The 54,727-nt window shown below is 71.9% G+C and carries 66 protein-coding genes, 3 tRNA genes and 1 pseudogene (1 of these 70 cut by a window edge); 57 read left to right on the forward strand and 13 right to left on the reverse strand.

All coding sequences use genetic code 11. The features are described from left to right. The first annotated feature begins 330 nt into the window (after positions 1-330). Positions 331-1,235, forward strand: a pseudogene (locus J7E96_RS28095) (sirohydrochlorin chelatase). Between the two features lie 36 nt (positions 1,236-1,271). Next, positions 1,272-2,636, forward strand: a complete 1,365-nt coding sequence (locus J7E96_RS28100) for a deoxyguanosinetriphosphate triphosphohydrolase (protein ID WP_215135145.1) — start codon at positions 1,272-1,274, stop codon at positions 2,634-2,636. Here J7E96_RS28100 and J7E96_RS28105 read toward each other — a convergent pair. Then, entirely contained in the window at positions 2,608-3,627 is a 1,020-nt protein-coding gene (locus tag J7E96_RS28105) for a winged helix-turn-helix domain-containing protein (protein WP_215135147.1), read from the reverse strand. The genes J7E96_RS28100 and J7E96_RS28105 overlap by 29 nt on opposite strands. Before the next feature lie 327 nt (positions 3,628-3,954). Here J7E96_RS28105 and J7E96_RS28110 point away from each other — a divergent pair, with 327 nt between their 5' ends. The 3 genes from J7E96_RS28110 (at position 3,955) to J7E96_RS28120 (ending at position 8,832) form a co-directional block, all read left to right on the forward strand. After that, on the forward strand, positions 3,955-5,220 hold the full coding sequence (locus J7E96_RS28110; protein ID WP_215135149.1) for an FAD-dependent oxidoreductase: 1,266 nt from the start codon (positions 3,955-3,957) through the stop codon (positions 5,218-5,220). Between the two features lie 34 nt (positions 5,221-5,254). Further along, positions 5,255-7,159, forward strand: coding sequence for a DNA primase (gene dnaG / locus J7E96_RS28115; RefSeq protein ID WP_215135151.1), 1,905 nt, complete (start codon positions 5,255-5,257; stop codon positions 7,157-7,159). 350 nt (positions 7,160-7,509) lie between these two features. Beyond that, a complete protein-coding gene (locus tag J7E96_RS28120; protein ID WP_215135153.1) occupies positions 7,510-8,832 on the forward strand; it encodes an RNA polymerase sigma factor in 1,323 nt (440 codons plus the stop codon). A gap of 569 nt (positions 8,833-9,401) precedes the next feature. On the opposite strand, the gene J7E96_RS28125 is transcribed toward J7E96_RS28120, so the two are convergent. Then, positions 9,402-10,178, reverse strand: coding sequence for a DNA-binding transcriptional regulator (locus tag J7E96_RS28125; RefSeq protein ID WP_215135155.1), 777 nt, complete (start codon positions 10,176-10,178; stop codon positions 9,402-9,404). Between the two features lie 291 nt (positions 10,179-10,469). Here J7E96_RS28125 and J7E96_RS28130 point away from each other — a divergent pair, with 291 nt between their 5' ends. Beyond that, positions 10,470-10,943: a hypothetical protein gene (locus tag J7E96_RS28130; RefSeq protein WP_215135158.1), complete on the forward strand. Its 474-nt coding sequence runs from the start codon at positions 10,470-10,472 to the stop codon at positions 10,941-10,943. Between the two features lie 90 nt (positions 10,944-11,033). Further along, a complete protein-coding gene (locus tag J7E96_RS28135; RefSeq protein WP_215135160.1) occupies positions 11,034-11,711 on the forward strand; it encodes a trans-aconitate 2-methyltransferase in 678 nt (225 codons plus the stop codon). A gap of 724 nt (positions 11,712-12,435) precedes the next feature. Here the strand turns inward: J7E96_RS28135 and J7E96_RS28140 are convergent. The 4 genes from J7E96_RS28140 to J7E96_RS28155 all read right to left on the reverse strand — a co-directional run bounded on the left by J7E96_RS28140 (position 12,436) and on the right by J7E96_RS28155 (position 18,005). Next, the gene (locus tag J7E96_RS28140; protein ID WP_215135162.1) at positions 12,436-14,379 is read right to left on the reverse strand and encodes an ABC transporter ATP-binding protein; all 1,944 of its coding nucleotides are present in this window, start codon (positions 14,377-14,379) and stop codon (positions 12,436-12,438) included. Beyond that, positions 14,376-16,109 (reverse strand): ABC transporter ATP-binding protein, encoded by a 1,734-nt coding sequence (locus J7E96_RS28145; protein ID WP_215135164.1) that lies wholly within the window; start codon positions 16,107-16,109, stop codon positions 14,376-14,378. The genes J7E96_RS28140 and J7E96_RS28145 overlap by 4 nt, the downstream gene beginning before the upstream one ends. Positions 16,110-16,211: 102 nt before the next feature. Then, positions 16,212-17,651: an FGGY family carbohydrate kinase gene (locus tag J7E96_RS28150; protein WP_215135166.1), complete on the reverse strand. Its 1,440-nt coding sequence runs from the start codon at positions 17,649-17,651 to the stop codon at positions 16,212-16,214. Between the two features lie 54 nt (positions 17,652-17,705). Beyond that, the gene (locus J7E96_RS28155) at positions 17,706-18,005 is read right to left on the reverse strand and encodes a YtxH domain-containing protein (RefSeq protein ID WP_215135168.1); all 300 of its coding nucleotides are present in this window, start codon (positions 18,003-18,005) and stop codon (positions 17,706-17,708) included. A gap of 215 nt (positions 18,006-18,220) precedes the next feature. Here J7E96_RS28155 and J7E96_RS28160 point away from each other — a divergent pair. The 3 genes from J7E96_RS28160 (at position 18,221) to J7E96_RS28170 (ending at position 18,612) form a co-directional block, all read left to right on the forward strand. After that, a tRNA-Asn gene (locus tag J7E96_RS28160) sits at positions 18,221-18,293 on the forward strand. Positions 18,294-18,298: 5 nt separating this feature from the next. Next, a tRNA-Asn gene (locus J7E96_RS28165) sits at positions 18,299-18,371 on the forward strand. A 167-nt stretch (positions 18,372-18,538) separates the two neighbouring features. Further along, positions 18,539-18,612 (forward strand) — tRNA-Ile (locus tag J7E96_RS28170). 435 nt (positions 18,613-19,047) lie between these two features. On the opposite strand, the gene J7E96_RS28175 is transcribed toward J7E96_RS28170, so the two are convergent. Next, positions 19,048-19,875, reverse strand: a complete 828-nt coding sequence (locus J7E96_RS28175; protein ID WP_215135170.1) for a hypothetical protein — start codon at positions 19,873-19,875, stop codon at positions 19,048-19,050. A gap of 119 nt (positions 19,876-19,994) precedes the next feature. Beyond that, positions 19,995-20,381 (reverse strand): hypothetical protein, encoded by a 387-nt coding sequence (locus J7E96_RS28180; protein ID WP_215135172.1) that lies wholly within the window; start codon positions 20,379-20,381, stop codon positions 19,995-19,997. A gap of 260 nt (positions 20,382-20,641) precedes the next feature. Between J7E96_RS28180 and J7E96_RS28185 the strand changes: the two genes are divergently transcribed. The 32 genes from J7E96_RS28185 (at position 20,642) to J7E96_RS28340 (ending at position 36,562) form a co-directional block, all read left to right on the forward strand. Continuing rightward, positions 20,642-20,992: a helix-turn-helix transcriptional regulator gene (locus tag J7E96_RS28185; RefSeq protein ID WP_215135174.1), complete on the forward strand. Its 351-nt coding sequence runs from the start codon at positions 20,642-20,644 to the stop codon at positions 20,990-20,992. Between the two features lie 167 nt (positions 20,993-21,159). Next, positions 21,160-21,393 (forward strand): hypothetical protein, encoded by a 234-nt coding sequence (locus tag J7E96_RS28190; protein WP_215135176.1) that lies wholly within the window; start codon positions 21,160-21,162, stop codon positions 21,391-21,393. Then, positions 21,390-21,593, forward strand: coding sequence for a hypothetical protein (locus J7E96_RS28195; RefSeq protein ID WP_215135178.1), 204 nt, complete (start codon positions 21,390-21,392; stop codon positions 21,591-21,593). Before J7E96_RS28190 ends, J7E96_RS28195 begins: the two co-directional genes overlap by 4 nt. Then, positions 21,593-22,387, forward strand: coding sequence for a hypothetical protein (locus J7E96_RS28200; RefSeq protein ID WP_215135180.1), 795 nt, complete (start codon positions 21,593-21,595; stop codon positions 22,385-22,387). Before J7E96_RS28195 ends, J7E96_RS28200 begins: the two co-directional genes overlap by 1 nt. Next, a complete protein-coding gene (locus J7E96_RS28205) occupies positions 22,384-23,448 on the forward strand; it encodes a lambda-exonuclease family protein (protein ID WP_308296174.1) in 1,065 nt (354 codons plus the stop codon). Before J7E96_RS28200 ends, J7E96_RS28205 begins: the two co-directional genes overlap by 4 nt. A 1-nt stretch (position 23,449) precedes the next feature. After that, the gene (locus J7E96_RS28210; RefSeq protein WP_215135183.1) at positions 23,450-24,451 is read left to right on the forward strand and encodes a recombinase RecT; all 1,002 of its coding nucleotides are present in this window, start codon (positions 23,450-23,452) and stop codon (positions 24,449-24,451) included. After that, on the forward strand, positions 24,448-25,173 hold the full coding sequence (locus J7E96_RS28215; protein WP_215135185.1) for an exonuclease domain-containing protein: 726 nt from the start codon (positions 24,448-24,450) through the stop codon (positions 25,171-25,173). Before J7E96_RS28210 ends, J7E96_RS28215 begins: the two co-directional genes overlap by 4 nt. Continuing rightward, the gene (locus J7E96_RS28220; protein ID WP_215135187.1) at positions 25,170-25,460 is read left to right on the forward strand and encodes a hypothetical protein; all 291 of its coding nucleotides are present in this window, start codon (positions 25,170-25,172) and stop codon (positions 25,458-25,460) included. Before J7E96_RS28215 ends, J7E96_RS28220 begins: the two co-directional genes overlap by 4 nt. 2 nt (positions 25,461-25,462) lie before the next feature. Next, the gene (locus J7E96_RS28225; protein WP_215135189.1) at positions 25,463-26,227 is read left to right on the forward strand and encodes a hypothetical protein; all 765 of its coding nucleotides are present in this window, start codon (positions 25,463-25,465) and stop codon (positions 26,225-26,227) included. Next, positions 26,227-26,796 (forward strand): RusA family crossover junction endodeoxyribonuclease, encoded by a 570-nt coding sequence (locus tag J7E96_RS28230; RefSeq protein WP_215135191.1) that lies wholly within the window; start codon positions 26,227-26,229, stop codon positions 26,794-26,796. Before J7E96_RS28225 ends, J7E96_RS28230 begins: the two co-directional genes overlap by 1 nt. Further along, on the forward strand, positions 26,793-27,473 hold the full coding sequence (locus J7E96_RS38560; protein WP_215135193.1) for a helix-turn-helix domain-containing protein: 681 nt from the start codon (positions 26,793-26,795) through the stop codon (positions 27,471-27,473). Before J7E96_RS28230 ends, J7E96_RS38560 begins: the two co-directional genes overlap by 4 nt. Beyond that, positions 27,460-27,780 (forward strand): hypothetical protein, encoded by a 321-nt coding sequence (locus J7E96_RS28240; RefSeq protein WP_215135195.1) that lies wholly within the window; start codon positions 27,460-27,462, stop codon positions 27,778-27,780. Before J7E96_RS38560 ends, J7E96_RS28240 begins: the two co-directional genes overlap by 14 nt. Next, on the forward strand, positions 27,780-28,148 hold the full coding sequence (locus tag J7E96_RS28245; RefSeq protein WP_215135198.1) for a WhiB family transcriptional regulator: 369 nt from the start codon (positions 27,780-27,782) through the stop codon (positions 28,146-28,148). Before J7E96_RS28240 ends, J7E96_RS28245 begins: the two co-directional genes overlap by 1 nt. Beyond that, positions 28,117-28,347 (forward strand): hypothetical protein, encoded by a 231-nt coding sequence (locus J7E96_RS28250; protein ID WP_215135200.1) that lies wholly within the window; start codon positions 28,117-28,119, stop codon positions 28,345-28,347. Before J7E96_RS28245 ends, J7E96_RS28250 begins: the two co-directional genes overlap by 32 nt. 22 nt (positions 28,348-28,369) lie before the next feature. After that, complete coding sequence (locus tag J7E96_RS28255) at positions 28,370-28,681, forward strand: hypothetical protein (protein WP_215135202.1); 312 nt, start codon at positions 28,370-28,372, stop codon at positions 28,679-28,681. After that, entirely contained in the window at positions 28,681-28,860 is a 180-nt protein-coding gene (locus J7E96_RS28260; RefSeq protein WP_215135205.1) for a hypothetical protein, read from the forward strand. Before J7E96_RS28255 ends, J7E96_RS28260 begins: the two co-directional genes overlap by 1 nt. Continuing rightward, complete coding sequence (locus J7E96_RS28265) at positions 28,857-29,285, forward strand: hypothetical protein (protein ID WP_215135207.1); 429 nt, start codon at positions 28,857-28,859, stop codon at positions 29,283-29,285. Before J7E96_RS28260 ends, J7E96_RS28265 begins: the two co-directional genes overlap by 4 nt. A gap of 2 nt (positions 29,286-29,287) precedes the next feature. Next, positions 29,288-29,500 carry a helix-turn-helix domain-containing protein gene (locus tag J7E96_RS28270; protein WP_215135209.1) on the forward strand — a complete coding sequence of 71 codons (213 nt, stop codon included), beginning with the start codon at positions 29,288-29,290 and terminating at the stop codon, positions 29,498-29,500. A gap of 106 nt (positions 29,501-29,606) precedes the next feature. Beyond that, on the forward strand, positions 29,607-30,095 hold the full coding sequence (locus J7E96_RS28275) for a hypothetical protein (protein ID WP_215135211.1): 489 nt from the start codon (positions 29,607-29,609) through the stop codon (positions 30,093-30,095). A 130-nt stretch (positions 30,096-30,225) separates the two neighbouring features. Beyond that, positions 30,226-31,236, forward strand: coding sequence for a helix-turn-helix domain-containing protein (locus tag J7E96_RS28280; RefSeq protein WP_215135213.1), 1,011 nt, complete (start codon positions 30,226-30,228; stop codon positions 31,234-31,236). Then, positions 31,233-31,670 (forward strand): hypothetical protein, encoded by a 438-nt coding sequence (locus J7E96_RS28285; RefSeq protein WP_215135214.1) that lies wholly within the window; start codon positions 31,233-31,235, stop codon positions 31,668-31,670. Before J7E96_RS28280 ends, J7E96_RS28285 begins: the two co-directional genes overlap by 4 nt. Beyond that, positions 31,667-31,870 (forward strand): hypothetical protein, encoded by a 204-nt coding sequence (locus J7E96_RS28290; protein WP_215135215.1) that lies wholly within the window; start codon positions 31,667-31,669, stop codon positions 31,868-31,870. The genes J7E96_RS28285 and J7E96_RS28290 overlap by 4 nt, the downstream gene beginning before the upstream one ends. Then, positions 31,870-32,757 (forward strand): hypothetical protein, encoded by an 888-nt coding sequence (locus J7E96_RS37780; RefSeq protein ID WP_251070560.1) that lies wholly within the window; start codon positions 31,870-31,872, stop codon positions 32,755-32,757. The genes J7E96_RS28290 and J7E96_RS37780 overlap by 1 nt, the downstream gene beginning before the upstream one ends. 29 nt (positions 32,758-32,786) lie before the next feature. After that, the gene (locus tag J7E96_RS28300) at positions 32,787-33,203 is read left to right on the forward strand and encodes a hypothetical protein (protein WP_215135217.1); all 417 of its coding nucleotides are present in this window, start codon (positions 32,787-32,789) and stop codon (positions 33,201-33,203) included. Between the two features lie 17 nt (positions 33,204-33,220). Continuing rightward, positions 33,221-33,376 carry a hypothetical protein gene (locus J7E96_RS28305; protein WP_215135219.1) on the forward strand — a complete coding sequence of 52 codons (156 nt, stop codon included), beginning with the start codon at positions 33,221-33,223 and terminating at the stop codon, positions 33,374-33,376. 16 nt (positions 33,377-33,392) lie between these two features. After that, positions 33,393-33,944, forward strand: coding sequence for a hypothetical protein (locus tag J7E96_RS28310; protein WP_215135221.1), 552 nt, complete (start codon positions 33,393-33,395; stop codon positions 33,942-33,944). A gap of 55 nt (positions 33,945-33,999) precedes the next feature. After that, the gene (locus J7E96_RS28315) at positions 34,000-34,272 is read left to right on the forward strand and encodes a hypothetical protein (protein ID WP_215135223.1); all 273 of its coding nucleotides are present in this window, start codon (positions 34,000-34,002) and stop codon (positions 34,270-34,272) included. Next, positions 34,269-34,721, forward strand: a complete 453-nt coding sequence (locus tag J7E96_RS28320; RefSeq protein WP_215135225.1) for a hypothetical protein — start codon at positions 34,269-34,271, stop codon at positions 34,719-34,721. Before J7E96_RS28315 ends, J7E96_RS28320 begins: the two co-directional genes overlap by 4 nt. After that, on the forward strand, positions 34,718-35,074 hold the full coding sequence (locus tag J7E96_RS28325; protein ID WP_215135227.1) for a hypothetical protein: 357 nt from the start codon (positions 34,718-34,720) through the stop codon (positions 35,072-35,074). Before J7E96_RS28320 ends, J7E96_RS28325 begins: the two co-directional genes overlap by 4 nt. Before the next feature lie 2 nt (positions 35,075-35,076). After that, positions 35,077-35,388 (forward strand): hypothetical protein, encoded by a 312-nt coding sequence (locus J7E96_RS28330; RefSeq protein WP_215135229.1) that lies wholly within the window; start codon positions 35,077-35,079, stop codon positions 35,386-35,388. Further along, complete coding sequence (locus J7E96_RS28335; protein ID WP_215135231.1) at positions 35,385-35,972, forward strand: hypothetical protein; 588 nt, start codon at positions 35,385-35,387, stop codon at positions 35,970-35,972. Before J7E96_RS28330 ends, J7E96_RS28335 begins: the two co-directional genes overlap by 4 nt. After that, positions 35,969-36,562, forward strand: a complete 594-nt coding sequence (locus J7E96_RS28340) for a hypothetical protein (RefSeq protein ID WP_215135233.1) — start codon at positions 35,969-35,971, stop codon at positions 36,560-36,562. The genes J7E96_RS28335 and J7E96_RS28340 overlap by 4 nt, the downstream gene beginning before the upstream one ends. Before the next feature lie 145 nt (positions 36,563-36,707). Here the strand turns inward: J7E96_RS28340 and J7E96_RS28345 are convergent, their stop codons facing one another. The 3 genes from J7E96_RS28345 to J7E96_RS28355 are packed head-to-tail and all read right to left on the reverse strand — an operon-like array spanning position 36,708 to position 39,897. Next, complete coding sequence (locus tag J7E96_RS28345) at positions 36,708-37,826, reverse strand: hypothetical protein (protein ID WP_215135235.1); 1,119 nt, start codon at positions 37,824-37,826, stop codon at positions 36,708-36,710. Further along, complete coding sequence (locus J7E96_RS28350; RefSeq protein WP_215135237.1) at positions 37,823-38,722, reverse strand: lactate dehydrogenase; 900 nt, start codon at positions 38,720-38,722, stop codon at positions 37,823-37,825. Before J7E96_RS28350 ends, J7E96_RS28345 begins: the two co-directional genes overlap by 4 nt. Next, on the reverse strand, positions 38,719-39,897 hold the full coding sequence (locus J7E96_RS28355) for a hypothetical protein (protein WP_215135239.1): 1,179 nt from the start codon (positions 39,895-39,897) through the stop codon (positions 38,719-38,721). The genes J7E96_RS28350 and J7E96_RS28355 overlap by 4 nt, the downstream gene beginning before the upstream one ends. Before the next feature lie 483 nt (positions 39,898-40,380). Between J7E96_RS28355 and J7E96_RS28360 the strand changes: the two genes are divergently transcribed. Then, positions 40,381-40,869 carry a hypothetical protein gene (locus J7E96_RS28360; protein WP_215135241.1) on the forward strand — a complete coding sequence of 163 codons (489 nt, stop codon included), beginning with the start codon at positions 40,381-40,383 and terminating at the stop codon, positions 40,867-40,869. Positions 40,870-41,008: 139 nt separating this feature from the next. Here the strand turns inward: J7E96_RS28360 and J7E96_RS28365 are convergent, their stop codons facing one another. After that, on the reverse strand, positions 41,009-41,341 hold the full coding sequence (locus tag J7E96_RS28365; protein WP_215135243.1) for a hypothetical protein: 333 nt from the start codon (positions 41,339-41,341) through the stop codon (positions 41,009-41,011). Positions 41,342-41,574: 233 nt separating this feature from the next. Between J7E96_RS28365 and J7E96_RS28370 the strand changes: the two genes are divergently transcribed. From J7E96_RS28370 to J7E96_RS28405, 8 genes are all read left to right on the forward strand, one after another. Beyond that, positions 41,575-42,135 (forward strand): hypothetical protein, encoded by a 561-nt coding sequence (locus tag J7E96_RS28370; RefSeq protein ID WP_215135245.1) that lies wholly within the window; start codon positions 41,575-41,577, stop codon positions 42,133-42,135. A gap of 115 nt (positions 42,136-42,250) precedes the next feature. Beyond that, the gene (locus J7E96_RS28375) at positions 42,251-42,448 is read left to right on the forward strand and encodes a hypothetical protein (protein WP_215135247.1); all 198 of its coding nucleotides are present in this window, start codon (positions 42,251-42,253) and stop codon (positions 42,446-42,448) included. A gap of 80 nt (positions 42,449-42,528) precedes the next feature. Then, the gene (locus J7E96_RS28380) at positions 42,529-43,695 is read left to right on the forward strand and encodes a hypothetical protein (RefSeq protein ID WP_215135249.1); all 1,167 of its coding nucleotides are present in this window, start codon (positions 42,529-42,531) and stop codon (positions 43,693-43,695) included. Then, positions 43,692-43,832, forward strand: coding sequence for a hypothetical protein (locus J7E96_RS28385; RefSeq protein ID WP_215135251.1), 141 nt, complete (start codon positions 43,692-43,694; stop codon positions 43,830-43,832). The genes J7E96_RS28380 and J7E96_RS28385 overlap by 4 nt, the downstream gene beginning before the upstream one ends. Further along, complete coding sequence (locus J7E96_RS28390) at positions 43,826-44,866, forward strand: hypothetical protein (protein ID WP_215135253.1); 1,041 nt, start codon at positions 43,826-43,828, stop codon at positions 44,864-44,866. Before J7E96_RS28385 ends, J7E96_RS28390 begins: the two co-directional genes overlap by 7 nt. A 26-nt stretch (positions 44,867-44,892) precedes the next feature. Next, positions 44,893-45,300: a hypothetical protein gene (locus J7E96_RS28395; protein ID WP_215135255.1), complete on the forward strand. Its 408-nt coding sequence runs from the start codon at positions 44,893-44,895 to the stop codon at positions 45,298-45,300. Then, positions 45,300-46,682: a hypothetical protein gene (locus tag J7E96_RS28400; protein WP_215135257.1), complete on the forward strand. Its 1,383-nt coding sequence runs from the start codon at positions 45,300-45,302 to the stop codon at positions 46,680-46,682. Before J7E96_RS28395 ends, J7E96_RS28400 begins: the two co-directional genes overlap by 1 nt. Before the next feature lie 89 nt (positions 46,683-46,771). Further along, positions 46,772-46,951, forward strand: a complete 180-nt coding sequence (locus J7E96_RS28405; protein WP_215135259.1) for a hypothetical protein — start codon at positions 46,772-46,774, stop codon at positions 46,949-46,951. A gap of 127 nt (positions 46,952-47,078) precedes the next feature. Here the strand turns inward: J7E96_RS28405 and J7E96_RS28410 are convergent, their stop codons facing one another. After that, positions 47,079-47,570 (reverse strand): hypothetical protein, encoded by a 492-nt coding sequence (locus J7E96_RS28410; RefSeq protein ID WP_215135261.1) that lies wholly within the window; start codon positions 47,568-47,570, stop codon positions 47,079-47,081. A 151-nt stretch (positions 47,571-47,721) separates the two neighbouring features. Here J7E96_RS28410 and J7E96_RS28415 point away from each other — a divergent pair, with 151 nt between their 5' ends. The 6 genes from J7E96_RS28415 to J7E96_RS28440 all read left to right on the forward strand — a co-directional run. After that, a complete protein-coding gene (locus J7E96_RS28415; protein ID WP_215135262.1) occupies positions 47,722-50,346 on the forward strand; it encodes a hypothetical protein in 2,625 nt (874 codons plus the stop codon). 139 nt (positions 50,347-50,485) lie between these two features. Further along, on the forward strand, positions 50,486-51,649 hold the full coding sequence (locus tag J7E96_RS28420; RefSeq protein ID WP_215135265.1) for a hypothetical protein: 1,164 nt from the start codon (positions 50,486-50,488) through the stop codon (positions 51,647-51,649). Positions 51,650-51,847: 198 nt separating this feature from the next. Next, entirely contained in the window at positions 51,848-52,999 is a 1,152-nt protein-coding gene (locus J7E96_RS28425; protein WP_215135267.1) for a hypothetical protein, read from the forward strand. 246 nt (positions 53,000-53,245) lie between these two features. Continuing rightward, positions 53,246-53,989 (forward strand): hypothetical protein, encoded by a 744-nt coding sequence (locus J7E96_RS28430; RefSeq protein ID WP_215135270.1) that lies wholly within the window; start codon positions 53,246-53,248, stop codon positions 53,987-53,989. A gap of 71 nt (positions 53,990-54,060) precedes the next feature. Continuing rightward, positions 54,061-54,414, forward strand: a complete 354-nt coding sequence (locus J7E96_RS28435; RefSeq protein ID WP_215135272.1) for a hypothetical protein — start codon at positions 54,061-54,063, stop codon at positions 54,412-54,414. 71 nt (positions 54,415-54,485) lie between these two features. Beyond that, on the forward strand, positions 54,486-54,727 hold the 5' portion of the coding sequence (locus J7E96_RS28440) for a hypothetical protein (protein ID WP_215135274.1). 319 nt of this gene lie beyond the right edge of the window; the window shows 242 of its 561 coding nt (coding positions 1-242); the start codon lies at positions 54,486-54,488; its stop codon lies beyond the right edge, outside the window.

Raw genomic sequence — 54,727 nt, forward strand, 5'->3', positions numbered from 1 at the left:
TGCCCGCGAAGTACGGGTCTAGGTCTCTCGGCCGGCTGCGCCCTGGGGGCGGAGGGCGCGGCTCCCAGCATCAGAGGGACGCTCCCCAGACCGGCGAGGACGTTTCGGCGGCTGGGCCGCGCAGACTCAGTCATGGTGCTTGTATCCCGCGCGCCGAACCCGAAAGCAAGGTGCAATTCCGGTCAATGGAAAAGTAATTCCACTTGCTCCAGGTGTTTCGTTTTCCTCTTCACCGCCTGCACACCGCCCCCGCCCGCCCGGTGAGGCCGTCGAAAACACCCGTCACGCCCGCGCAACGAGGCGGCAACCTGCGCCCGGCAGTATCGGTCCATGACGGAGTCGGCAGCACACCGCGAGTCACTTCCTCTCGACAGCACGGCGCAACTGCTCACCCGCATCACCACCCAGCTCGGCACGCAGCTGAGGCACGTCTCCCTGAACGGAACCGCCGTCCGATGACACCGCCCCCGCCCTCGTCCCCGCTCCGGCCGACGTCCCCGCCCACCCTCGTCGCCGTCGCCCACGGCAGCCGCGACCCCAACGCGCTGCGCACCGTCACCGCGCTGCTGGAGCGCGTCCGCGAGCTGCGGCCGGGGCTCGACGTACGGCTCGGGCACATCGAGCTGAACGAGCCGCTGCTGACCGGTACGCTCGCGGACCTGGACCCGGGCCAGGCCGTGCTCGTACCGCTGCTGCTCGGCCGTGGTTACCACGTCAAGTACGACCTGCCGCAGGCCGCCGCCACCGCCCCCCACCTGCGCACCCGAATAGCCGCCCCGCTCGGCCCGCACCCCCTCCTCGTCGAGGCCCTGTACGCCCGCCTCACCGAGGCCGGCTGGCGGACCTCCGACGCCACCCACCGCGGAAGCGGCGTCGTCCTCGCCGCCGCCGGCTCGCGCGACCCGCAATCCGCCGCCGACACCCGCCGCACCGCCGCCCTGCTCGGCGAACGCCTCGGCGGAGTCCCCGTCATCCCCGCCTACGCGTCCGCCGCCTCGCCCACCGTCCCCGAAGCCCTGCGCGCCCTCGCCGCACGCGGCCGCCACCGCGCCGCCGTCGCCTCGTACTTCACCGCGCCGGGCCGCTTCGCCGCGCAGAGCGCCGCCGCCGCGCCCTGGATCGCGGCCGCGCCGCTCGGCACGCACCCCGCCCTGGCGCGGCTCCTCCTGCTCCGTTACGACCAGGCTGTCGCCACCCGTGCCCCGGCGCCCCGGCGCCAGCTGGCCTCCGCCTGATCCCCGACTGTCACCGGCTGCGTTTACTGTCGGTGCATGGAAGGCACAGCGCACCAAGCCCAGTCCCACGACGCCCAGTCCTACCCGGCCCAGTCCCACGACGCCCAGCTCGACGTCGGCCTCTACGACGCAGCCGCCACCGAGCGCTGGGCCACCGAGCCCGACAAACGGCCCGGCAGGACCGCCTTCCAGCGCGACCGCGCGCGCGTGCTGCACTCCGCCTCGCTGCGCCGCCTCGCCGGAAAGACGCAGGTCGTCACGCCCGGCTCCAGCAGCCAGGTCTGGGACGCCAGCCCCCGTACCCGCCTCACGCACTCCCTCGAATGCGCCCAGGTCGGCCGTGAGCTGGGCGCCGCCCTCGGCTGCGACCCGGACCTCGTCGAGGCCGCCTGCCTCTCCCACGACATGGGCCACCCGCCCTTCGGGCACAACGGCGAGCAGGCACTCAACGACTTCGCCAAGGACTGCGGCGGCTTCGAGGGCAACGCCCAGTCGCTCCGGCTCCTGACGCGCCTGGAGCCCAAGCGTTTCGTACGGTCCGCCGAGAGCGGCGAGATGGTCAGCGTCGGCCTCAACCTCACCCGCGCCGCCCTCGACGCCGCCACGAAATACCCCTGGCCGCGCGGCGCCCACCCCACCGACCCCGGCTCGGTGAAATTCGGCGTCTACGAAGACGACCTGCCGGTCTTCGACTGGGTCCGCCAGGACGCGCCCGCCCACCGCCAGTGCTTCGAGGCCCAGGTCATGGACTGGTCCGACGACGTGGCGTACTCGGTGCACGACTTCGAGGACGGCCTGCACGCCGGTCACCTCGACCCCAACCTCCTGTTCGCCGAGCCCGAGCGCCAGGAGATCTTCGCGGTCGCGATCGGCAGATACGTACCGGAGACCACCAGTCCCGAGGAGCTGGCGGCCGCCCTCGACCGCCTCCTCGACGAGGAGTGGTGGCCGCACGGCTACGACGGATCGGCCGTCGCGCAGGCCCGGCTCAAGGACGCGACCAGCCAGCTCATCGGCCGCTTCTGCCTGTCCGCCGAGGGCGCCACCCGTCAGGCGTACGGAGCGGGAAGGCTCACGAGGTACGCCGCCGAGCTGGTCGTCCCGCGCGAGGTGCGCCACGAGTGCGCCGTCCTCAAGGCCGTCGCCGACCGTTACGTCATGCAGCGCGACGAACAGGAACGGCTCCGCGCCGACCAGCGCATCGTCATCGCCGAGCTCGCCGAAGCACTCACCGCCCGCGCCCCCGAGGGCCTCGACCCGCAGTTCCGCGCCCTCTTCGCCGACGCGCCCGACGACAGGGCCCGCAAGCGGGTGATCGTCGACCAGATCGCGTGCTTCACGGACGCCGCCGCCCGCTCCCTGCACGCCCGCCTCACGGCCCGTACGCCGCGCCGTTCATGATCGCGTCACCGAGAGGCGTCCGCCGGTGCAGGACGTGGCTGCCGCGCCGCTCCGAGGCGACCAGCCCCGCCTCCCGCAGGACCGTCGCGTGCCGGCTCGCCGTCGACAGCGTCAGCCGCAGTACGCCACCGAGCTGCGTCGTGGTCATCGGCCGCTCCAGGACCTCCAGGACGTACGCCCGGGTGTGGCCGATCAGCTGCGCCACCGGAAGGCCGGCCCTCTTCGGACCCGGGCCGCCCGCCCCGTCCGGCCGGGAGAGGGCGAGCCACCCGGGATCCGGCGTCACCGGATGGACCAGCACCGGGGGCAGCTCCGGGTCGGCCAGCGAAACGGGATGCCGGATGCAGAAGAACGACGGAATCATCGTCAGCGAACGCCCGCGCAGCTCCAGTTCGCTGTCCACCGGATAGCCGGTCTCCAGCACACCGTCGTCACGCCAGGCGAAATCCTGGTAGCTGCTCAGCAGCCCCTCGGGCCCCCGGGACAGAGCCGCCTCCGCCCGCACGGGACGGTCGGCGTCGACGGCCGCCCTGATCACATCGAGGTACGGCTCCACCGCCACCGCGTAGTAACGGCGGAGCGCGTCGCCCAGCCGCTCCAGCGTCTCCACGTCCCCCTCGGCCAGCCGCCGGGCGACCGGCGGCACAGGGCCGTCCGCGAAAAGCCGCCCGAGTTCCGCGCTCATCCTGGCCACGGGCGTGGACAGCACCTGATCCACGCCGGTCTCCAGATCCGGGATGCCCCGGCCCGGCGTCAGGAAGTCGGGGATGTACGCCGCACACGGGCACAGCCGGTGCAGCGAAGCCACGGTCCCGGTGAGGCCGGCGCGGGCGATCGCCGCCCGTACCTCACGCCGCCAGGGGTCGAAGACCAGCGCACCCTGCCGGTTCTGCAGCAGGTGAAGGCTGTTCACGATCTCCCACAGAGGGTCCGGCTGTGCGGCCACCCGCAGCCGGTTCAGATCCTCGGTGGTGAAGTGGATGCGTAACATGCGCCCCCCAACTCCCTTGCTACGAGCGTACTCACGGGTCACCGGAATCGTACGGTCCCTTTGCGTTGTGCACGAAAGCCACGCACGGCGTCCATATCGGCGTGACCCTTGTCGCGTGGTGGCTGCGGGCTGTCAACGGGGGAGACGTCCGCGGCCACCTCTTCCATGCCCTCACTCACCACTTCCACCCCTCCCACCCCTCGCCCATCACGTGCGAGCCACCTCCGCGACACGCCCACAGCACACCCCCTCTTCCCCCATCACGCTCTGTGGGGGACGCTCGAATACGGCGGCGTAGCGTGTGGGCAGGCACAGAGGAGGCACCAAGTGGTCGATGCAGATCTGACATTCGTCATCGTCGGTGGGGGACTGGCCGGGGCGAAGGCCGCCGAAACCCTCCGCAGCGAGGGGTTCACCGGCCGGGTGATCCTCATCGGGGACGAACGCGACCATCCCTACGAACGCCCTCCCCTCTCCAAGGGTTTCCTGGCCGGCAAGGAGGAACGCGACAGCGTCTTCGTCCACGAACCCGGCTGGTACGCCCAGGCCGACATCGAGCTGCACCTCGGCCAGGCGGTCGTGTACCTCGACCGAGAGACCAGGACGGTAGGGCTCGGCGACGGCACCGCCGTCCGCTACGACAAGCTGCTGCTCGCCACCGGCGCCGAGCCGCGCCGCCTCGACATCCCCGGCACCGGTCTCGCCGGCGTCCACCACCTGCGCCGCCTCTCCCACTCCGAGCGGCTGCGCGGCGTACTGGCCTCCCTCGGCCGCGACAACGGGCACATCGTCATCGCCGGGGCCGGCTGGATCGGCCTGGAAGTCGCGGCCGCCGCACGCGGTTACGGCGCCGAGGTCACCGTCGTCGAGCCCGAACCGACCCCCCTTCACCAGGTCATCGGCCCCGAACTCGGCCAGCTCTTCACCGACGTGCACAGCGAGCACGGCGTCCGCTTCCACTTCGGCGCCCGCCTCACCGAGATCATCGGCCAGGACGGCATGGTCCTCGCCGCCCGCACCGACGACGGCGTGGAGCACCTGGCCCACGACGTCCTCGCCGCGATCGGCGCCGCGCCGCGCGTCGCCCTCGCCGAGGCCGCCGGCCTCACCCTCGTCGACCGCGCCCACGGCGGCGGCATCGCGGTCGACGCCACGCTGCGCACCTCCGACCCCGACATCTACGCCGCCGGCGACGTCGCCGCCGCCCAGCACCCCCTCCTCGGCTCCCGGCTGCGCGTCGAGCACTGGGCCAACGCGCTGAACAGCGGCCCGGCCGCCGCCCGGGCGATGCTGGGCCAGGACGTGTCGTACGACCGCATCCCGTACTTCTTCTCCGACCAGTACGACCTGGGGCTGGAGTACTCCGGGTGGGCGCCTCCGGGGACGTACGACCAGGTCGTCATCCGGGGTGACGTCGCGGGAAAGCGCGAGTTCATCGCCTTCTGGCTGAAGGACCAGCGGGTGCTCGCAGGCATGAACGTAAATGTGTGGGATGTCACCGAGCCCATCCAGGCGCTGATCCGCTCCGGGGCGCCGGTGGACACCGACGCCCTGGCCGACCCCTCAGTGGACCTTGCCACGTTGATCAGCTGACGGGAGTGTCCGAGCACCGCCGTACACTTCACGCGTGGCAGGCAGGATCAACGATGACGACGTGAAGGCGGTCCGGGACGCGGTCCCGATCGACGCCGTTGTTTCCGAGTACCTCCAGCTCCGCAGCGCCGGCGGCGGCAATCTGAAGGGCCTGTGCCCCTTCCACGACGAGAAGTCCCCGTCCTTCCAGGTCAGCCCGAGCAAGGGTCTTTTCCACTGCTTCGGCTGCCAGGAAGGCGGCGACACGATCGCCTTCGTGATGAAGATCGACCATCTCTCCTTCTCCGAGACGGTCGAGCGCCTGGCCGCCCTGGCGGGCATCACTCTTCGCTACGAAGAAGGCGGCTACAACCCCACGCACCAGCGCGGCGAGCGCGTCCGCCTGGTCGAGGCGCACAAGGCCGCCGCGCAGTTCTACGTCGAGCAGCTCGACTCCGCCGAGGCCGAGATCGGCCGCAAGTTCCTGGCCGAGCGCGGCTTCGAGCAGAGCGCCGCGCAGCACTTCGGCGTCGGCTACAGCCCGGCCGGCTGGGACCACCTCACCCGCTACCTGCGCGGCAAGGGCTTCTCCGACAAGGAGCTCACTCTCTCCGGCCTCTCCCAGGAGGGCCGCCGCGGCCCCATCGACCGCTTCCGCGGCCGCCTGATGTGGCCGATCCGCGACATCACGGGCGAGGTCGTCGGCTTCGGCGCGCGCAAGCTGCGCGACGACGACAACGGTCCGAAGTACCTCAACACCCCCGAAACGGCGATCTACAAAAAGTCCCAGGTGCTGTACGGCATCGACCTGGCCAAGAAGGAGATCGCCAAGACCAGCAGGGCGGTGGTCGTCGAGGGGTACACCGACGTCATGGCCTGCCACCTGGCCGGTGTCACGACCGCGATCGCCACCTGCGGCACGTCGTTCGGCGGCGACCACATCAAGATCCTGCGCCGGCTGCTCATGGACCACGCCTCGGCCGAGGTCGTCTTCACCTTCGACGGCGACGCGGCAGGCCAGAAGGCGGCGCTGCGGGCGTTCGAGGACGACCAGAAGTTCGCCGCCGAGACGTCCATCGCCATCACACCGGGCGGTATGGACCCCTGCGACCTGCGGCTCGCCAAGGGCGACGCGGCGGTGGCGTCGCTGGTCGAGACGCGCACGCCCCTCTTCGAGTTCGCGATCCGCCACGTCGTTTCCCGCCACAACCTGGAAACTCCGGCCGGGCGGGCGGCCGCGCTCGACGAGGCCGCGCCGATCGTCGCCAACATCAAGAACATCGCGATCCAGCACGAGTCCGCGGTGCAGCTCGCGGGCATCCTCGGCATCCTCGACACGCAGTTCGTCGTCAAGCGCGTCGCGCAGCTCGCCCGCTGGGCGCGCGACCGGGGCGGACGCGGCCCCGCCGCGCCGCAGGACCGCCGGGCGACTCCGTCGTACGACGCGGCACCGGCCGCCCCGAGCGGCCCCGCGCTGAATCTGCGCAGCCCCGCGCACCGCACCGAACGGGAGCTGCTGAAGCTCGCGCTCCAGCGCCCGGAGCTGGTCTCACCGGCGTTCGACGCGTACGGGGCCGACGAGTTCACCGCCCCGCCGTACGCCGCCGTACGCCAGGTCATCGAGGAGGCGGGCGGCGCGGAGCAGGGTGCGCAGAACGCCTCCGACTACCTGGCGCAGGTCCGCGAGACGGCTCCCAACGACACGGTGCGGGCGCTGGTCACGGAGCTCGCCGTCGAGCCGATCATGCGCAAGACGGTGGACGAGCTCTACGCGGGTGAGCAGCTGATCCGGGTCCGGCTGCGGGCGGTCGACCGCCGGATCCTCGACGTCCAGGGCACGCTGGCCCGCCTCGGCGGCCCGCACGCCGACCCGGAGCAACTGGCCGCCGTACAGAACGAACTGTGGGTCCTCCAGCAGTACGCCCAGTCCCTACGCAGCCACGGCGCGTCGGCGCTCTGACGCTGCGGCTGAATCCAGCCGTCCGGGGCTTGAGGACACGCCCGCAGTCCGTCCGGGCCTGGGACGGAGCCCCAGCAGCCCACCCGCCCCGGGCATATCCAGCCCGTCCGGCGTTTGAGGACACGCCCGCAGGGCGCCCGGGGCCTGGGACGGAGCCCCGGCAGTCCACCCACCCCCGGCATATCCAGCCCGTCCGGCGTTTGAGGACCGGGGTCTGGGGCAGCGCCCCGGTTTCGGGAAGGGGCGGGTAGGGGACAGCGCCGCAGGCCCACCTCCGTAACGGCCCGGACTCAAAAAGTCACCGCACGCCCCTCGTGGCAGCGATGTGTCGTACCCCACACTGGGTGGCGGTGCCTGAGTCCTCGGAGCGCGGCCGGCCCACGCCGAGTGGGCCTCACACACCCGCGGATCCACACATCGTGTACGGGACGGACGGCGGCCCGGTAGCCGCCCCCGTCCCGCTGCCGCACGCCCCCGAACCGGCAGCGATCACCCTGGAGGTCGCCCCCGTGCAGACCCAGACCCAGCCGCAGACGTTGACCGACGTCCTCACGAAGGTCCCTTCGCAGAGCCGGGGCGAACTCCACCCCGAACCCGAGCCCGAAACCGAGCCCGGTCCCGGGACTGAGGCCGAACTCGAGGCCGAGCCCGAGGCCGAGGTGGAACCCGGAAACGAGCCCGAGGTCCTCCTCGAGGACCCCCCGGACGCCCCCGACTCACCAGAGGCGACGGGCCGCCACAACACCCGCCCCGACACCGGCGGCCCCTCCTCCGACCTCTTCCGCCAGTACCTCCGGGAAATCGGCCGCATCCCGCTCCTCACCGCCGCCGAAGAGGTGGACCTGGCACGCCGCGTAGAAGCCGGTCTCTTCGCCGAGGAGAGGCTCAGCAGCTACCCGGACCTGGACTCCCAGCTCGCCGTCGACCTCGACAAGCTCGTCGTGATGGGCCGGATGGCCAAACGCCGCCTGATCGAGGCGAATCTGCGCCTCGTCGTGTCCGTCGCCAAGCGGTACGTCGGCCGCGGCCTGACCATGCTCGACCTGGTCCAGGAGGGCAACCTCGGCCTCATCCGCGCCGTGGAGAAGTTCGACTACGCCCGCGGCTACAAGTTCTCTACGTACGCGACCTGGTGGATCCGTCAGGCCATGTCCCGCGCGCTGGCCGACCAGGCCCGCACCATACGCGTCCCGGTCCACGTCGTAGAGCTGATCAACCGCGTCGTACGAGTCCAGCGCAGGATGCTCCAGGAGCGCGGCTACGAGCCGACCCCCCAAGAGGTCGCCACGCACCTCGAACTCACCCCGGAGCGCGTCAGCGAAGTCCTGCGTCTCGCCCAGGAACCGGTGTCGCTGCAGTCGCCCGTGGGCGAGGAGGACGACGTGGCGTTCGGCGACCTCATCGAGGACGGCGACGCCGCGTCCCCTGTCGAATCGGCCGCGTTCCTCCTCCTGCGCGAGCACCTGGAGGCCGTGCTCTCCACGCTGGGCGAGCGCGAACGCAAGGTCGTCCAGCTCCGGTACGGCCTGGCCGACGGCAGGCCGCGCACGCTGGAGGAGATCGGCCGCATCTTCGGCGTGACGCGCGAACGCATACGCCAGATCGAGTCGAAGACCCTCAACAAGCTCCGCGACCACGCCTTCGCCGACCAGCTCCGCGGCTACCTCGATTAGGCCAAGGCCCCGCACCAGGCCGTGACCTGCAACTTTTCCCAAATCCGTCCGGCCTGGTGCTGAGCGCAGCGCTCCTAACCCAGGAATTACCGAGCCCGAATGCGGGCGGAAGAGACAGCAGAGACAGCAGAGTTCCAGGCCAGTGTGGTCAGCGCGCAATGTGTGATGCGTGAATGGCGAGTCGGTTCGATCACAGTGTTCGGTGATCACGGTGTCGGGCAGGTGTTGCGTGATGGCCGAGTGGAATACCGGCCCGACAGCAGTGACGAGCCTGTAGACCCACGCAGTACAGCGATCCATGAACATCCGTGAAGATCATGGCGGCCGACGCAGAGCACCTGCGCTGGGACGCGGCCCGGCTGATCTCTGAGGAGCTGGCCACCGGCAAGACCCAGCGGGCGAGTGGCCGAGGAGATCGCGCAAGGCGAAGAAGAGCCCCGGCGCATCATCCTCGTGAACATCTCCTAGTCGTCGACGTTGGACTCGCGGAGGGTCTTCCAGACAGGCCCGTAGGTGCGTGGCGATGCTGTCGGCGTCGTCCAGCCACAACGACGACGCGACCTGTGCCCTTACCCCTCCGGCGGGCGACTGTACTGCTGAAGTGTTGCCTTCGAGGTGGACGTGTCGATCAGCCGCAGCTCCCACGGGCCGGTGTTGACGTCGAAGTCCTTGCCGAAGCCCACCCACTTGCCTGCCATGCGTCGGCCGGTCGGCTCTACCAGCATCTGGATCGCACCGTGGTAGCGGGCTCCGTTGTAGTAGCCGTCGGAGGCTGTCTGCTCAATCCATGAGCCGGTGACAACACTGCGGTCCACGGTCAGGTCCAGCGTCAGCGGGCTGTCCGGGTTGGAGGAGCCGCCTGGGAGGCTCTGGCCGGTCAGCCGGTTGCCATGCTGGAGCAGCACGACGTAGTGCTGCCCGTCGTAGGTTTCGTCTCGCGAGGACGAGTAGAACTCATACCGGGAGAGCCAGATGCCCGAGTAGTTCGTGTCCGGCGGCGGTGGCTGCTTGGCCGTCGTGGCGGCCTGGACACCTTCGGGTCCGGGGTCCATGTCGTGACCTCCTTGCGGATCGGGGTGGACTCGCGCCTGGGGTAGGGGCGCGGTGAAGCCGAGAGCTTCGACGGGGCGGCCGGTGACGTGTTGGAGCGCACGGGCGTAGACCGGACGCGGGGCACGGCTGGTGCCGGCCTCCCAGCGCTGCACAAGACGCTTTGACGCGTCGTTAGGTTCGCCCAGTTGCTCGCCTGCCCGGCGCAGCGCCTTCGCTAAGTCGTCTTGGGACATGCGCAGGCCGATCCGTACGGCCCGCAGGACATCGTTGGGTGCTGTCGCGGCTGTCGTCATGGCTTCGACGGTAGCCTCAACCAGCGGGCGATGACACCGAATTGACGCCTCCGAGTGACGCCCAAATGACGCCCTCCGTGCCGCCGCAATGACCGGGCCCTGCCGCCGACCATGAGGGCATGCCGATCCGCATTGACGCCTACACGGTGAGAGCCGACGGGACGCGTACCGCACACCGAACCCTGTACGTAGGGGAAGGTGGCCCGCCTCCCATTACGGACGTCATGCCGATCTGTATATGCCCGCGCTGCCGTTCGCAGCGCTCCGCTGCAACCGGAAAGGGACAACCAGGTGACGACCACCCTTGAGCATCCCCCGATTCACCGCACCGAGCCCCGCGCCTTCCTGCCCCGGGAGGTCTGGCAGGGCCTCACCGCCGACGTGATCAGGGCGCACCCGGGAACGAGCCGGGTTCGGGCCGAGCAGATCATCGGTCAGACCGTCGCGTTTCTGATCGCCGGAACGACGACTGACGCGCCGCTATCTCCTTCCGAGCAAGTCGACTGGGGCTGGCACGCCTTCCTCCTGCGCACCCAGGCGTACCACGAGTTCTGCCAACAGCACGCGGGCCGCTTCCTGCATCACCACCCGGGCGTTCCCGACGCGGCCGAGACCGGCGGGCCCGAAGCGATCCGAAACCGCACCCTGACGGCCATCGGTGCGGCAGGCTTTGACGTGGACGAGGAGCTGTGGCCCGCAGCGGCCGAGTGCTCGCAATGCCACCAGGGCTGCACCGACAGCCCGGTAGGCGGCAAGAAGCAGTAGCCAGGAAAGCGAGTGCGGCCCGCCCCTTGCCCCATCGGGCTGAGTGGGCGGGCCTGCCCGTACGTAACGACCAATGAGGACAGAGGCCAGGTGCGAGAGCAAGACGCGAGTGCGTGGGATGTGTGGGGCGAGTCCAAGGCGGGCCGCAAAGAGAGGAACGCGGCCGGAGCGTCTACCTGGTTCAACTGGACGCAGTGGCCCGATCACGGTCCCGACGAGAAGATCCTCGGGAACATTGTCGGAGCACGTGTCCTCGACCTTGGATGTGGCAGCGGCGGGAACCTAGCCCATCTCGTTGCCCTCGGGGCCGACGCGATCGGCGTGGACATCTCCCCGGTACAGATCGCCAAGACGCGCGAACGTTGGCCGCACCTCGACGTCAGGCAGGAGGCAGCTGAGGAATTTCTCGCCGCCGACGACTACGACTACCACTACACGGCCATCTACTCCGTGTTCGGGGCCGCCTGGTTTACCGACCCCGCCGACTTGTTGCCGCTTGTACACGAGCGCCTGACGCCGGGCGGCGTTTACGCGTTCTCCCACAACCCTCCGGCTCTCGTAGGCTGCTACGGCCCCCAGGCGTCGCAGATGCAGCCGCCGGAGAAGGGCGCGGAACCCCTGTATGTGAAGCGCTGGGACTACGAGCCAGCCCCATGGGCGGAGATGCTCGGACAGGCCGGATTCGCTGATGTGACAGCTGAAGTGATCGCGCCCCCGGCAGGGAAGCGGACGGGAACGCTGCTTGTCCAGGGCGTAAGGGCTGAGTGAGTCCTGTGATGCAGGTCCGGCCCGTATGGCGGTGAGCCCTCGCGCAGTGCTCCGCTTCGTCGAGCACACCATCCGGCACGTCCCGGAGGGTGGCATCACATACGAGGTGATTCGTCTTCCTTGGACGGTCGGGCGGGCGGCCCGCGACGGGGCGCATAGGTGCGCGGCTCCGTCCAGGGCCGTACAGCGGGGCTAGCTTGAGAGCCACCGTCTGCGAGCCCCTTGGAGTGCGCTGTGAAGTCGTTCGCATTGATCTTCCTGGCCGTGCCGTTAACCGCCCTCGCCATAGGCGGCGTAAGCGCCGTAGCGCGGCGTGGTGACACTGTGGATCTCGCCATCACGTTGGTCGTGTCGCTCATCGCCTGGCGCTTCTGGCGAGCTGTGCAGGCCAGTCGGCCACCGCGCGAGAATCCGCTGTCGCCTCAGCGTCCTTGGGACCGCTGAGGCGACAGCTCGGTGCCGGAAGCGTGTTGTCAGTCCAGGATATTTCAGACCGGACGTTCGTCACTGACCTGCGCTTCCGCAGACTAAGCGCAGCGCTCATGCATCCACACTCCGCGGCTACCTGGACTGACCGGCCCCGGAGCGCGACGACGGCGCCCGACCACCACACCACCAGGTCGGATGCCGTCCGAGGCGCCGTCCGAGGCGCCGGTCAGGCTCCCCGGGTCGCCGCTCTTGGCTTCCTCCGGGACGTTCCCCGCCGTGCTCCCGGCATGGTCAGTCAGTCAACTTCCGCTACCGCCTGAGCGAACTGCGCCGCGTAAAGACGCGCGTACGCGCCCTCCGCCGCCAGCAGCTCGTCATGCGTCCCCTGTTCGACGATGGACCCATTCTCCATCACCAAGATCACGTCCGCGTCCCGGATAGTGGACAACCGGTGCGCGATCACGAAGCTCGTACGCCCATGGGCCAGCCGCGCCATCGCCTTCTGGATCAGCACCTCCGTCCGGGTGTCCACCGAGCTCGTCGCCTCGTCCAGAACCAGGATCACCGGATCCGACAGGAACGCCCGCGCGATCGTGATCAGCTGCTTCTCGCCCGCGCTGACCCCCGCCCCCTCGTCGTCGATCACCGTGTCGTACCCGTCCGGCAGCGTCCGTACGAAACGGTCCGCATGGGCGGCCCGCGCCGCCTCCTCGATCTCCCCGCGCGTGACGTCCCGCGTCGCCGACGCCCCGTACGCGATGTTGTCGGCGATCGTGCCGCCGAACAGCCACGCGTCCTGAAGGACCATCCCGATGCCCGAACGCAGCTCCTCGCGCCTCATCTTCGCGATGTCGACACCGTCCAGAGTGATCCGGCCGCCCGTCACCTCGTAGAACCGCATCAGCAGATTCACCAGCGTCGTCTTGCCCGCACCCGTCGGCCCGACTATCGCGACCGTCTGTCCCGGCTCGACCGCGACCGACAGATTCTCGATGAGCGGCTTGTCCGGCTCGTACCGGAAAGACACCTTCTCCAGTGCGACCCTGCCCTGCGGATCCGAGGGCGAAAGCTCCGCGCCGCCCACCGCGTCCGGCTCCTGTTCCTGCGCGTCCAGCAGCTCGAAGACCCGCTCGGCCGACGCGACGCCCGACTGCACGAGGTTCGCCATCGACGCGACCTGCGTCAGCGGCATCGAGAACTGCCGCGAGTACTGGATGAACGCCTGCACATCACCGATCGACAGCGTGCCCGACGCGACCCGCAGCCCGCCCACCACCGCCACCAGCACATAGTTCAAATTGCTCACGAAAAACATCAGCGGCTGCATGATCCCGCTGTTGAACTGTGCCCGGAACCCCGCCTCGTACAGCGCGTCGTTCTGCTCGCGGAAAGCCTCCGCAGACTGCTCGTGCCGCCCGAAGACCTTCACCAGCGCATGACCGGTGTACATCTCCTCGATGTGCGCGTTCAGCTTGCCGGTCGTCTTCCACTGCTGCACGAACTGCGGCTGCGACCGCTTGCCGACCTTCGCCGCGACCACCACCGACAGCGGTACGGTCACCAGCGCCACCAGTGCGAGCAGCGGCGACATCCAGAACATCATCGCCAGCACACCCACGATGGTCAGCAGGGAATTGATGAGCTGGCCCATCGTCTGCGCCATCGTCTGCCCGATGTTGTCGATGTCGTTCGTCGCCCGGCTCAGCACCTCGCCGCGCTTCTGCTGGTCGAAGTACTTCAGCGGCAGCCGCGACAGCTTCGCCTGTACGTCCTCACGCATCCGGAAGACGGTCCGGTTGATGACCCGGTTCGACAGCCGCGACGACACCAGCATGAGCAGCCCCGCACCCACGTACACCGCGAGCGCCATCAGCAGTACGTCGCCGACCGCCCCGAAGTCGATGCCCCGCCCGGGAGTGAAGCCCACCCCGGAAAGCATGTCCGCGAGCCCGTCGTCCCCCTCCTTCCGCAGCCCCTCGACGACCTGCGCCTTGCTGCCACCGCCCTCTGTCTGCCGGCCGACGACCCCCGCGAAGACCAGGTCGGTCGCCCGGCCCAGGATCTTCGGCCCGATCACCGACAGCGCGACGCTCACCACACCCGCCGCGAGCATCCACCACAACGTGACCCGTTCCGGAGCGAACTGCCGCAGCAGCCGCTTCCCCGAGCCCTTGAAGTCCATCGACCGCTCGGCCGGCCCGCCCGCGCCGGCCATCATCCGTCCACCGGGCCCGCTCATGCCGCCTCAGCCTCCGTCAGCTGGGAGAGCACGATCTCCCGGTACGTCGCATTGCTTTCCATCAGCTCGTGATGGCGGCCCGTGCCGACCACCCGGCCCTCGTCCAGGACCACGATCCGGTCCGCGTCGCGGATCGTCGACACCCGCTGGGCGACGATCACCACCGTCGCCTCGGCCGTCTCCCGCCCCAGCGCGGCCCGCAGCGCCGCGTCGGTCGCGTAGTCCAGCGCGGAGAACGAATCGTCAAAGAGATAAATCTCCGGCCGCTGCACCAGCGTGCGCGCGATCGCGAGCCGCTGCCGCTGGCCGCCCGACACGTTCGTACCGCCCTGCGAGATCGGCGCGTCGATCCCGCCCTCCAGCCGCTCCACGAACTCCCGCGCCTGCGCGACCTCCAGGGCGTGCCACAGCTCCTCGTCCGTCGCGTCCGGCTTCCCGTACCGCAGATTCGTAGCGACCGTTCCGGAGAACAGATAGGGCTTCTGCGGCACCAGCGAGACCGTCTTCGCCATCAGCGCCGGATCGAGCGTCCGTACGTCGACCCCGTCCACCAGCACCTCCCCGCCCGTCGCGTCGAACAGCCGCGGTACGAGCCCGAGCAGCGTCGACTTCCCACTGCCCGTCGACCCGATGATCGCCGTCGTCTCACCCGGACGTGCCACCAGATCGACATCCCTGATCACCGGCTCCTCCGCGCCCGGATAACGGAACTCCGCGCCCCGCAGCTCCAGTTGCCCGTGCCGCCGCAGCTCCCGTACCGGACTGGCCGGCGGTACGACGCTCGACGCCGTGTCCAGCACTTCCTCGATGCGCTCGGCGCACACCTCGGCGCGCGGCACCATCATGAACATGAAGGTGGCCATCATCACGGCCATCACGATCTGCATCAGATACGCGAGGAACGCGGTAAGCGCACCGATCTCCATCCCACCACTTTCGATCCGGTGCGCGCCGAACCAGACCACCGCGATGCTGGAGATGTTCACGACCGTCATCACGATCGGGAACATCAGCGCCATCAGCCGCCCCGAGGACAGCGAGACGTCCGTCAGCGCGGTGTTCGCCTCCCGGAAGCGGCCCTTCTCGTACTCGTCCCGTACGAACGCCCTGATCACGCGGTTGCCGGCGATCTGCTCGCGCAGCACTCGATTGACGACGTCAAGCCGCTCCTGCATCGTGCGGAACAGCGGCCGCATCCGCCGCACGATCAGGCTCACGGAGATCCCGAGCACCGGAACGACCGCCAGCAGCACACCCGACAGCGGCACGTCCTGCCCGAGCGCCATGACGATGCCGCCCACGCACATGATCGGCGCCGACACCATCAGCGTGAACGCCATCAGCACCAGCATCTGCACCTGCTGGACGTCATTGGTCGTACGCGTGATCAGCGACGGGGCCCCGAATTTCCCGACCTCCCGCGCCGAGAAGCTCTGCACCCGCTCGAAGACGGCGGCCCGCACATCCCGCCCGAGCGCCGACGCGGTCCGCGCGCCGTAGTAGACGGCGCCGATGTTGCAGACCACCTGGACGACGCTGACGGCGATCATGATGCCGCCGAACTCCAGGATGTAGCGGGTGTCCCCGGTTACGACACCGTTGTCAATGATGTCCGCGTTGAGGGTGGGCAGATAGAGGCTGGCGGAGGTCTGCAGCAGTTGCAGCAGCACCAGCAGGGCTATGGGTTTCTTGTACGGGCCGAGACGGGCCCGTAGGAGTCGTATGAGCACGCGGAGTCTCTCGGTGTCGGCAAGATCGGGGTTCGCCCCATCCTCCGACACCGGGCGCCGGTAATTCCAAGGAATTAACCAGGCAGCCGACCCGCCTCCCGCTCAGGCGCCGCCGAACGCCCCCGGGTGGATCTGGTCCCGCGTGGCGCCGTACTGCTGGCGCACCGCCTGCCCCACTGCCAGTTCCTCACCCGGCTCCAGCACCTGCGCCGCCGCGCCCTGCCAGGCCGGCGGGGAGTGCGGAGCCAGCGTGCCCTGCGCGACGCCGAGCGCCCACGCGGCCTGCCGGGCCGCGCCCAGCGCCGCGTAGTCGGCGGGCTGCGGCACGACCACCTGCGTACCGAAGATCGCGGGCGCCGCCGCCTGCACGGCCGCCAGCTCGGCGGCCGCCCCCAGCAGGAACACGCGCCGCACCTCCACGCCCCGCGCCCGCAGCACGTCCATGGCATCGGCCAGCGAGCACAGCATGCCCTCGAAGGCCGCGCGCGCCAGATGCTCGGGCTTCATCGACTCGCGCCGCAGCCCGCTCAAGGTCCCGGCGGTGTGCGGAAGTTGCGGCGTACGCTCACCTTCGAGATACGGCAGCAGTACGAGCCCGTAGGCGCCCGGCGACGACTTGAGCGCCAGATCCGAAAGCCCCTCAAGATCCGTCCCCAGCAGATCGGCGGTGCCGCGCAGCGCCCGTACGGCATTGAGCGTGTGCACGACCGGCAGATGCATCCCGGTCGCGTCGGCGAAGGACGTGATGAGCCCGCTCGAATCGGCCAGCCCCTCATGGTGCACGGCCATCACGGACCCGGAGGCGCCGAGCGACACCACGGCGTCCCCCACCCCTACCCCCAGCCCAAAAGCGGCAGCCATGGTCTCGCCGGTCCCAGCGGAGATCAGCAGCCCCTCAGGGGTGGTCCCCGCGGCGTCGGAAGGACCGAGCACCTCGGGCAGCGCGGCCTGATGCCCCAGCGCCAGCTCGACAAGATCCGGTCGGTAGGACCCAGTGACCGCCGACCAGTAACCAGTCCCCGAGGCCGCGCCCCGGTCGGTGGTCCTGCGGGCCGGCCGGCCGAGCAGCTGCCACACCAGCCAGTCGTGCGGCTGCAGCACGGCGGCGGTGCGCTGCGCGGACTCCGGCTCGTCGCGCGCCAGCCAGCGCAGCTTCGCGACGGGCTGCGGAGCCGTCGGCACGGACCCGACGGCCTCGGCCCAGGCCTGGCGCCCGCCGAGCGCGTCGACCAGATCGGCGGCCGCGACCTGGGCACGCTTGTCATTGCCGAGGAGGGCCGGACGTACCACCGAACCGTGCGCGTCGAGCGGGATCATGCCGTGCTGCTGCGCCGATACGCCGATGGCCTGCACGCCCTCCAGCAGCCCCCCGGCCGCGGCCTCGCCCAGCGACAGGAGCCACACCTGTGGATCGGCCTCGGTGGATTTCGCCTCCACGGGGTGCGGGGCATAGCCCTGCCGCAGCACGGCACCCGTATCCGCATCGCACACGACGATGCGCGTAGAAGCAGACGAACTGTCCAAGCCGGCGACTATCCCCATGCCCAAGATTCTGCCGCATGCGCGGCCGGGGCCGTGCCGCGCCCGACGCCGGGGTCAGGTATTGGTCGTACCCCAGTCGTCCTCGCCGCTCTGCCCGCGCTCACGCAGCGACCGCACGCGTTCCGCGACGGAGCTGGGCATCCGGTCCCCGACCTTGTCGCTGACCGTATGGAGCGCCTTGCCCGCGAAGTCGCGGCCGTTGTGGGCGGCTGACTCGGCGGCGTTGCGCACGGCGGGGTTCTGGGCGACCTGGCGTGCGGACTTCTTCAGCTTCTCGTAGCGCTCGCGCCCGGCTCGGGTCCCGAGCACGTACCCGAGGGCCAGTCCGGCGATGAATGTGAGCTTGTAGCGCATGGCTGTCACCCTTCTCCTACGTCGGTGGTCCCCTGGGGCCCGGGGGAGTTTTCGGACCGCGGGGCTCTGCTGGCCGCCTACCCGTGGGCGCCCGTGATCACCCCGGGGGATACCGATTGGCGGAGCACCCCCCTGCTTGCGCTAATGTATGTGTCGCAGCGAGCACACGCCCCCCGGGACGCCATCCGGTGGGTACGTTCGGTGCAACGCAGCAATCCCCTGTAGCTCAATTGGCAGAGCAGCCGGCTGTTAACCGGCAGGTTACTGGTTCGAGTCCAGTCGGGGGAGCGCGATCCCCTGTAGCTCAATTGGCAGAGCATTCGGCTGTTAACCGGAGGGTTACTGGTTCGAGTCCAGTCGGGGGAGCGGCAAGAAAAAGGGCCCCTCAGGGGTCCTTTTTCATGTCTCCTGGAACCGGGCAGGCGCCAGCGCAGTCCTCATGGGCATGCGTAGCAGCCCACCCGAGGCAGGAGATCGTATGAGCGGCTATGCTGCGGCAGACGGCGCGCACAAATGTGCGCGACGCGCCGTAAGGGGCGGTAGCTCAGCCGGTTAGAGCAGCGGACTCATAATCCGTCGGCCGAGGGTTCGAGTCCCTCCCGCCCCACCGGGACACGCCGCAGGTTCACCCGTTTGACCTGGGCGTACAGGTAGGCCCCCGCTTCGGCGGGGGCCTTTCTGTTTGCTCCAAGATCGTTAGCTCGCCCAATGCTCGCCCGAAGTGTCAGGGGAGTTCACTGGCCCTTTTTCGAACGGCGGGTTCGCACATGGCCGGGGTTCAGCGGGGCGGACGCTTCTGGAGCGGGTGGCTCGCGGGAGCATGTGGCCCCCTGCGCCGTACGCCACGCATGGGGGATGTTCGGCCCATCGGCTGGCGTATGCCGGAGCAGGCTGGGGTGGTCGCGACACCTGGGGGCCGGGATGGAAGAGGGGCCCCGGTCGGCGTTCGGGGCCCCTCAGTTTGATCTATGGCAGCCGAGCTGAGCTGTCCCTAATGGGGGTGGGGCGTGTGCTTCCACGGTCATCACGTCCCGGGGGTCGGTTAGCCGGCGGCGAGGCAGAGGCCGAGCTTAGGCGAACCGAGGACGCAGAGCTTGGCGTCGGTGGACGGTAGCGAGGGAGAGGGTTTCGGGGTGGGGGCGGCGGTGATCGGGGGCTGGGATGGAGTCGGGGTTGTGGTGCCCGGAAGGTCCGGTGCCGGCGTGCGGCCTGGCGCCGGCGTCACGCGCGGGTCCGGCGTCGTGCTCGGCGCCGGTGTGCTCGCGCTCGTGCTGTCGCTGCCCCGCCTGGTGCCGTCATTCGCCCGCCTTTCCTCCTGGAGGAGGGGCAAAGCGCCGGCCTCGTTGTGGGTCGCGGTGTGGCGAGCCGCGTTGCTCGTCTGAATCTCGATGACTGCGGATCCTTCACGCTTACCCGGCTCCTTGCTCCCGCCGGGGCTGATTTCCGTCGCGGTCGTGCGCGGCCTCTGGGCGCTGGTCGCACCTGAACTGTCTCCGGAGGCCACTACGAGGACGGCTACGGCGGTACCCGCTACGGCAACGGTCGTAGCTGCCGCTGTTGCAGTGAGACGTCGGTGGTCGTTCCAGGCGGAGTTGCACCGGTCGCCGATGGATGCGAGGGCGGAGGTCACCCCTCCTCCGCAGAGGAGGGTGAGGTGGCCCTTTCGGCGCACGCAGCCCTCTTCCTGACCCTCGCCGTCCACGTCGACCGTGGGGTCAAGGTGAGTCTGTGTCAGGGCGGCGATCTTCTGCGCGGTGAGTTCGGCACGCAGTTCGTTGATGAGCTTGGTGTGTTTCATGTGGGACCGGTAAAGGAGGTAGATCGCGAAGACCGCAGCCCCGAGAACTCCGGCTATCAACACATCTGTCACATGCGCCCCCTAAGTTCAGGTTCTTACCTGTCCAGGGGAAGCATCATGTACCTGTCACGGGCATATTTCCACCAAGCGGAACAACAGGTGTACTCACCGTAACGATCCTGTGACATCTGTCAACTGGCGTGACGGTCCTGACCGTTCGTTCGGTCGGTCGAACGGGGGGGCTCTCCGCGGCCGATGCGGCGCAGTACCTCGTCCTGCGCCTCCGGCGGAAGGGTGGCCAAGAGGGTGGCGATGGCGTCGATGGTGGGGTCGCTCGCGTAACTGCTCGTCGCCGCCGACGGCTTGCGCATTTTCGCGAGCTCTTGAGCGGCATCCTCGCGGCCAGCCTCGGCGAGCTCCTCGGCGCTCACGTCAACGACTTGGGCCATTCGGGCGAGCGTCTCGGCCGGAGCTCGGACGGGGACGAAGGCGCCGCTGACCGACTGGTAGCCGCTGACGATCTGGCGCCAGCGTGCATCGCTCAGGCCCGCTTGGCTGGCTGCCTTGCGAGCGGACATGCGGGTTCTCTTGAGCGCCTCTGCGATGAGCGCGGCCTCAAGCGGTGGGGCAGGTCGCGGACTCGAATTCATGCGGGCAGCTTCGCACGACTACGCGCTAGTGCGCTACTTCCCCCCAGGTGCATGGCGCGTTTGTGCCCCAGGAGCGCGTAATTCCGCGCGGAGCGCGCACTACCGCGCACATCGCGTAACTACGCGCCCTACGCACTTTCCTCCGTAGTTCCTTGCACTACGCGCTACTACGCGCTAGCGTCTAGATCATGAACGACCCGCGCAAGCGGCGCCGTAAGGGCGCCCCTTTCCACCATGAGCCGGAGGCCGTGACGTACGCCCGTGAAAAGGCGGGCCTCACGAAGCGGGCCCTGGCTCTCGCGTGCGGAATCAGCGAGCAGCTCATGGGCGACATCGAGGCAGGTCGGCGCAACGCCACCCCCGAGAACCTGCTCAAGTTCGCGTCCGCGCTCAACTGCCCCGTGGTCGTCCTGGAGGCGAAGCGCGTATGTGCCCCCAGCGTGGTGGCCAGTGAGGGTGACGAGGGGGGTGATGCCCCCAACTCCGCGCCGAATATGGCGAGTTCTGATTCCCCGTCCGGGGATTCTCGCGCCGCGTGAGAGCGGCGGACGGGGCCGACCGGACCGTGCCGGGTCCGACCAGCCCCGCCAACCCAGTCACCTCAACCCCAGTGAATCGAGGGACCGTGACCGCACACTCTAATCCCCAGGCCAGTGCCGCTACCGCACTGAGTCAGCTCCTTACGGAGCACCCCAGCGTCGACGGATTGACGTGGACGATCAATACGCTCGGAGTCCTCCAGGGCGAGCTGCACGCCACCGAGGGCGACGGCCAGATCGTGGACGACTGCGCGCGCATCCTCGGCGGCACCGCCGCCCACACCACCCTCACCCGCGACGGTGACCGGCTCGGCCTGGCCCAGCTCACCACCACCTGGCGCGACGTGCCGGTGCTCGTGTGGTCGAGCTACCCCGAGGCCCCGGCCGGGGGTGCCCTGTGAGCACCCTCCTCCTGGCCGCCATGGTCGCCTGCTTCGTCCTGCTGGTGGCCGCCGTGATCGCTCACCGCGCCTCCACCGCCGCCCCGGAACCGGAGCACACGGCGGAGGACTGCCGGCACTGCGCCGCGCTGCGCCACCCGTCCCAGCTCCCCGCCCGCGCTGCCCTGTCCACCATCCCGCGTTCGAGGGAGGGCCAGTAATGCGCGGATCAACGCACCGAGCCGCGACCGACCACGCCGCCGTGGCCGCCGCTGCCCGCGCCGAGCGCGGTACGTGGATGCTCGCCGGCCTCTACCCCAGCAGCATGACCGCCAAGAGCGTCGCCAAGCACATCGCGCGGGGCAGCGAGAAGTACCCGGCCTATCTGCCCGGCGGGTTCGAGGCGTACGCCGCCCGGTCCGGCGAGGACGAGGCCCTGTGGATCCGGTACGTCGCCGGCGACCCGCCCGTGCCGCCCCTGCCGGACCGCATGACGGTCCGCGTGTGTAACCGGGGCGACGGCCGGGCGTACGTGGGGGTGTTCATCGTCACCGTGACGATCTCCACCCTGTGCCCCGTCTGCGGCGGGCCCCGTGGCTGGGACCGCGTCCGGCCGCACCGCTTCTGCGAGGACGGCGAGTGGCTGTCCGTAGATAAGTGGGACAACCCCTGCGGCCACCTGGACACCTACGCCGCCGTGCTGCGGGAGTCCCGGGAACGGCAGCTGCCCCCGCCCCCGCCGCTGATCGAACCGGCGCGGGACGACGAGGAGCTGTCCGAGCCGGTGGCCCTGATCGTCCAGGCCGCCGCCGAGCGGCGCGGGATGCACGCGGCACAGGCCGCGCTCCTGCTGGAGCAGCACGGGCACGCCGAGGACGCCGATGCCGTCCGCGCCGAGATCAAGGCGAGCCGCGGCCACATGTCGGCCAAGCAGGCCGCGACCTTCCTGCGCGACCGCGACCGGCGCGCGCTCCCCAACTCCACCGACGGCACGAGCACGAGGACCCACGCGTGACCATCACCACCACCGAGCGGACCGGGGCTCCGGCCCCGGCCGCCGGTCGGCCCGACGCGCCGACCGCCCGCCTGCTGCTCCCCGCCGACGCCCCCGAGGAGCAGTGGCACGAGGTACGCCGCTCCGGGATCGGCGGCTCGGACGTCGCCGCGATCCTCGGCCTGGACAAGTACAGGGGACCGCGCCACGTCTTCGAGGCCAAGCACGGCCGGGACACCGAGGCCGACAACGAGGCGATGGAGTTCGGCCGGGAGCTGGAGGACGTCATCGCCCGGTCCTTCTCCCGCCGGGCGAACGTCCCGATCCTCACCCCGCCCGGCACCCTCGTCCACAACGAGCACGCGTGGATGCTCGCCAACGTCGACCGCTACGCCTTGGACGAGACCGGCGCCGTGGTGGCCCCGGTCGAGTGCAAGAACAGGTCGGAGTACCAGGCCGACGACTGGGAGGAGGGCGTCCCCGACTCCCCGGCGATCCAGGCCCATTGGTACATGGCCGTGGGCGGCTGGGACTACGCGTGGGTCGCGGCCCTCATCGGCGGTAACCGGCTGCGCTACCACCGGCTGGAGCGCGACGAGGAGCTGATCGGCTACCTCACCGAGCACTGCGGCACCTGGTACCAGAAGCACGTCGTGGAGGGGTTCCCCCCGCCGGCCGACGGCCTGGAGGCCACGAAGGAGCTGCTGGGCCGCCTGTGGACCGCGAAGGCCGACGACATCGTGGACGTCGACCTGGACCGCGCCCGTGCGCTGCGGAACCAGCGGGCCCGACTGCGAGAGCAGATCGAGACCCTGAACAACAAGCTGACCACCGTCGAGAACGAGATGCGGCTGGTCAACGAGGCCGCCGAGATCGCGAAGTGCGGCAACGCCGTGGCCTGGTCCTGGAAGCAGAACGGCACGTTCTCCGCGAAGCGGTTCCGCGCGGCCCACCCGGAGCTGGCCGCCGAGCTCACGCACATGGTCGAGGAGCTGGACATGGACCGGCTCAAGACCGAACACCCCGACATCTACAACGAGTTCCGCGCCCGCGTGCTGCGCGTGCCCGCAAAGGAGCTGTGACATGACGACCAGCCTCAAGGACCGCGTTAAGGCCGCCACCGAGCGCGGCACCGGGCCGGGTGGCCCGGCTCTGGCCGGGGAGCACGAGCGGACGCCGGATGGCCAGGGCGAGGACCAGGCCGCCGGCCACGAGCAGGACGCCACGGAGGGCGTCATGGAGTGGCTGCGCCGGTACGAGGACCACTTCAACGAGGCCCTGCCCTCCCACCTGGAGACCGGCCCGTTCTTCGCGGCCGTACGCGCGATCCTGCCGAAGCTCACCCGGTGCACCCCGGCAAGCAAGCTCCAGGCCCTCCTGACCTGCGCCCGCTTCGGCCTGGTGCCGGACGGCCAGCAGGCCGTCGTCACCGCCTCCGGGGGCGTGGCCACGTTCATCCCCACCTACCGGGGCTTCGTGGAACTGATGTACCGGTCCGGCCGTGTGGACTCCGTCCACGTCGGGATGATCCACGAGGCCGACGAGTGGTCCATCGAGCCGACCGCGCCACCGCCGCTGGACTTCACGCACAAGCCGCGCCCGGAGCTGCCGAAGGCCGAGCGCGGCCCGGAGATCCTGGCCTACGCCTTCTGCTGGATGAAGAACGGCGCCCGCTCCCAGGTGGTGGTTCTCAGCCGCGAGGACGCCGAAGCCATCCGCGACGAGTACAGCGAGGCGTACCGGAGGGCCGAGGAGACCGGGGCGAGGGATTCGTTCTGGCACACCGACTTCCCGGCCATGTGGCTCAAGAGCGCGATCCGCCGCCTGGAGAAGGTGGTGCCGACCTCGGCGGAGCTGCGCGCGCTCGGTGCCGCCGACGAGGCCGGCGAAGCCGGGCAGGTGCAGATCCTCCACGCCCCGGACCCGGAGGCGGAGGCGCTGGTCGCGGAGGCGGAGCGGGCACACCGTGCCGCCGAGGCGTCCCAGGACACCAGCGTCCGGCCGCTGCCGGTCAAGGGCAGCAAGCGGGGACGGTCCAAGCCGAAGCGCAACCGGGGTGGGCGCGGTCGGAAGGCCAGCGCATGAGCTGGCACCGCCGCCCCCTGTGTGGGTTCGACCTGGAGACGACCGGGGTTGACCCGGAGACCTCCCGCATCGTGACCGGCTCGGTCGTCCGCTACGGCGGCGGCCAGCCGACCACCGGCCTGTCCTGGATCGCCGACCCTGGTGTCGAGATCCCGGCCGAGGCCACAGCAGTGCACGGATTCACCACCGAGGCGGCCCGCTCTGCGGGCCGCCCGGCCCCCGAGGTCATCGCGGAGATCACCGCCGCCCTGGCCGAGGCGGTGGACGCCGGCCTGCCCATCGTGGCCATGAACGCGCAGTTCGACCTGACCATGCTGGACCGCGAGGCCCGACGCCACGGCGTGAAGCCGCTGTTCGACCGCGCGGTCCCGTGCGTGATCGACCCGAAGGTGCTGGACAAGAAGGTCGACCGGTGGCGCAAGGGAGGCCGGACCCTGTCCGACCTGTGCCGGCACTACGTGGTCCAGCTCGATGAGGCGCACACGGCGGAGGCCGACGCGGTCGCCGCCTGCGCGGTGACGTGGAAGCTCGCCAACCGGCACCGGTGGCTCCCCCGTCTGGAGTTGGGCGAACTCCACGAGCAGCAGGTCCATTGGGCGAGGGAGCAGGCCGAGGGGCTGCGGGAGTACTTCGCCCGGACCGACGGCAAGCAGGAACTTGCCTCGTCCGTCCGGTTGGACTGGCCGCTCATCCCGGCCCCGAGGGTGGGGGCCGACCGGTGACGGACGCCGCCGTGGTCGTCGTGGCCGCCGCCTGCTGTTCCGGGCTGGTGTCGGCCGCGGCCTGCCTCCTCGTCCCGGCCGTTCAGGGGTGGCGCCGCACGCACAGCGCCGCCCCGGCCGTTTCGCCGGCTGACCACCTCGCGGCCGACCTCGCCGCCCTGGGCGACGCCGACGCTCTCGACTTCTTCCTCTGCCCGCGCTCCCAGCGCTCCCAGCCTCACGCGGTCCACGCGGACGGCTCCCGGCGGTGCTGGCACTGCGGGCACGACTCCCCTGGAGACCAGTGACCATGACCATGGAGACGTTCGGGCCGGAGTACGTCCGCCCGGCCGCGAGGGCCTGTTCCAACTGCGCCTGCTGTACTGCCCGTCTGTGCGAGAAGGGCGCGACATCCATCCTGGAGTGCCTCGGCCACACCGCGTCGAGGGACACCCGGGAGACGGTCGCCGGCTGCCCGTGCTCGTCGGAGGAAACGAGGGGCACGGCCGCGTGGCGGGCCGGGAAGATGCGCGCGACGCTGCGGGCCGAACTCAAGCCGCTGCCCGTCGACGTGGAGGCCGCGCTGCGCGCGGTCGCGGCCGGCGAGGCGGTCGCCGAGCACGCCGAGCAGATGACCCCCCTGACGCTGTTCCGCTACGTCGGGTTCATCGACTCCCGCCCGGCCATCACCGAGCTCGGCGCCACGTACCTCGCGGCCCGGGACGAGCCCAGGTTCACCACCCCCGTGGAGGTGGAGCTGGTCGACGTGACCACCCGTACGGCGCGCGTGATCGTCGTCGGGTGGAGCCTGACGGAGCCGGTGACCGTACTCCTGGACCAGCTGACCAGCGCCACCGGTCTCAAGGCCGAGGAGCTGCCGGGCCGGTTCCTGGAGGCCACCGCCAACTGCTACACCGAGCACGCCGACGACCTGGTGCTGACGACCATCAGCCTGGCGCCGCCGCTGCCGTCGTCCTGGACGGCCGGGGACATCCCCCTGGTCCAGGACGAGAAGGCCGACGCCGACCAGCCGGAGGGGCGCGTGGACGGCGCCTCGTCGGGCGGTGAGGCCTGATGGAGACGGTTCCCCTCTTCGAGGTCGCCGCGCCGGTCCCGGCCCCCGTGGTCGAGGGCGAGGCGCCCGAGTCGCCGGCGCCCGCGTTCGAGGTCGCTGTGCGCGGCCTGCCTGGACCCCAGGGCAGTAAGCGGCACGTCGGTAACGGCGTCATGATCGAGTCCTCCGCGAAGGTCAAGCCGTGGCGTGAGTCCGTGGTGTGGACGGCGATCGCGGCCCGGCAGAAGATCAAGGGCTTCACGAAACTGGACGAGGCCCTCGTCGCCGACATGGTGTTCTGCTTCGACCGGCCGAAGGGCCACATGGGCACCGGCCGGAACGCCGGCCTGGTGCGCCCGTCGGCGCCGCTGCGCCCGGACGTCACCCCGGACCTGTCCAAGCTGGTGCGCTCCACCGAGGACGCGTTGAAGACCGCCGGGGTGTACCGGGATGACGCGCTGATCGTGGACTACGGGCAGGTCGGGAAGTGGTACACCACCGACCACGGCCTGGTGCCGGGCGTCCTCGACGGCCCCGGCTGCACCATCCGCCTCTGGCGCATCGAGCGGCCGAAGGCGGTGGACGGGTGATCACCACGGAGGAGATCGCCGCCGCGCTGGACGGCGCCGACTGCTCGAACCTCGCGGTCGCCCGGACCCTGGGCGTCGGCCCGGAGCGGGTGCGACGGGTCCGGGCCGCGGCCGGGATGCCGCCCTACCAACGCGGTCGCCGGCGCTCCTGCGAGACGTGGGAGGAGGCTTTCGCGGCCCGCACCGTCGCGGTCGAGAACGGCCACCTCCAGTGGACCGGCCCCCTGTCCGAGCACGGCACGCCGCTGCTGCGCCTCGGCCTGGAGGCGGAGACCGCCTACCGGTACGCCTTCCGGATCCACCACGGGCGGGACGCCGAGGGCAAGACCACGCCGAGCTGCGGCTACCCGCGCTGTGTGGCCGGTGGCCACCTCGAGGACCGCGTCATCCGCGAGGAGCGGCGCGCCCAGGAGCAGCGGCAGCAGCCGCGCGGGGTGTTGACCCCGCCGGACTGCGCGACGTGGCACAAGGACGTCGACCTCGTCGCGGTCGAGCGCGTCATGCGCGGGGACTACCCGCTGCCGGAGCTGACCGAGGTCGAGCAGCGGTACGCCGTCGTCGTGATGACCCGGGACGCGGACCTCGGCGCGGAGGAGATCGGGGAGCGGCTCGGGATCGCGGAGCGCACGGTCACCCGGTGGCGTGCTGAGGCGGGACTGAGTGATGGACGCCCTTGACCTCCTGGTGCTCGTGGACGTGTTCATCGCGGTCGCGTCCACCGGGCACGTGTGGGGTCCGGCGCTCCTCGGATTGGCCGTGGTCGCCGCCTGGTGGCGGCTGCGGCCCACCGGCCGCCTTCGCGGTGGCGGGGACTCTCTGCGGACCACTGTCCGGACATCTGTCCGCGCGGTTGTCCGCCGTCTTGCGGACACCGGTCCGGACCCGGCCGCAAGTGACGCGCTGAGCTGCGCGGACACCTGTCCGGACACGTCCGCAGACACCTGTCCGGCGGTGCCCGGACACGACGAGGAGGGAGAGTGCTGATGCCTCGTCCGACCCACTACGGACCGAAGAGGTTCCCCGACAACCTGGCACGCCCGGCGCACTGGGACCGGCGGGCGGCCTGCCGCGAGGAGGAACCCCGGATCTTCTTCCCGGAGGGCAGCGAGTCCGACGTCCTCGCGATGACGGCCCTGGCCAAGCAGATCTGCCACCGGTGCCCGGTCTCCGGGAACTGCCAGATCGACTCCCTGGAGCGGCGCGAGCCGTACGGGGTGTGGGGCGGGCTGGACGAGCACGAGCGGCGCGACGTCCTGCGACGGGCCGCCGAGCAGGCCGCCGCCCGGCACAAGGAAGAGTCCGCGGCGAGGGAGGCGGCCGATGCCCGCGCGCCGGCCACGGCAGCGGCCTGACCCGCCGCCCGGTGGGCTCCTGGACTGGAGTGATTCCCGGCACTGGGCACAGCAGGCCCGGCCGTGCCGGTACTGCGACCAGCCGACCAACCTCCGCGACTCCAGCAGGAAGCCCGCGCACAAGACGTGCGCCGAGGACGCGATCCGCCAGCAGATCCAGGACGCGGCCGCGGCCTACGAGAACGAACGACTGATCTGAACCACCTGAGAACGGAGCCCTTGTGGCGATCACTGAGAACGAGATCCGCATCCGGTTTGCGGCGCCGGCGACCGACGAGGCCCGGACGGCGATAAAGGCCCGTCTTGCCACGGCAGCCGAGGAGTTGGCCCTCCTCGTCCACGAGCTGGTGCCGGGCTCCCGCGAGGAGTCCGAAGCGATCTCGGCCGTGGAGCTCGCCCTGTGGTGGGCCCAGGCAGGCGTGGACCGCCGCTACGTGCCCCGGGCCAAGCCGCTCGCCCCGGCCGACGCGGAGGCCGCGTGCCTGGCAGCCATGGCCGAGGCGGACATCGCGTCCGCACCCGGGCGGCTGTGATGGCACTCCTCGTGACCGGGCTCGGGCCCGGCGACGTCGCGGAGACGGTGGAGTGCCTGCGCCAGTGCGCGGACCGTGCCACGGACCCGGAGTTGGCGGAGTACCGGCGCCACCTGGCCGACCTCCTGGGCGACGCCCTCGACCGCCTGCCCACCCAGGCCGTGGAGGTGGCGACGTGATCGGCCCCGTTGCCCTCGTGCCCCTCGTGGAGGACGTCCTGCGGCACGTGTTCACCGGCGACCTCGACCAGGCCGCGGCCGTCCTGGACCACGTCGCGGACCTCGGGGACGCGGCCGACATGTACGGCCTGTGCATCGCCGTCGCGGAGACCGGCCAGAGCGCGCTGCAGGCCCACCCTTCGGGGGCCGCGACTCTGGTGCGCGCGCTGCTGGCCGCGTCCTCGGCGCCGGCCGACCCGCACCGGCTGTTCGCCGCCCGGTTCCTGGCCGCGTACGGCCGTGACGACCGGGAGATGACCACCGCCCTGTTCCACGCCGCCGTCACGGCCGGCGCCCGCGCACGCACGGAGTCGGTGTGTGCCCTGCTCGCCCTCGTCTCCGGCCTCCACCGCCGCCCCGCCGGCCCCTGCACCGAAGGGACTTGACCATGTCCAGCACCACCCCCCGCCTGTCCACCAGCTACCGGCCCCGGCTCCGGGACGAGGACCGCGCCCGCGTGACGCGCGAGCTCGCGGAGGCCTACGACACCGGTGTCTCGATCCGGGCCCTGGCCGCGGAGGCGGACCTGTCCTACGGCACCGCGCGGACGCTGCTGCTGGAGGGCGGCGTGAAGCTGCGCGGGCGCGGCGGAGCCCGCTGACCTGCCCGGACACCTGTCCGCCGAGTGTCCGGACACCCCTGTTCCCTCTCGGCCCCGGGTGCGGTCGTGTGCCCGGGGTCCTTCGTCCCACAGCCGGAGTTTGCCCATGACCTCAACCAGCGGTCCCCAGCCGGACGTTCGCTACTTCCATGGCGGCGTGCCCGGCCTGAACCCGGGCGACATCATCGCCCCGCACCCGCCCAACCGCGTGGATGGCTGCCCGATCTGCGCCGCGAAGGCTGCCGGCGAACAGCCCGTCGTTCCCGGCCTGGGCAACGTGGACCCGCTCACCGAGCGGCCGGACCGGGTCTACATCACCACGGACCGGGAGTACGGCCGGTTCTACGCCTCGAAGTACTGGCTCGGGGACCTGTACGTGGTCGAGCCCATGGGGGAGGTCGAGGAGTCCGCGGAGGACTTCTTTCCCACCTGGTGCGCGGAGGCGGCCGTCGTCGTCTCCGTGGTCTCCCGCGCGGTGCGCCTGAGCGACAAGCAGCGGCGGACCCTGTCCCGGCGGTGGCTGGAGCTGGAGAACGCGAAGCGGCGGGAGCGCCTCGGCATTGCGCCCCGGGGTGAGGGTAGCGACGACGCGTAACCCATCCTAGTGTTGCAACTTGACCATGCAATGTGAGGATGCAACATTAGGCATCGAGACGGCGGGGCAAGTGGACACCGCACCGGACCGCCGTCGACTGCCCTGACCAGGACCGACGAAGAGAGCGCGCATGGCCAGCACGAGCACTGACCGCGTGCAGACCGTCCGTAACGCATGGATCAACCGCCTACGTGACGAGGTACTGCGCTCGCAGCGTGCCGAGGTCGCGAAGTGCGCCCGAGTCGGCGTGTGGATCGCGACGTACGCGGACGCCGACGGATCAAGCGCCTTCCCCTCGAACGACACGCTGGCAGCCCTGGCCGGCTGCACCGACGAGACGGTGACCCGGGCCGTGAAGGTCCTCATCGCCGTAGGGCTGCTGGTTCGCCGGCGCCGCCCCAACAGGTCGTCCATCTTCCAACTGATGCTGCCCCCGGGGCGCCTGGACTGGAACACCCACCTCCACCTCTACACCGACACCCGCCAAGCCCGGCGGAAGAAGGCGGAGAAGGCCCGGGAGATCGAGGAGCGGAACCCGTCGCAGGACGGTGTCCGGAACCCGTTCCAGGAGGGGGGTCCGGAACCCGTTCCCGCCGGGGGTTCCGACGAATCCGGAAACCGTTCTGGAACGGGTACGGACACCGTTTCGCGACGGGTTCCGGAACCCGTTCCCGCCGGGGGGGACCATTACCCCCCTACCTACGGTAGGGACCCAGACACCCACCACGACACGGTTGCTGTTGAACCTCAGCCACAGGAGCGCGTGGGCGCGCGAGGCGGCAAAGGCGGAGTTTCCCCGGAGGAGGAGAAGCCGTGGGGGACGTGCGCGAACGCGGAGTGCGGGGTGCGGCTGCTGCGCGCCACCAGCGGCCTGTGCCACGGGTGCCAGAAGAAGGCTGAGGGCGCCCAGCAAGATCCCCAGGCGCCGGTGCAGGGCGTTTTCCTGACGCAGATGCCCTCCGGTCCCACCGGAGATGCCGCAGCCCCGCACGCGGGCACGCAGCCGGTCAAGATCCCGGCGCAGGACCCGGCCGCCCCGCTGCGGGTGTGCGCCTGTGGACGACAGCACCGCGCGCACAAGCCGACCGACCGCTGCCCTGACTGCCTGTGGGCCCAGCACGCCCAGGCGGTGGGCCGATGAACCGCACTCCGCTGCCCGCCCTCGTGACCGCGCTGCGCACCCTCGGCAGCTACGGCGACCGCCTGTCGCCGGCGGACGCCACCCCGGAGCAACTGGCCGTGGTCGCCCAGGCCGTTGAGGAGGCCCGGCGCCTGGTCGCCGCCGCCCACCGACCGCCCTCGACCTCCGACTGCCCCGACCACCCGCCCGGGCCGCTGGACCCGACGGACGGCCTGTGCCTCCTGTGCCGCGGCCGCCGTCACCGTGCCGCCGCCCAGGCCGCGAACACGCCCCTGACCGACGTCGCCCGCACTCTCGCCGACCACGGCGAGACGGAAGCCGTACGCCGCCACGGTGCCCGCGACGTCGCCCGCGCCCAGGCCGCCGCCGGCCGCGGCACCCACAAGTACCCGCCCAACACCCGCCGCCCGTACGACGAGGAACTGAGCCGATGACCCACGACCTCACCGCCGGGCGCCTGGAGGAGATCCAGGCCCTCGTCCGGCAGCTCGCCGCCCCCGGCGACGCCGACCCGGCCCCGCTGCTGGCCTCCTGCCGGACCGCCCTGGTGGAGCTGCTGGCCGAGCGCACCGCCCTGGTCAAGGCCAACGCCGAGGCCGGCGAGGAACTGGCCGCCTGGACGGGGGCCCTGTGATGCCCGGACGCCCGCTCGACCCGCACCCCCAGGAGCAGCAGATCCGCACCCTGCTGAACGAGGGCCTGACAAACACCGCCGTCGCCCGCCGCCTGTACGTGGGCGTGCGCGCTGTCGCCGGCATCCGCGACAAGCACGGCATCCCGCAGGTGCCCCGCTCCGCGTACCGCCGACAGCCCCACCCGAAGCACAGGGAGATCCTGGCCTTGCTGGACGAGGGCTACCGCGACGCGGAGATCCGGCGCCGGACCGGCGCGGACGTCGGCACCATCGCCCGCGCCCGCCGCGAGGGAGGGTTCGGCCGGCCCACCGTCACCACCCGCAAGCCCCGCCAGCACCCGAGGGACGCCGAGATCCGGGCGCGGCTGCGCCACGCGAGCAACCACCAGATCTCCGAGGAGCTGGGAGTCGACCGGGCCGCCGTACGTCGCATCCGACGCGAGGCCGGCATCGCGTACGTGCCGCCGAGGTTCGCCACGGCGGAGGAGAAGTGGGCCAGCCTCGTCCGCGAGGTCGACGGCGGCCACCTGGAGTGGCTCGGGGAGCGGGCCGGCCGCAGCAGTACCCCCGTCATGCGCTTCCGCGAGAGGTCCGCGAGCCCGGCCGGGATCGCGTTCAAGAAGCGCACCGGCCGCGACCCCGTCGGGCAGGTCCGTGCGGAGTGCGACTACCCGCACTGCGTCGCCCCGGCCCATGTGGACGACGAACCCGGTCGCCGGCGACTGCGCGAGCAACTGCGCGCGATCAAGGGCGTGCCCGCCCCGGGCGAGACCTGCCGCCACGGCCACGACCAGGCCGAGCACGGCCGGCTGGAGCAGGACGGCACCGCCTACTGCGGCGCGTGCAAGCGCGACCAGAAGCGCGCGGCCCGCGCCAACACCGCCTGACCCGCCCTCACCCGACCCTGGAGACACGCATGGCCCTGATCACCCGCGACGAGGGAACCGGACTGCGCCGCGGCTTCATCCGGTACCCGGACGGCTCGCCGCCCGAGCTGGACGGCTGCCGCTGGTGCGGCACCCCGCACGAGACGCACGGACTGCGCTGGAGCGACGCCGCGAACTGGCACCAGTGGGCCCGCCCCACCCACGCCCAGGTGGAAGCCCGCACCTGCGCCCACATCGCCCACGACATCCCGCGCCCCGCCCTCCCGGCCGGCGCCGCGCCCTCGCTCCTGGAGGCCGCGATCGGCGCGTTCCAGGCCACCAACGACCACATCCGCGACGGGTGCACCACGTGCACCCCGGCCGCCCTGCTGCCGGACATGTGCCCGGAGGGCCAGCGCCTCGCGCTCGCCGCCGTCCACGTCCTGGCCACCGACCCCACCGACTGACCCGAAAGGCAAAGCCCGTGAACCGCTTCACCCTGGGGCTCCTCCTGGGAGGCCTCTCCGGAGGCGTCACCTACGTCCTCACCGCCGACACCACGCCCGCCGTCGTCGTCGGTGCGATCGCCGCCGTCCTCACCTGGCTCGGCCTGGCCACCTTCCTCCTCGCCGACGACTGACCCGAAAGGCAACGCTGTGCCCACACGAGACTTCACCCGCGCCGAACTCGCCGCCGTGGGCGTCCCCCCGGACAGCCCGCAGGACGTCCAGTGGTCCGAGACGCTGCTTGCCGACGAGCCGGTGACCACGCTCAAGTACACCCAGAAACGGCGCGCGGTCTTCCTGGCCGACGACGAGCGGACGTACGCGATCGAGTACGAGGCCCCGATCGACGCCGGCGACTTCGAGACCGGCCCGGTGCCCGACGGCCACGGCTGGCACGGGGACACCGTCCAGGCCGTCCAGGTCGTGCGCCGGCCCGTGGTCGTCGAGCAGTGGACCACCTACGTGCCCGCGTTCCACGACGGTCCGGACACCTCCGCCCTCCAGGACCTCACCGAGGTCTACGAGGAGGGCGGTCTGCGGACCAGGGACGCCCGGCAGAACGCGGCCGAGCTGCTGGCCAAGCACGCCGCCGAACTGGCAGCCGCCGCCGACGCCGCATGGTCCGTCACGTGCGACGACGAGGGGCACGCGATCCCGCACTCCCCGGACTGCCCCCTCTCAGCCCCCACCCCGCGCGTATAGCCGACCGCCGGCCGCCCCCGCCCACCCGGGGGCGGCCCTCATCCCAGGAGCCACGTTGCCCGACCTGAACACCCCCGAGGACACCCGTTCGTTCCTGGCCCTGTGCCTGGATCCCGGCTACGGCGTGAAGCGCACCGTGGCCAAGCTCGCGGACGTCATGCCCCCGTGGCTGCGCGAACGCGTCGACCAGCACGCCCCCCACCTCGCCCAGCTCCACGCCGAGGCCGACCGGCTCCAGGCCGCGGCCGACGAGGCGCGCACCGCGTACACCGCCGCCCTGGGCGACTGGATCCAGAACCCGACCGCCGCCGAGGAGGCACACCTGTGATCACCCCGTACCCGCCCGACATCGTTACCCAGGCGATCACCCTGGGCATCCTCGGCGACCAGGACGCCGGCTGCGCGCTGCTCCAGCCCCTCGTGGACCAGGGCCCCCAGTCCACCTACGTCCTGCTCGGGATGCTCGCCGAAGCCGCCTCGCTCGCCGCCCGCATGGAGAACGGCCCCGGCACGTTCTACAGCCTGGAGGTCACCTCCGCGCTCGACGGCAGCACGGCCTCCGCCGACGAACTGCCCGCACCGCTGCGGTTCGCCACCCAGTTCACCACCGTGTGGACCAACGGCGACCGCGACCAAGCCCGCGCCCTCTTCCACGCCTTCGCCGGCGAGGCCGACCGAACCGGCAGCCGTGACCTCGGCCAGGCCATCGGCATCGTGTACGGCATGGCCGTGACCACTGGGGAACACCTCGCCGCTGAACGGACGCGATCCCGGTGACCCGCCTCGCCCGCGCGCTCCTGGCCGTCTACCTGGTCGCGTTCGTCTGGCTCGCGTACGTCTCGGCCGTCTGCCTGCACCACAACGACCCAGGCCAGGCAGCCGCGTTCTACGCCACCGCCACCCTCGTCGCCGTGGCTGGGGGCCGGGAGCGGCAGCACGCCGCCGCGCTTCAGGCCGCCGCCGTCCGAGACCCGCGCCCCTACCCCAACGACCTGGACGCCGTCATGCGCGCCGAGCTCGCGCGGACCTGCCGCTGCGAACGGTGGTGGACCACCTTCGGCACCGACCACGACCCGACATGCACCCAGCAGACCAGCGCCACCAACACCCGACACGACGAGCAGGGTTGACCGTGGGCGCCCTGTGGCTCGCCCTGGCCGCGGCCGTCCTCACCGGATACGCGGCCGGCCGCGCTCGCCCCTGGCAGCGGCTCATCGACTGGGCCCAGGACCAGGTGACCCAGCGCCCCACCCGGTCCCTGGGCTTCTGGCTCGCCGTGCCCGTCCTCCTCGTCGGCCTGGCCGTCCTGTGGACCTGCCACCCCCGCCGCTCCGCCGCCAACGTCCGGTCCTGGCGCCAGGACCGGACCCCGCCAGCCGTACCCCGCCTCGATCCCGACTGGGCCGCCCGCCGAGGCGCCCGCACCGAAGGAGAAGACCAGTGACCCCCAGCGAAACCGCCCTCCTCGACCGGCTTACCGAGGCCCTGCTGACCACGTGGCACGAGCGCGTGGAGGCCGGCATCGTCGCGGACCCGGCCGCCCACTGCGCCGCCCTGGCCGCCGCCGCGATCGGGCAGCTCGGCCCCCACCCCGTCCCGGCCGCGCCCGCCGGCGACGACCTGCCGCCGTACACCGGACCGTTCGTCGTGTGCGCGAAGTGCTCCCACACCGAGGCCATCACCCGGTTCCGGGCCGCCGGCGAGCACAGCACCCAGGACCGCCACACCTTCCGCCCCTCCGGCAAGGGGGAGCGCCTGGAGCGGCAGTGCTGGAGCTGTGACTACGCCTGGGACGAGGCACTGAACCCGCCGGAAGGAGACCCGCGCCTGGTCGACGTCGCCACCCTCGCCACGGCGCTGCAGGAGGCCCACCAGGGATGGGCCCTGGACCTGTCCCCGGAGTGCGCCGAGCACATGGCCCGGCAGCTCCTGGGCAACCTCGTCGTCTACCGGCACGACCTCCCGGACGACGAGCCGGCCGAGGGCCCGGCCGCGGCCGATGTCGACCAGAAAGAGGCAGCGGCATGAAGCGCATCCGCCTGGACGACATGACCACCCGCGACCTGGAGAGGCTCTACGCCCGGCTGGAGGCCGTCGAGGCAGTGGTCGACCGCATCCCGTACGCCGAGCGCCACCTCCGCCGCGCCCTGGAACAGCTCCCGGAGCGCTGCCGCTACCACGGCGACCGCCTGGACCCGGATCACTTCTCCTGGGGGCGGGAGGCCTGCTGCGACACCGGCACCCCGTCCCTCCGCCGGCGCCGCGCCCTCGCGGCCCTGGACCAGCTCACCGCCATGCCCCCGGAGACCCCGGGGGACACCGGTCCGGACACGTCCACGGACACGGTGTCCGCGTCCGGCGGCGTCCTGCGGACACTCCTGGACGTCGGGGAGTCCGTCGACTGCGGACCGCTGCCGACCAGCACGGACACTGTCCGGACACCAGGGGACACGGACACCGAGGACATAGGCCAGGGTGTCCGGATCGAGTACCGGGCCAGCGTCCCCCGCCACATGCTGGGCGCGGCCGTCGCCGAGGCGTTCGGGATCATCGCCCGGGAGACCGCCGCCGCGCCCGAGGAGCCGCCGCCCGCCGACGCTCCACCTGATCACGAGTAGCGGATACGCTCCCGCCCGTGGGACAGCGCCCCGTGCCCCCGCCCTTCCGAGCCCAGGGTGGGGGCACACCCATGTCCGGCCCCCGAAACGACACGTGACCCCTCGCAGCCGACTGCGGGGGGTCACGCGGGTCACACGGTATGGGTCACAGCAGGCCGTCTGTCACCTCCTCCAGCAGCGCCGTGTTCGCGGCCGTGTCGTGCCCGAGGACGACCGACCGGTGCGGCAGGGCGGCCAGCGCCTCGGCCAGCCCGGCGGACGCGCCGCCCGCCGGAAGGAGCCGGAACACGTCCGGATAGCGGTCCTCCGTCTTGGCGTTGAAGAAGTCGCCGTCCTGGACGCCCCGCTCCTCGTCGCTCACTGCCGGGGTGGCGCCGACTGTGATCCGGGGGAACAGCAGCGCGGCCGCCCGGCCTTCCGTGGCCAGCTTCATGCCCAGCATCGTGTCGAGCTGGTCCGGGAAGAACTGCGGCTTCAACTCCTTCCCGCTCGACTTCCACAGCGGCTCCCGCTCGTCGGCCAGCAGCGCGTCAGTGACCCGCTGGTGCTGCGTCGGGTGCATCTGCTCCCCGGCCCGAACCCGGTCGCGGACGACGTCGTACCAGCCCATCGCGTCCAGGAGCCCGAACCCGATCGCCGCCGCCGACGGCCACGGCAGCACCCGCACGGCGCCCTCCTCGACGCGCACGAACACCCGGTCGTTGGCGAGCAGCCCCCACCCGGCCCGCGCGAGGAGGAACCCCACGGTCGTCTTCCCCGCCCCCTTGTCGCCGAGGGACAGCACGGTCGGCCCGTCCGGCCGGGTGACGGCCGAGGAGTGGAGGATCTGCCACCCGTTGCCCAGGAGCTGACCGCGTACGACCTCGCGGGCGATCCGGGCCGCGGCCGTCGCCACGGCGGTCTCGTCGCAACCGACCACGGTCAGCCGGCGCACGGCCGGCTCCCACCGGTAGGCCAGACCCGCGTCAGGCTGCGCGGCCCTCACCACGCCGTCCCCGTTGACCCCGTAGACCATCCGGTCGTTGGCGTACACCACCTCTGCGTGCTGCCCGCTGGTGACGGCGCCGGTGAGCGCGGCCACCTCGCCCGGGTCGACGTCGGCAGCGACGACTGCCCCCGTCACGTCGGCCGCGTCCACCCGGGCCGCGTTCCACCACATGCCGAAGTACCGGACCGCCCAGTCCGTGACGGCCTCCGCGCGGCTGGTGACGGTGACGGCGTACCCGTCGGCGGGCGTGATGCGAGTGGCGAACATGTCGGTCATGCGGTCGTCTCCTTGAGTGTCTGGTGAAGCTGGTCATACGCGGACCGGATCTTGACGTCGGCGGCGTCGAGCTGCCGGGTCTCACCGGGGTCAAGGGGCGGGATGCACACGGTGGGGCGGCCGGCGGTGAACCGCAACGGGATTCCGAGCCACCCGCCGCGCCAGGACGCGGACAGCTCGATCACCCCGTCCGTGTGTCCGAGGGTGTGTTCCAGGGCGGCCAGGGTGGCGCCGGCCGGTCCGCACCTGGTGCGGCCGATCCCGGCATTGATCCGGCCGGGACGGGCCGCCAGTTCGTCCCGGACGGTCTGCAACGGCACAGGCACCGGCTGGCCGTTGACCGTGGTCGAGGAGGCGCAGATCACCGCGTGGGTGCCGTGCTCCCCGATCACGTGTCCGGCGACCGCCGACGGTGACACCGCCAGCAGCCGCGCCAGGATGAGGCGATATCGGGCCGTGTCTGTGTTGGAGCCGACACCGAACACCCGGTCACAGCCGGACACGGCGGCGAACAGGCGGGTCATCACGTCCACAGGGTTGGTCACCATGACCACGACGCCCCGGTAGCCGGCGAACTCCCGGCCCAATGCTGCGACGAGGGGCCCGTTTACGGTGAGCCCGGCCATCCTGATGTCGCTGCTGGCCCGGTTGGTGAACTGGGCACGCGGGCACACCACGACCGCGTCACAGGACTGCATCCGCTCCAGGTCCCCGTGCACCACCCGGACGGGGGAGCCGGTCACCTGCCCCATGTCGTCCAGGTCAGCGACCAGCCCGGCGGCCGAACCGCCGCTGCCGGAGGTGACGACCACCGACTCACACCACCTGGTCGTGAGCAGCAGCGCGCCGAGGGCCTGGCCCACCGCGCCGGCGCCGATGACACCGATCTCGCTCATGCGACGACCGCCCACACGGCGTCATCCAGGCACACCCGCCACCAGGAGCCCGCCGGCGCCCGGCTCGCCATGGACACCGTGGCGTGCTCAAGCATCTGGCAGACGACCTCCGCCCGCTCCACCACGGCCGCGGCCTGGGCCGACAACGGCAGGCCGGCCGGGGCCGACAGGTAGGTCGTCAGGATGTTGACCGTGTCCATCAGCCACAGCAGGAGGAACTGACGCAGCCACGCCTCCTGATCGTCGGGCTCCATCTCGGCCGTCAGCCGGGCCGTGAACGCGGTGATCCCGGACAGCACCGCGCGGGCATCCTCGGGCGGGAGCGGCTCGGCCACCAGGCCCAACACCGTACGAGAGACCACCTTTGCCACGTCCGCGCACGGCCGGCCGCGTTGCAGCCCCGGGTCGAGGAACACGACCGGCCCGTCCGGACCGGACGGAAACACGGCGTGCTCAGGCTTCAAGTCCCCGTAGATGACCGGCTGGAACGGCGCCGGCCGCACCGGCACCTCGCGGAGCCGCCCGATCACCACGCCCAGCAGCTCACCGTGCCCCGTGTCGCGCAGATAAGTGCTGCTGCCGGCCGCGAACTTGCGCTGGAACGTGTCCGTGATCGACCGCTCCCGGATCGCCACCCGGTCCACCCGGGCCGCGACACCCGGCCGCGTCAGCCCCCTGCCGATCTGGTCAGCGACGCGCCCCAGCAGCAGGGCCGTACGGTGCGGCTCCCGCGCGATCAGCTCGCCGAGCGTCGGGCCCGGAACCGGTTCGGTGAACAGCACCCCGCCGGCGCACCCGGCCACCCTGGGCACGCGCACCCCGGCCGCGGCCAGGGTCATGAGCTGCTGCCCCTCGCGCCGGACCAGGGAGTCCGGCGCCTGGGCATAGGCGGCCTGGGCCGCTTTCACCGTCGCCCAGTCCCCGCGCACCCCGCGCAGCACCGACACCAGCGACGCGCCCAGGATCGGCAGCTTCCCGTACAGGGGCCGCCCGTCGACCTGGACGCGCTGCACGTAGCTCGTGACGCTCGGGGCGACCTCCCCGGCCTGGACGGTGGAATGGGGCCACAGGGATTGCGCGGCTTTGACGGTCTGGTCGGCCGCGTACGCCAGCACCACCTCGACAGTGGGCGGCATGAGACCCGGCCCTCTCGGGGCAGGCACGGTCAGGGCCATAGGGATCCTCCTTCGGCCATGCGGACGCCAGCGCGCCCGCAGTCCCGCGATGAAGACCCGAGCCACCGAGCCGCCCACGGACAGCCCGACAGACACACCGGATGCGGTAGCACTCGACCCCCGGGTGATCACGCGTGTACGGAAAGTGACCCCTGAACCATCGAGCCGCCGCGGACCCCTAACCCCTAGGTTTCCTAGGGGGCGTTCACGGGCTCGAATCCCTCGCCGCACCGCCCCCCCGCGTCACGCGCCCGGAGCCTCCCAGGCGTCCGGCCCGGCCTCTCGCCACTCGATCAACTCCGACCGGGCGACATGGCCGGTCCACCACCGTCCGCCCACGTGGGAGCCCGTACGGCCCGGCGGACTCGAACACCCGGCCACAGCATCACCCCCTCGATCCATCGAAACCGGTTGACGCCGGTCATAACCTTCGCCAAGGTTAACGACGGCGGAAACCTCCGCCTGACGACCAGGGGGACACCCATGCCCGACCGCACCCGCGTCAACGTCCAGGACCACACCGGCCGCCTCGCCGGCTGGTTCATCCTGGAATCCGCCACCCTCTTCCGAGAGGACTCCGAGTACGTCAACGACTTCGACAGGGTGTCCGTGAACACCCGCACCGAGCACGCCCACCAGACCCTCTACCGCACCGCAAAGGGTCAGTGGGTCCTGTGTGACTGGACCGACTACGCCGACAGCACCAACGAGTACCGGTTCATCAGCGACGAGTCCGCGAAGAACTGGCTCACCCTCAACAAGGAAGACGCCGCCGTAGAGAAGTACTTCGGCGCCCTGGAGGACGAGGCTGGCCCCAACCTCGGCGGCCGACCCACCATCGGCCCCCGCGTCGAGACCCGCCTCCCCGCCGACATCCTCGACCGCGTCAACGCCTACGCCGCCGGCCGCGACCGCGCCGACGTACTCCGGGACCTCATCGTCGCCGGCCTCGACGCCCAGGCCGCCGGCTGACGCCCACCCCGTCGCGCCCCCGCACCACAGCAGCCCTCCACCGAACCCTGGTGGAGGGCTGCTGCTGTACGCTCCCGCGCACGGTTGGGCCCGTACCGGCCGGGCGGACGTCCACGCCGCCCGGCCGCACCCAACTTCGCTACGCAGGAGGCTCGTCGGGCGCCCCCTGCTGTTCCCCGAGCTTCCGCTTACGGTCACGGCCCGACCCGGAGTAGCCGCGCTCGATGTCCTGCACCGTTCCGGCTGACACGCCGAGCGCCTGCGCGATCTTCCGGTACGAGACCTTCGCCGCCCGCTGCTGCCTGACGTAGTCCTGCCGAATCTGCTTCAGCTTCTTCGTGCGCGCCGGCTGGTCTCGCAACACCCGGCTGATAGCGCGCGCTTGGGCCGCCGGGTCTTCCATCTGCTCAAGGGCTTCCAGTGCGTCAATCACGCGCCGCGCCTCCTCCTCCAACGCCTCTTCCTCGGCCATCCCCGGTCCTTTTCTGCGGGTCGGCGCTTGCTCACTGTAAGGGACTCCCTTACAGTGAGCAATGCAACGCCATGTTGCTCGACAAGCCCCGGCCGAAGTGGTCGCACGCGGAAGCCGGGGCCGCTGAAAACGGCGATGCCCGGAGGTCGCACTCCGGGCACCGCCTGCAAACCCCGGCGCCGTGGTCGCACACGGGCCGGATGCCAGACCCCTGCCATCACAGGAGCTGACCCATGAACTGTACTGATCAGGTAGGCGCGACGCCCGAGGCCCGCCTGGACGAGTCCACCGTGGCCGTCCTCCGCGCCATCGGAGAGCACTTCCGCACCGTGAACCCGACCGACGTCCTGGAGAACACCAAACTCCTGGTGTGCGTCGGTGCCGAGGCGTACAACCTCGTGGACCGCCGCCTCGACGGCGACGCCCCCGGACTCGCACGGACGGCCATGGCCGCCATGCCGGAGCTGCGCGAGGGCATCACGCGCGGCGAGTACGTCCTCCACATCCGGGACGCCGTCCTGGCCGCCGGTCACGACTGGCCGGACGGCGACAACGACCCGGCCATCCCCCGGATCACCGGCATCCCCGGCCCCCGTACGGAGCCCACGCCCGGCAAGCGGCCGAGCATCCCGACGCAGCCCGGCCCGGACCAGTCCGCTGCCCCGACGTGCTGCGGGCGCGCGATGCGCCGCGACGGCACCCAGTGGGTGTGCGGGAAGTGCAAGGGCTGGCACGACACCGGCCGCGCCGCCCTGACCCTCGTCCCCGCCGTGGTCGAGGAGGTGACGGTCTGATGGCCGACACCACCCCCGTCACTGAGGACGCCAACGCGTCCGCCGCTGAACTCCTCCAGCGCGCCCGCGCCGACCGCCAGGAGCAGGTCAACAAGGAGAAGGCGAGGGGCCAGCGATGAAGGGACTCGACTGGCTCCAGGGCGGCAATGACCGCAAGCTCGCCGCCACCCGGTACGCGGGCCGCGAGTCCGCCACCGACAGGGCCGCCGCGAAGCGGCAGGCCAAGGCCCGCGCCCGCCAGCAGGCGGGAGTCCGCGAGGCAGCCCGCGCCGGTGAGGCGTGGGAGCAGAAAGAGCGCCGCCGCACCCGCTGACGGCGGCCGACCGGCCGGCCCGCCCCCCTTCCCCCGGGGGCGGGTCGGTCTCCCCGTGTCGCGACAGAGAGGCAAGACCCATGGACGAGGCCACCGAGCAGCAGCGCATCCCGGGCGTGAAGTACCGGAAGGTGCGCCTGCACCGGCAGGAGACGACCGTCATCGACGGCGTCCCCTCGACCCGCACCGTGCCGTACGACGGTTGGGAGCCGGTCCCCCCGCGCGAGTGGGACGACCTGATCCTGCGCGGCGTCACCGGGGTCGCGGTCGGCTTCACCGCCGTCGCGGTCGCGGGCGGCACGGCCAGCCTCGGCGGCCTCCTCGACCCGCTGGTCCCCTCCGTCATCGCGTACGGCATGGGCTCGGTGTTCGCGGTCGCCTGGATGTTCTGCCTGGCGATCGAGTGGCTGAACAGGACCGCGCCCGACCGGGCCCGGCCCGCGAAGATCGCCGGCTGGTTCTTCCTGCTGCTCAGCATGGGCGCCGTCGCGGCATACGGCCACACCCTCCACCAGCCGTGGGCAGGCGGGTTCGGCGCGTTCGTCGACGTCGTCGCCAAGGGGGCGTGGTGGCTGCTGCTCCGGGAGTACGCGGTCCCGCTCGACGCGGGCGTCGCGCACTGGGTCCAGGACCAGGAGCAGAAGCTCGCCGGCCGCGCGCTCCTCGGCGCCCGGGTCCGCCGCCTCAACCGCCGGGCCGCGTACCAGCGGGCCGTGGGCGGGGCGGAGTACCAGGCCGCGGAGGCGATCCTGGCGAGCGCGGAGGCCGCGCGTAACAGCCTCCCCGCTCCCGCCGCAGAGCCCACTCCGGCGCCGGTCGCCGCGCCCGCCCCGGCCCCGGCCGTCGTCCAGGCCGCGGCCCCGACCACGCCCGTGGTTCCGGCCCCGGCCCCCGCGCCGGTGGCCCAGGCCCCTGTCCCGACCGTGACCATCTCCGCCCCCTCGGCCCCTCCGGCGACCGCCCCGGGCAGCGAGCAGCAGGCCCCGGCCGCGGCTCCTGCCGCCCCGGCTGAGGCGCCCGTTCCGCCGGCGACCGAGACCCCGGCGCCCCCGGCCCTCCGCGCCGTGGGCGGCCCCTTCAAGTCCGACACCATCCGCGCTGCCCTGGCGGCCGACCCCCAGATCTCCGACGAGGCCCTGATCCAGCGCGTGAACGAAGTGCACGGCGAGGACGAGAAGAACGTCCAGACCGTGCCCCGTACCCGCCGCCGGATCGAGGACAAGCTCAAGAAGAAGAAGGCGTCATGATCCACGTCGTCCTGGCCGGCGGACTCGTCGGCCTCGCGCTCGCCCTCTACGCGAAGGCGAGCGACATCCGGTTCCTCGGCGGCCTGACCGCCCTCGCCGGCCTCGCGTTCGCCCTCCTCAACTGGGAGGCATGGTGAGCGACACCACCGAGGAGGACACCACCGACGCGGAGGCCCCGGAGGACGAGCGCCCGTTCCGCGTGCGCGACGTCTTCCAGTTCCGCAGGCAGGCCGACCCCAAGGCGGGCGAGGAGACCGCCGACGAGACCGAGCCCGAGGCGCCGCCCATGCCCACCGAGCCGCCGACCATACCGGTGGCCCGGGTGGGCCGGGCGGCCCGCGACGACGACCACCACTTGCCCGACTGGTGGGAGCCGAACAAGGACATCACCCTCGGCGCGCCCACTGACCAGCCGTGCAAGCACCCGAACCCCTACACCTTCCGGGTCCAGGAGACAGGGGAGGTCGTCCCCCACTGGTGCCCGGACTGCAAGACCGGCCTCACCCTCGACGTCCCGGACACCCCCAAGGCCAAGCCCGAGCCCACGGCGACGGCGCCCGCGCGCCCGTCCGGCGAGCCGTGCCAGCACCCGGAGCCGCACGAGGTCCGTAACAAGGTCACCGGGCAGCTCCTCGCGTTCTGGTGCGCCGACTGCGAGACCCAGCTCGAGGTCCCCGACGACTACGACGAACTCGCCGACATCACTGACGAAGACGGCGACGGGGGAGAGGCGGGCGAGGACGGCCAGCCCGTCGACAAGGTCCCGCCCTCCATCCGTAAGCGCTGGGGGCAGGGCCTCCGGGGCACCGGGGGTAAGTCCTACAGCCGGCCCGTCTACGGCAAGGACTCCGCGGAGCGCAAGAAGGCCCTGATCGAGGTGTGGTCCGGGATGTCCCGGAAGCAGCGCCACCTCCTCTACAACGGCAGCGCGCTCGGGGCCGGGTTCTACATGGGCGTCCCGCAGTTCTTCACGGCTGAGGTCGCCTACCTGGTCGACACCTACGGCTCCTGGACCGACTTCTACGTCTGCGTTTGGTACGGCGTCGCGGTCGGCGTCTGGGTCCTGGACTACCGCACGCGCGGCTGGTTCCCGGTCTTCGCCTGGCTCACCCGCATCCCCCTCGTCTCGATGATCGTCGGCGCCTTGCTCTACGGCACCCCGGCCGCCTGACCACCCACCCCTGAACGGAAAGCAGCATGAGCAGCAGCCTGATCCCCGCCTTCGGCGCCCCCGGACTCGCCCTCGGTCTGACCGGCATCCTCTGGTTCGGCACGAGCACCGGCGGCAAGGTCAAGCCGCTCGGCTGGTGGTGGACCCTGCTCCTGGCCATGGTCGCCGGCGCCTCCTACAAGGCGGCCGGAACGCCTTTCGACCTCGTGTCCAGCCTCGTCAACGACGGGCTCGGCCTGTTCGGCGACGTCGTCCCCCGCGTCACCATGGCGGGCATCGGCCTGTTCCTCACCGGCGTGATCCTCTACAGGAAGCTCACGACCCGGCAGGTGGCCGTGATCGGCATCATCTTCTGGTACGTCGCCTCCGGCGCGGGCGGGGCGTACTCGCTCCTCGCCCAGAAGATCGACACGATCATGCAGAGCTTCGCCTGATGGGCGCCCACCTCCACGTCGTCCCCGACCCCGAGCCAGATGAGGCCCCGGGGCCGGGGGAGCGGCCTGTCCTGGTCCCCGCCCCGGCCGCGGCCGTCATCGCCCCCCGCCGGGCGCCCGAGCCGGACACCGACCGCGACCAGCACGACGACGCCGATGACGAGACCGCAGCGCACGGCCCGGACGAGGCCGACGAGGACTACGTTCAGGACCACGAGGACCCCGACGAGGCAGGGGAGTGCGACGACGAGGACGACGCGGGGGAGTACGACGAGGAGGCGCCGGCGAGTCGCGGCTACATGACCGTCCCGGACCTCCGCCCGTACATCGACCCGCGCCCGCTCCGCGAGCTCGGCCCCCTCGCCGTGGAGGCCGGGAAGACCGCCGGCCCCCCGCTGCTTCGCGCGATCGGCCGGTTCCTCCGCGAGCTCGGCCAGATGCTCGCCTGGTACGGCCGGGGGATCGGCGTGCTCCTGGTCCTCCTCGCCGGATGGCTGTCCGGGAAGTACGGCAAGCGCGGCAGCCTCGGCGCCCGCTTCGCCGTGGTGGCCTTCCTCCTGTACGCCGCCGTCAGGCTGACCATCCAGTACCCCTACACCCCGTGGATCATCGGCGCCCTGCTGCTCACGGTTACCGTCCTGGCCGCCACCGGCAACATCGAGATCCCCATGAGCAAAACCACGAAGAAGGACGCCGACAAGGGCAAGGCCGCGAAGGAGAAGGCCGACCAGGCTCCCGCGAAGGACAAGACCCCTCCGGCCGAGGACTCCCCGGAGGGAGCCGTCGAGGAGGTCCCCGAGGTGTCCAAGGAGAAGCCGGCCCAGGCATCCCGCGCGTCCTGGGCGACCCGCCTGTTCCGCCGCCCGGCACCCCCTGCCGACGCCCCCGACGCACCCCCCGCCGGCACCCCGGCCGAAGGCGGCGAGGAGGAGCCGACGGAGACCCCCGCCGACCCCTCCCCGGAGGCCGTGATCCGCGCTCTCCATCACCTCTACCGAGGGGGCAGCGGGGTACTCCACACCACCCTCCGCGACCACCTCCGCGTGGCCGACACCAGGACCGTGAAACGGCTGCTGGATGAGGCCGGCATCACCTACCGCAACGGGGTGCGCTCCCCGGCCGGGAATGGGCCCGGCACACACCACCAGGATTTCCCGCCTCTCCCCTCTTCCCAGGAGGACCCCCAGGGGGTCGGTGTTGTCGCAGGTCAGAACGCCAACACCAACACCAACAACGCCGAGAGGGGCCCAGAAGAGGGGTTCGGTGCACAGGGCAACAAGTGGACCGCCGAGGAGATCGCGCGCGGCTTCCGGTCCATCCCCGACCCCGATCCCGAGCGTGGACCGTGCGCGTGGAAGATCGAGCAGTACCCCGGAAGTTGACCGTCCGTGCCTGGCCGAGAGCAGCATGTAGCAGTGGATCAAGGATGTGAGCCATGATGGAGGTGATCGGAATTACGGGAGGGACGGTCATGAGCCACGACCAGCACGCACACTCGGCGCAGTGCTGCTGCTGTGCGCGGGCGAATGCCACGCCGGAGCCGGAGCCGTTCCGCCTCGCCGACCTCGCCGACGTCCCGCGTAACCAATGGATCGGCGGCGGGATCATGCTCCTCGTGATCGTCGTCCTGATCCTGTTCCGCCACGGGTAGACCACCCCGCCTCGGAAGCCGCGCACGTTACCGCCGAGCAGCCGCGGCGGACCTGACCCCGGGGCGCGACGGAGGGGCCGCGCACTGCCCGGTGCGCGGCCCCTCTCGGCGTATCCCCCGCTGGTCCTCAGCCCCGGATGAGCGGGGCGCCGGCCGCCTTGATGATCCGGCCGACGTGGTTGCGGTCGTACGGCACGTGCTCCGCGATCACCCCCGGCCCCAGGACGCGTGAGCTGTAGGTGCGCACGATCACCTCATGGAGCGGCTTGCGCGCCTCCTCGACCTTGCCCTCAGCCTTCTTGAAGGCGGTGGTCAGCTTGTCCAGCTCGGCCAGGGCCGCGGCCTGGGTCGCGTCGTCGTACTCCGGGGCCGGCGCAGCGTTCGGGCCGCGCAGAGGGGGCACCCCGGCCGCCTTGCCGAGCCTGCCGACGTGGTTGCGGTCGTAGGGGGTGTGGTCCGCGATGACGCCGGGGGGCGCGCTGCGGGCCCGGAGGTGCTTGACGATGGCCTCGTGCAGGGGCTTGCGCGCCTTTTCGACGTTGCCTTCGGCCTTGTTGAACGCGCTGGTCAGCCGGTCAAGCTCTGCCAGCGCAGCCTGTTCGGGGGTGTGGGTCGCCATGGGGGCAGTGTGCCACATCAGGTTGCAACGCGGCACCGCTTCCGCGTGTCGATTTCCATGTGGTGTTGCAACTTGACGTTGCAACACAAGAGTGCAACACTGTGCGTATTGGGAGGGCGCACAGCCCACCCCCGCACCACAGGAGGACCCGATGGCCCAGATCACCGCCGAGATGCAGCGGACCGCCCAGGTGGCCCCCGCCCAGGTCGGCAACGGACAGGCCGTCCACTACGTCAGCACCGCCCAGTTCACGGCAGACACACAGTGCAGCCGCACGGTGGCCCGGGTCCTGAACGAGCGCGACGCCAAGGGCGCGGAGTGCACCCGGTGCGTCAAGAAGGTCCAGGCCCTCCTGGCCGCCCAGGCGCCGGCCGCCCCGGTCGAGGAGCCCGCCGCCCCGGCCGCCGTCGAGCCCCCCGCCCGGATCAAGGCCCTCACCGAGGACGTCACCACCCCGGCGACGATGTTCGACCCGGAGCTGACCTATTACGCGGACGGCACCCCCGTGGTCATGCGCTGGACGGGCGGGGAGAAGCCCGGCACCACGGCCGGGATGACCGTGGACCGGGGCCCGTACGCCTTCCAGGCCGTCACGTTCGAGGACGGCACGACCAGCAACGTCGCCCCCCACGTCCTCCACCGCATCGACCCGCCCGCCCCGGCCGCGCCCCGCTACCTCGCGGACTACGTGACCGTCCTCGACGGCGAGGAGCGCGTCCAGCGCCTCACGGTGACTGTGGAAGGCGACCCCGCGCCCGTACTTGCCGAGGAGCTGCCGTACGAGCCCGAGCGCAACGCAGCCCGCGCGCTGGAGGCCCTGGGCTGGACGATCACCGGCATGGAGACGTACGGCGGCCCGAGCCTGTTCCGGGCCTGGGTCGAGCCCTGCCCCGTGCCCGCCGCACCGCTCCTGATGCCCGACCAGGCGCGCGGCATCGTCAACCAGGTCCACGCCGACGCGAACGATTTCCGCACCGCCGAGGACGCGAACGGCAGGCTCCTGGGGTACACCTTCCGCTCCACCACCACCCCCGCCACCCGGTACGGGTACATCACCCACGACGGCACGTTCTCCATGGCCCTGGAGCCCACCCGCGAGGACGCCGCCGCGATGCTGCCCGCCGCCGTCCTGTCCGACGAGCGCCACGCGCAGCGCCCCTCCCCCGCCGCCCAGCGCGCCGCCGCCCTGGCCGCGCAGCGGGAGACGGCCACCGCCGCCCGCGCAGCCCACCGCGCGGAGATGGACGACCGCAGCGCCGCAGAGGCCCACCGCCACGGCGCTTCCCTGCCCCCGGCGACCGCCGACCGCATCGCGGAGCGCATGGCCGAGCCCGAGCAGCCCGGCCCCTTCAAGCCCGGCGACCTGATCGTGTGCGCGGACGGCAAGGTCCGCACCGTCTCCTCCATGGCCCCGGAGTTCGCCGGCGAACCCCTGCGCGTGATCGTGGAAGGCGGGGCCCAGTGGCTCGCCGCCGAGTGCGAGCACGCCCGGGAGTTGGAACTCCACGCCCCCCACGGGTACACCGGCCCCCGCGCCCTGTGCGGGTACGCCGACCACCTCGCCCCGGCCCGCCTCGACGGCACCCTGGACGTCCACGAGCGCACCCCCGGCACCATGGGGCACTGCCCCGGCAGCCTCCTGACCCCCCGCGCCCACCGCGAGGAGCTGACCCGCCGCCACACCACCGCGTTCAGCTACAACCCGCCCCGCCCGACCTTCCTCGCCTGCACGGCCAAGCCCGGCGACGTGGTCGAGCACGAGGAGCAGGAGCACACCGTCCAGGACTGCCACCCCAGCGACGTACGCCACGTCCTGGTGACCTTCACCGACGACACGGCCGCCACGTTCACCCTGGAGGACCGCCTCACCTACCGGCGCCGCGTCAGGGCCCGCGACGTCCGGTGCCAGGAGTGCGGGGTGACTGCCACCGAGGACACCGACGAGGCCGCGGACGGCACCCCCTCGCACCGCCTGTGCGGGGTGTGCGACCACCCGGACGCCACCGACCCCGAGCACCGCGCCGCCGTCCTGGAGGAGGCCGTCGCTCGCCTCACCACCCGCGCCGCGTACGCCCACGCCCACGCCTTCCAGCCCGTGGTCGCCGACGACCGGGCCCGGCCGGTCGGCTGGACCTTCCGCACCGGCTACGGCGCCCAGGCCGCTTACGGGTGGGTGACCGCCCTCGGCCGCCTGATCGCCCAGGTGGGCACGGAGTACCGGTGGCAGTCCGAGCGCGCCGTCCTGGACCACCACGAGGCCGGCACCCTGGCCCCCACGAGCCACGACCTGGTGCCCGCGCTCGCCGCGCGCCCGGTCGCCGAGATCCGCAAGGGGCTGGAGGCCCTGCGCGGCAGCGACGAGGCACCGGCCGAGAACGCCCCGGCCCGGCGGGTCGTGGAGGGCGTGATCGTCCAGCACGACGGCGCCACGGAGGGGTGCGTGCCCCGGGACGTCACCCACCCGGACGTGCTCGCCGCCCGCCGCGCCCTCGCCGGCCTCGCCGCCGCCCGCCTCACCGACCACCACGACGTCTCCGAGCCGACCGAGGAGGAGCAGCAGGTGCGCGGGTACATGGTGAACCCGCGTGGACAGGGCCGGGTGGCCGTCTACTGGCTGGAGGGCGGCCAGATCATCCGCCGCGACACTCCGCTCCACGGTGCGGCCCTGGACTGCCTGGAGGACCGGATGCGCCGGCAGGGCTGGGAGACGGAGCGCATGGGCCGGTCCGCGCAGTGCCTGTTCGCCCACGTGCCCGAGGAGCAGCGCCAGGGGTGACACCCCGCCGCCCAGGACGCCCCGCCTCGCCCGAGGCCGGGGCGTCCGGTCGTTGCGGCCGACGCCTCGTGACCCGCAGGGGTGAAGGTGGGGCGGGCCCATCATGCGCCTTGACATTGCAACCTCATGTTGCAACACTGTGGGTATCGGGACGGACGAACAGCCCGCCCCCCTGCACCGCACGGAGGACCCCATGGACCAGCTCGCCAAGATCGCAGACGGCATGACCCCCCGTATGACCGAGGCCCTGATCTTCTGGGGCGACCGCAACCCCCAGGGCAGCACCGCCCGCACCAACCTGGGCCAAGGCGGCGGCACCCATGGAGCCGTCCACCGCCGCGGCCTCATCGCCCAGGGCCGCGACGCCCGGGGAGGCACCGGCTACTACCTGAGCCCCCTCGGATGGGCCCTCTACACCCACCTCACCGGCAAGCCGCGCCCCGCCGACGCCGACCGCCTGACCCTCGCGGAGGCCCTGACCGAGGCGTACGGCACGGGCGCCGACCAGGCCGCCGCCCAGACCGCGACCCGCCGCGTCCACCGCCGCGCGTGCGACTTCCAGCCCGTGACCGCGATCGACGCGGACCTCGTGGCCGGATGGACCTACCGGGCGAGCGAGAGCACCCGCACCCGCTACGGTTGGGTTACTACGGACGGGCAGGTCGCCCCGACCGCGACGTACGTGTTCCGGGACTGGGCCGCCGAGGGTGTCCACGCCGCCCGGATCGCGGGCGCCGACCGGGCCCCGGCCGCCACCCCGACCGACGTCGAGCGCCACGACGACGTCAAGGTCCACGAGGACGGGCCCGGGAAGTGGATCGTGGAGCGCGGCGCCGACTTCCTGGGCGCGATCTGGGACGAGGGCGCCCGGATGGCCCGTGGCCGGTACGCGATCTGGTCCCCGTACCTGCCGACCGCCGGGTTCTTCGTGGCCGCCGCCCCGGCCGTGGACGCCATCGTGGACGCCTGGCCCCCGAGCCTGGCCGACCTCGTCCAGGAGACCGGCGCCCCCCTGGAGGTGGTCGCCGCCACCGCCGACCTCCTCGCTCAGGAGCAGGAAGTCGCCGCGGAGCGCGTCTACCGGACCGCCGTCCGGGGGGCGGAGGCGCGGGTGACCTTCGAGGCCGCCGCCTCGATCCGGGAGACCCTCGGGGCGCCGGCCGCCCGGTACGCCGTGGCAATCGGCCGGGATGACCGCACCTGGCCCCGCTTCCACGGCCGGGACCGCGCCGTACGCCACGCCGCGAGCTACGGCCTGACCGCCGACGCGGTCCACGACTCCGCGCCGGTCCCGACTGCCTGACCCGCCCCGCCTCGCTCCCAGGACGCCCCGCCTCGCCCGAGGACCGGGGCGTCCGGTCGTTGCGGCCGGCGCCTCGTGACCCGCAGGGGTGAAGGTGGCCCACGGTCCACCTTGCACCTTGACATTGCAACCTCATGTTGCAACACTATGGGTATCGGGACGGACGAACGGACCGCCCCACCAGCCCAGGAGGACACCATGGCCGCCACCACCGCCACCGCCCAGTACGCCCCGGCCCAGGTCGGCAACGGTCGCACCGCCCACAAGACGGACGCCGAGGCGTTCAGTGCGGACACCCTGTGCGAGCGGACGGTGTCCCGGGTCCTGACCGCCGCCGACGCCGCCAAGATGAAGGAGTGCGTCTCCTGCAACCGGATCGCCGCCGAGCGCGCCGCCGCCCCGACCGGGGAGCCGACCGAGGTCGAGACCCCGGCCACCGAGGACGCGCCCGACGAGGTCGAGGAGACCGAGGCGCCGGCCGCCGCCGAGGAGGCCCCGGAGGTGGACGAGGTGGAGCCCGCCGCCGCCGAGCCGGTCCAGGTCGAGGAGCCCGCCCAGGTGGAGGGCGCCCCGGAGGTGGACGACATTGAGCCGGCCCCGGCCGCGCTGGTCCGGGTGACCGCCTACACCGCCGCCGTGGAGGTCCTGCACGCCAACGGCACGGACAGCGACGACCGGGTCCTGACCCTGGACGCCGACGCCCTCCTGGAGACCGTGGCCAAGATGCGCCGGATGCCCCGCTGGAACGCCGCCGAGGAGCGGTTCACGGTGAACAAGGTGGCCGTGATCGTCGCCCGCGACGCTCAGGGCGAGCGCGTGTGGGTACGCGGAGAGGCCGCCCCGATCCGGGTGGACTTCACCGGCACCCCGATCCAGGAGGACGCCCCCGCCGAGGCCGGCGCCGTGGACATGGCCGCCGTCCTGGCCGCCACACGGATGCTGCGCCGCCGCAAGGAGGTCCAGCGGGTGATCGACAACCGCGAGGCCGCCCGCGCGATGAGCACCCCGGCCCCGGTCGAGGAGCCCACCCCGGCGCCCGTGGTCGAGGAGTCGGCCCCGGCCCCGGTGGTCGAGGAGTCGCCGGCCCCCGTGGTCGAGGAGACCGAGGCGCCGGCCGTCGCGCCGGAGTGGCGCACGCTCAAGGGCATGGAGGCCCCGTTCCACCTGTACGGCGAGGAAGGCGCGGACGGGTTCCGCCCCGCCAGCGACCGTAAGCAGTGCACCGGGGAGCCCCTGACGATCACCCGGACCTGGATGGCCCACGGCACCCGGTACGCCCAGGACGCGACCGGCCGTGAGTGCCGCCTGTGGGGCGCGGCCACCCGGTACTGGGTTGCCCCGATCGCCTGAGCAACCCGCTGAACACCACGCCGCGGACGCCCCGCCTCGCCCGACGAGGACGGGGCGCCCGGCTGTTCAGGGGTGTTCAGCGAACGCCGCTGAACAGCGCCGAACACCTCGCCGGCCGGCCCACATGACCCGCCCGGGTGAAAGGCCCTCGCACCCCCCTTTGCAACTTGACGTTGCATCCTCGTGTTGCAACACTATGGGTATCGGGAAGGGCGAGGGGCCTGGACCAGACGGAGGGACACCGCGATGAACAGCACCGCCAAGACCGCGCAGATGATGGCCCGCCTCACCGAGGCCGAGACCGCCGCGAAGGTCGCCGGCCGCGAGGAGACCCGCACCGCTGCCCGCGCCGACCGCGCTGCCGACCGCCTCAAGGCCGCCCGCGCCGCCACCGCCACCGCCCGCCGCGAGCTGCGCACCGCGATCCGCACCGGCAAGGGCCTGGCCGCCGCCGAGCGCCGCGTGGAGCGCCTGACCGCGAAGTGCGCCACCCTGGCCACCGCCGCCCAGGACGCCAAGGCCGAGGCCACCGCCGCCCGCCGCGCCGCCCGCACCGCCACCCGCCGCCTGGACACCCTCGCCCGCCGCGCCGCCCGCAGCGCCGCCCGCACCGTCGGGGAGATCGCGGAGCGCCTGGGCCGCACCGCCCTGGCCCCGGCCCCGGCCGCCGACACCGTCCTGCCCGCCGAGGAGCTGCCCGCCGTCGAGGAGATCGAGCAGCACGCCGACCGGTTCGCGGACCTGGACGCGAAGGCCAAGCAGTACGCGAAGGCCGCCGACGTCGAGAAGAAGTGGCTGCGACAGATCCCGGTGGGCACCTTCGGCCGCGTGACCGTCGCCCGCACCCCCGGCGGCAGCGTCCTGGACGGCGACCAGGTCGCCCTGGACTACGCGGACCAGGGCCTGGTGCCCCCGCGCAAGGCCCGCCGCGACACCTTCAAGGTCGCCGTCGCCGCCGCCCCGGCCCTGGTCCTGGCCCCCGCCGCCTGACCCACCCCGCCCCGGCCGGGCACCCCACGGTGCCCGGCCCCCACCCCGCACCGCCCGAGAGGACGCCCCTGATGCCGACCTTCACCTTCCCGTCCGGGACCACCGTGGAACTGCCCCAGGGCATGACCGTGTGCCAGAGCCCGGTGACCGTCACCTACGACTGCGCGCGCGTGGTGCCGGTGGCCAAGACCCCCGCCGGACGGTCGGTCTTCACCTCGTTCTCCTGCGCCGCATACTCCCGGGCCGCCGACGTCCTGGACCAGCGCAAGGAAGTGGCCGAGCGCGAGCGCTACGTGCACATCGCGGCGAGCAAGGGCCGGCGCACCGACCGGCTGACGGAGTACCTGGAGCACCACCGCCAGGTGCTCGCCTGGACGCTCGCGGAGTACGAGAGCGACCCGGCCCCCTGCTCCTGCGGCACCTGACCCACCCCGGCCGGGCACTCCACGGTGCCCGGCCCCCCACCCCACACCACCCGAGGAACGGAGGGCCCGCGATGTCGCACCTGCCCCGCACGATCCCCACCGCCGCGCTGGAGAGCCTCGCCGCAGCCCTGGCCGCTGCCGGCCTGGAGCTGGGCCCGATCAAGCCCGGTACCCGGGTCACCCGCACCGTCCAGCACGGGGGCGCCTGCTGGGAGCTGACGTACATGGGCGCCCGGTGGGGGTGGCGCCTGATCGGCCCCGGGGTCGAGCGCGGCATCGGGGTGCTGGACGTCGAGGAGGCCGCGGAGCGCAT

The sequence above is a fragment of the Streptomyces sp. ISL-96 genome, assembly GCF_018614035.1.
Taxonomy (GTDB): domain Bacteria; phylum Actinomycetota; class Actinomycetes; order Streptomycetales; family Streptomycetaceae; genus Streptomyces.

Coding starts and splice junctions, on each gene's coding strand:
- J7E96_RS28100 (WP_215135145.1), top strand. CDS start 1,272: ATGGAAGGCACAGCGCACCAAGCCCAGTCCCACGACGCCCAGTCCTAC.
- J7E96_RS28105 (WP_215135147.1), bottom strand. CDS start 3,627: ATGTTACGCATCCACTTCACCACCGAGGATCTGAACCGGCTGCGGGTG.
- J7E96_RS28125 (WP_215135155.1), bottom strand. CDS start 10,178: ATGACGACAGCCGCGACAGCACCCAACGATGTCCTGCGGGCCGTACGG.
- J7E96_RS28140 (WP_215135162.1), bottom strand. CDS start 14,379: ATGAGCGGGCCCGGTGGACGGATGATGGCCGGCGCGGGCGGGCCGGCC.
- J7E96_RS28150 (WP_215135166.1), bottom strand. CDS start 17,651: ATGGGGATAGTCGCCGGCTTGGACAGTTCGTCTGCTTCTACGCGCATC.
- J7E96_RS28155 (WP_215135168.1), bottom strand. CDS start 18,005: ATGCGCTACAAGCTCACATTCATCGCCGGACTGGCCCTCGGGTACGTG.
- J7E96_RS28180 (WP_215135172.1), bottom strand. CDS start 20,381: ATGTCCGCTCGCAAGGCAGCCAGCCAAGCGGGCCTGAGCGATGCACGC.
- J7E96_RS28185 (WP_215135174.1), top strand. CDS start 20,642: ATGAACGACCCGCGCAAGCGGCGCCGTAAGGGCGCCCCTTTCCACCAT.
- J7E96_RS28200 (WP_215135180.1), top strand. CDS start 21,593: ATGCGCGGATCAACGCACCGAGCCGCGACCGACCACGCCGCCGTGGCC.
- J7E96_RS28210 (WP_215135183.1), top strand. CDS start 23,450: ATGACGACCAGCCTCAAGGACCGCGTTAAGGCCGCCACCGAGCGCGGC.
- J7E96_RS28215 (WP_215135185.1), top strand. CDS start 24,448: ATGAGCTGGCACCGCCGCCCCCTGTGTGGGTTCGACCTGGAGACGACC.
- J7E96_RS28225 (WP_215135189.1), top strand. CDS start 25,463: ATGACCATGGAGACGTTCGGGCCGGAGTACGTCCGCCCGGCCGCGAGG.
- J7E96_RS28230 (WP_215135191.1), top strand. CDS start 26,227: ATGGAGACGGTTCCCCTCTTCGAGGTCGCCGCGCCGGTCCCGGCCCCC.
- J7E96_RS28240 (WP_215135195.1), top strand. CDS start 27,460: ATGGACGCCCTTGACCTCCTGGTGCTCGTGGACGTGTTCATCGCGGTC.
- J7E96_RS28245 (WP_215135198.1), top strand. CDS start 27,780: ATGCCTCGTCCGACCCACTACGGACCGAAGAGGTTCCCCGACAACCTG.
- J7E96_RS28250 (WP_215135200.1), top strand. CDS start 28,117: ATGCCCGCGCGCCGGCCACGGCAGCGGCCTGACCCGCCGCCCGGTGGG.
- J7E96_RS28260 (WP_215135205.1), top strand. CDS start 28,681: ATGGCACTCCTCGTGACCGGGCTCGGGCCCGGCGACGTCGCGGAGACG.
- J7E96_RS28270 (WP_215135209.1), top strand. CDS start 29,288: ATGTCCAGCACCACCCCCCGCCTGTCCACCAGCTACCGGCCCCGGCTC.
- J7E96_RS28275 (WP_215135211.1), top strand. CDS start 29,607: ATGACCTCAACCAGCGGTCCCCAGCCGGACGTTCGCTACTTCCATGGC.
- J7E96_RS28280 (WP_215135213.1), top strand. CDS start 30,226: ATGGCCAGCACGAGCACTGACCGCGTGCAGACCGTCCGTAACGCATGG.
- J7E96_RS28285 (WP_215135214.1), top strand. CDS start 31,233: ATGAACCGCACTCCGCTGCCCGCCCTCGTGACCGCGCTGCGCACCCTC.
- J7E96_RS28290 (WP_215135215.1), top strand. CDS start 31,667: ATGACCCACGACCTCACCGCCGGGCGCCTGGAGGAGATCCAGGCCCTC.
- J7E96_RS37780 (WP_251070560.1), top strand. CDS start 31,870: ATGCCCGGACGCCCGCTCGACCCGCACCCCCAGGAGCAGCAGATCCGC.
- J7E96_RS28300 (WP_215135217.1), top strand. CDS start 32,787: ATGGCCCTGATCACCCGCGACGAGGGAACCGGACTGCGCCGCGGCTTC.
- J7E96_RS28340 (WP_215135233.1), top strand. CDS start 35,969: ATGAAGCGCATCCGCCTGGACGACATGACCACCCGCGACCTGGAGAGG.
- J7E96_RS28345 (WP_215135235.1), bottom strand. CDS start 37,826: ATGACCGACATGTTCGCCACTCGCATCACGCCCGCCGACGGGTACGCC.
- J7E96_RS28350 (WP_215135237.1), bottom strand. CDS start 38,722: ATGAGCGAGATCGGTGTCATCGGCGCCGGCGCGGTGGGCCAGGCCCTC.
- J7E96_RS28355 (WP_215135239.1), bottom strand. CDS start 39,897: ATGGCCCTGACCGTGCCTGCCCCGAGAGGGCCGGGTCTCATGCCGCCC.
- J7E96_RS28360 (WP_215135241.1), top strand. CDS start 40,381: ATGCCCGACCGCACCCGCGTCAACGTCCAGGACCACACCGGCCGCCTC.
- J7E96_RS28365 (WP_215135243.1), bottom strand. CDS start 41,341: ATGGCCGAGGAAGAGGCGTTGGAGGAGGAGGCGCGGCGCGTGATTGAC.
- J7E96_RS28370 (WP_215135245.1), top strand. CDS start 41,575: ATGAACTGTACTGATCAGGTAGGCGCGACGCCCGAGGCCCGCCTGGAC.
- J7E96_RS28375 (WP_215135247.1), top strand. CDS start 42,251: ATGAAGGGACTCGACTGGCTCCAGGGCGGCAATGACCGCAAGCTCGCC.
- J7E96_RS28380 (WP_215135249.1), top strand. CDS start 42,529: ATGGACGAGGCCACCGAGCAGCAGCGCATCCCGGGCGTGAAGTACCGG.
- J7E96_RS28385 (WP_215135251.1), top strand. CDS start 43,692: ATGATCCACGTCGTCCTGGCCGGCGGACTCGTCGGCCTCGCGCTCGCC.
- J7E96_RS28390 (WP_215135253.1), top strand. CDS start 43,826: ATGGTGAGCGACACCACCGAGGAGGACACCACCGACGCGGAGGCCCCG.
- J7E96_RS28395 (WP_215135255.1), top strand. CDS start 44,893: ATGAGCAGCAGCCTGATCCCCGCCTTCGGCGCCCCCGGACTCGCCCTC.
- J7E96_RS28400 (WP_215135257.1), top strand. CDS start 45,300: ATGGGCGCCCACCTCCACGTCGTCCCCGACCCCGAGCCAGATGAGGCC.
- J7E96_RS28405 (WP_215135259.1), top strand. CDS start 46,772: ATGAGCCACGACCAGCACGCACACTCGGCGCAGTGCTGCTGCTGTGCG.
- J7E96_RS28410 (WP_215135261.1), bottom strand. CDS start 47,570: ATGGCGACCCACACCCCCGAACAGGCTGCGCTGGCAGAGCTTGACCGG.
- J7E96_RS28415 (WP_215135262.1), top strand. CDS start 47,722: ATGGCCCAGATCACCGCCGAGATGCAGCGGACCGCCCAGGTGGCCCCC.
- J7E96_RS28425 (WP_215135267.1), top strand. CDS start 51,848: ATGGCCGCCACCACCGCCACCGCCCAGTACGCCCCGGCCCAGGTCGGC.
- J7E96_RS28430 (WP_215135270.1), top strand. CDS start 53,246: ATGAACAGCACCGCCAAGACCGCGCAGATGATGGCCCGCCTCACCGAG.
- J7E96_RS28435 (WP_215135272.1), top strand. CDS start 54,061: ATGCCGACCTTCACCTTCCCGTCCGGGACCACCGTGGAACTGCCCCAG.